This window comes from Streptomyces sp. NPDC017202, from assembly GCF_044331705.1.
GTDB lineage: Bacteria > Actinomycetota > Actinomycetes > Streptomycetales > Streptomycetaceae > Streptomyces.
In genome coordinates this window covers 381,791-438,585 of record NZ_JBIRNP010000002.1, presented here as the reverse complement: position 1 = coordinate 438,585, position 56,795 = coordinate 381,791, and the positions used below count along the sequence as shown (strand labels likewise).

The 56,795-nt window shown below is 73.7% G+C and carries 50 protein-coding genes and 1 pseudogene (1 of these 51 cut by a window edge); 36 read left to right on the top strand and 15 right to left on the bottom strand.

The genetic code is table 11. The annotated features are described in order from the left end of the window. The 3 genes from ACH4N1_RS06210 to ACH4N1_RS06200 all read left to right on the top strand — a co-directional run. Positions 1-28 carry the 3' end of a DUF5994 family protein gene (locus ACH4N1_RS06210; protein ID WP_398094855.1) on the top strand. Its footprint begins 440 nt before the window's first position, so only the last 28 of its 468 coding nucleotides appear in the window; the start codon falls outside the window, past its left edge; it ends in the stop codon at positions 26-28. A gap of 288 nt (positions 29-316) precedes the next feature. After that, on the top strand, positions 317-640 hold the full coding sequence (locus tag ACH4N1_RS06205) for an SCO5918 family protein (RefSeq protein ID WP_398094854.1): 324 nt from the start codon (positions 317-319) through the stop codon (positions 638-640). 180 nt (positions 641-820) lie between these two features. Further along, entirely contained in the window at positions 821-1,369 is a 549-nt protein-coding gene (locus ACH4N1_RS06200) for a tellurite resistance TerB family protein (protein WP_398094853.1), read from the top strand. 23 nt (positions 1,370-1,392) lie between these two features. Here the strand turns inward: ACH4N1_RS06200 and ACH4N1_RS06195 are convergent, their stop codons facing one another. Next, a complete protein-coding gene (locus tag ACH4N1_RS06195) occupies positions 1,393-2,628 on the bottom strand; it encodes a sensor histidine kinase (protein ID WP_398094852.1) in 1,236 nt (411 codons plus the stop codon). Between the two features lie 129 nt (positions 2,629-2,757). Next, a complete protein-coding gene (locus ACH4N1_RS06190; RefSeq protein WP_398094851.1) occupies positions 2,758-4,980 on the bottom strand; it encodes an MMPL family transporter in 2,223 nt (740 codons plus the stop codon). A 534-nt stretch (positions 4,981-5,514) separates the two neighbouring features. Here ACH4N1_RS06190 and ACH4N1_RS06185 point away from each other — a divergent pair. From ACH4N1_RS06185 to ACH4N1_RS06175, 3 genes are all read left to right on the top strand, one after another. Further along, the gene (locus tag ACH4N1_RS06185; protein ID WP_363087555.1) at positions 5,515-5,718 is read left to right on the top strand and encodes a cold-shock protein; all 204 of its coding nucleotides are present in this window, start codon (positions 5,515-5,517) and stop codon (positions 5,716-5,718) included. A gap of 229 nt (positions 5,719-5,947) precedes the next feature. Further along, positions 5,948-7,522: a DEAD/DEAH box helicase gene (locus tag ACH4N1_RS06180; protein ID WP_398094850.1), complete on the top strand. Its 1,575-nt coding sequence runs from the start codon at positions 5,948-5,950 to the stop codon at positions 7,520-7,522. A gap of 266 nt (positions 7,523-7,788) precedes the next feature. Beyond that, the gene (locus ACH4N1_RS06175) at positions 7,789-8,184 is read left to right on the top strand and encodes a MerR family transcriptional regulator (RefSeq protein ID WP_398094849.1); all 396 of its coding nucleotides are present in this window, start codon (positions 7,789-7,791) and stop codon (positions 8,182-8,184) included. 1 nt (position 8,185) lies between these two features. On the opposite strand, the pseudogene ACH4N1_RS06170 reads toward ACH4N1_RS06175, so the two are convergent. Beyond that, positions 8,186-8,563, bottom strand: a pseudogene (locus ACH4N1_RS06170) (ferritin-like domain-containing protein); the annotation flags it as partial. A gap of 245 nt (positions 8,564-8,808) precedes the next feature. On the opposite strand from ACH4N1_RS06170, the gene ACH4N1_RS06165 reads away from it, so the two are divergent. The 3 genes from ACH4N1_RS06165 (at position 8,809) to ACH4N1_RS06155 (ending at position 10,256) form a co-directional block, all read left to right on the top strand. After that, positions 8,809-9,156 (top strand): antibiotic biosynthesis monooxygenase family protein, encoded by a 348-nt coding sequence (locus ACH4N1_RS06165; RefSeq protein WP_398094848.1) that lies wholly within the window; start codon positions 8,809-8,811, stop codon positions 9,154-9,156. An 11-nt stretch (positions 9,157-9,167) separates the two neighbouring features. Then, positions 9,168-9,548, top strand: coding sequence for a hypothetical protein (locus ACH4N1_RS06160; RefSeq protein WP_398094846.1), 381 nt, complete (start codon positions 9,168-9,170; stop codon positions 9,546-9,548). Positions 9,549-9,854: 306 nt separating this feature from the next. After that, positions 9,855-10,256, top strand: coding sequence for a luciferase family protein (locus ACH4N1_RS06155; RefSeq protein WP_398094845.1), 402 nt, complete (start codon positions 9,855-9,857; stop codon positions 10,254-10,256). A gap of 61 nt (positions 10,257-10,317) precedes the next feature. On the opposite strand, the gene ACH4N1_RS06150 is transcribed toward ACH4N1_RS06155, so the two are convergent. Next, entirely contained in the window at positions 10,318-10,689 is a 372-nt protein-coding gene (locus tag ACH4N1_RS06150; protein WP_398094843.1) for a DUF952 domain-containing protein, read from the bottom strand. Positions 10,690-11,051: 362 nt separating this feature from the next. Between ACH4N1_RS06150 and ACH4N1_RS06145 the strand changes: the two genes are divergently transcribed. Continuing rightward, positions 11,052-11,933, top strand: a complete 882-nt coding sequence (locus ACH4N1_RS06145) for a helix-turn-helix domain-containing protein (RefSeq protein WP_398094842.1) — start codon at positions 11,052-11,054, stop codon at positions 11,931-11,933. A gap of 31 nt (positions 11,934-11,964) precedes the next feature. Here ACH4N1_RS06145 and ACH4N1_RS06140 read toward each other — a convergent pair whose 3' ends face one another. Next, entirely contained in the window at positions 11,965-12,759 is a 795-nt protein-coding gene (locus ACH4N1_RS06140; protein WP_398094841.1) for a hemolysin III family protein, read from the bottom strand. Positions 12,760-13,889: 1,130 nt separating this feature from the next. On the opposite strand from ACH4N1_RS06140, the gene ACH4N1_RS06135 reads away from it, so the two are divergent. The 3 genes from ACH4N1_RS06135 to ACH4N1_RS06125 all read left to right on the top strand — a co-directional run bounded on the left by ACH4N1_RS06135 (position 13,890) and on the right by ACH4N1_RS06125 (position 17,260). After that, positions 13,890-15,215, top strand: coding sequence for an ice-binding family protein (locus ACH4N1_RS06135; protein ID WP_398094839.1), 1,326 nt, complete (start codon positions 13,890-13,892; stop codon positions 15,213-15,215). A 325-nt stretch (positions 15,216-15,540) separates the two neighbouring features. Further along, positions 15,541-16,077 carry a DUF5819 family protein gene (locus tag ACH4N1_RS06130; protein ID WP_398094838.1) on the top strand — a complete coding sequence of 179 codons (537 nt, stop codon included), beginning with the start codon at positions 15,541-15,543 and terminating at the stop codon, positions 16,075-16,077. Beyond that, positions 16,067-17,260, top strand: a complete 1,194-nt coding sequence (locus ACH4N1_RS06125; protein WP_398094837.1) for an HTTM domain-containing protein — start codon at positions 16,067-16,069, stop codon at positions 17,258-17,260. Before ACH4N1_RS06130 ends, ACH4N1_RS06125 begins: the two co-directional genes overlap by 11 nt. Before the next feature lie 45 nt (positions 17,261-17,305). On the opposite strand, the gene ACH4N1_RS06120 is transcribed toward ACH4N1_RS06125, so the two are convergent. Continuing rightward, positions 17,306-20,107, bottom strand: coding sequence for an AAA family ATPase (locus ACH4N1_RS06120; RefSeq protein WP_398094836.1), 2,802 nt, complete (start codon positions 20,105-20,107; stop codon positions 17,306-17,308). Between the two features lie 306 nt (positions 20,108-20,413). Here ACH4N1_RS06120 and ACH4N1_RS06115 point away from each other — a divergent pair, with 306 nt between their 5' ends. The 3 genes from ACH4N1_RS06115 (at position 20,414) to ACH4N1_RS06105 (ending at position 23,911) form a co-directional block, all read left to right on the top strand. Next, positions 20,414-21,127: a LuxR C-terminal-related transcriptional regulator gene (locus tag ACH4N1_RS06115; RefSeq protein WP_398094835.1), complete on the top strand. Its 714-nt coding sequence runs from the start codon at positions 20,414-20,416 to the stop codon at positions 21,125-21,127. A gap of 172 nt (positions 21,128-21,299) precedes the next feature. Continuing rightward, on the top strand, positions 21,300-21,953 hold the full coding sequence (locus ACH4N1_RS06110) for a DUF4255 domain-containing protein (RefSeq protein ID WP_398094833.1): 654 nt from the start codon (positions 21,300-21,302) through the stop codon (positions 21,951-21,953). After that, on the top strand, positions 21,950-23,911 hold the full coding sequence (locus tag ACH4N1_RS06105) for an ATP-binding protein (RefSeq protein WP_398094832.1): 1,962 nt from the start codon (positions 21,950-21,952) through the stop codon (positions 23,909-23,911). The genes ACH4N1_RS06110 and ACH4N1_RS06105 overlap by 4 nt, the downstream gene beginning before the upstream one ends. A 160-nt stretch (positions 23,912-24,071) precedes the next feature. Here ACH4N1_RS06105 and ACH4N1_RS06100 read toward each other — a convergent pair whose 3' ends face one another. Next, complete coding sequence (locus ACH4N1_RS06100) at positions 24,072-25,487, bottom strand: hydrolase (protein ID WP_398094830.1); 1,416 nt, start codon at positions 25,485-25,487, stop codon at positions 24,072-24,074. Between the two features lie 149 nt (positions 25,488-25,636). Continuing rightward, positions 25,637-27,217, bottom strand: coding sequence for a peptidoglycan-binding protein (locus ACH4N1_RS06095; RefSeq protein ID WP_398094828.1), 1,581 nt, complete (start codon positions 27,215-27,217; stop codon positions 25,637-25,639). Positions 27,218-27,573: 356 nt separating this feature from the next. Between ACH4N1_RS06095 and ACH4N1_RS06090 the strand changes: the two genes are divergently transcribed. The 13 genes from ACH4N1_RS06090 to ACH4N1_RS06030 all read left to right on the top strand — a co-directional run bounded on the left by ACH4N1_RS06090 (position 27,574) and on the right by ACH4N1_RS06030 (position 43,506). Then, positions 27,574-28,950 (top strand): DUF4157 domain-containing protein, encoded by a 1,377-nt coding sequence (locus ACH4N1_RS06090; protein ID WP_398094827.1) that lies wholly within the window; start codon positions 27,574-27,576, stop codon positions 28,948-28,950. 129 nt (positions 28,951-29,079) lie between these two features. Beyond that, a complete protein-coding gene (locus tag ACH4N1_RS06085; RefSeq protein ID WP_398094825.1) occupies positions 29,080-30,672 on the top strand; it encodes a phage tail sheath subtilisin-like domain-containing protein in 1,593 nt (530 codons plus the stop codon). 53 nt (positions 30,673-30,725) lie between these two features. Continuing rightward, positions 30,726-31,169, top strand: a complete 444-nt coding sequence (locus ACH4N1_RS06080) for a phage tail protein (protein ID WP_356773890.1) — start codon at positions 30,726-30,728, stop codon at positions 31,167-31,169. Then, positions 31,169-31,639 (top strand): hypothetical protein, encoded by a 471-nt coding sequence (locus ACH4N1_RS06075; protein ID WP_398094824.1) that lies wholly within the window; start codon positions 31,169-31,171, stop codon positions 31,637-31,639. The genes ACH4N1_RS06080 and ACH4N1_RS06075 overlap by 1 nt, the downstream gene beginning before the upstream one ends. After that, positions 31,636-31,788 (top strand): DUF6760 family protein, encoded by a 153-nt coding sequence (locus ACH4N1_RS06070; protein ID WP_094102853.1) that lies wholly within the window; start codon positions 31,636-31,638, stop codon positions 31,786-31,788. Before ACH4N1_RS06075 ends, ACH4N1_RS06070 begins: the two co-directional genes overlap by 4 nt. Positions 31,789-35,355: 3,567 nt before the next feature. Continuing rightward, on the top strand, positions 35,356-35,874 hold the full coding sequence (locus ACH4N1_RS06065) for an extensin (protein ID WP_398094822.1): 519 nt from the start codon (positions 35,356-35,358) through the stop codon (positions 35,872-35,874). A gap of 59 nt (positions 35,875-35,933) precedes the next feature. Continuing rightward, positions 35,934-36,359 (top strand): phage tail protein, encoded by a 426-nt coding sequence (locus ACH4N1_RS06060; protein WP_363087581.1) that lies wholly within the window; start codon positions 35,934-35,936, stop codon positions 36,357-36,359. A 74-nt stretch (positions 36,360-36,433) separates the two neighbouring features. Continuing rightward, positions 36,434-37,159, top strand: a complete 726-nt coding sequence (locus ACH4N1_RS06055; protein ID WP_398094821.1) for a LysM peptidoglycan-binding domain-containing protein — start codon at positions 36,434-36,436, stop codon at positions 37,157-37,159. Next, positions 37,159-39,063, top strand: coding sequence for a VgrG-related protein (locus ACH4N1_RS06050; protein ID WP_398094820.1), 1,905 nt, complete (start codon positions 37,159-37,161; stop codon positions 39,061-39,063). Before ACH4N1_RS06055 ends, ACH4N1_RS06050 begins: the two co-directional genes overlap by 1 nt. A 49-nt stretch (positions 39,064-39,112) precedes the next feature. Then, positions 39,113-39,556 carry a GPW/gp25 family protein gene (locus tag ACH4N1_RS06045; RefSeq protein ID WP_398094819.1) on the top strand — a complete coding sequence of 148 codons (444 nt, stop codon included), beginning with the start codon at positions 39,113-39,115 and terminating at the stop codon, positions 39,554-39,556. Then, positions 39,556-41,514, top strand: coding sequence for a putative baseplate assembly protein (locus ACH4N1_RS06040; protein ID WP_398094818.1), 1,959 nt, complete (start codon positions 39,556-39,558; stop codon positions 41,512-41,514). Before ACH4N1_RS06045 ends, ACH4N1_RS06040 begins: the two co-directional genes overlap by 1 nt. Positions 41,515-41,578: 64 nt before the next feature. Next, a complete protein-coding gene (locus ACH4N1_RS06035; protein ID WP_398094817.1) occupies positions 41,579-42,136 on the top strand; it encodes a phage tail protein in 558 nt (185 codons plus the stop codon). Continuing rightward, complete coding sequence (locus ACH4N1_RS06030; protein ID WP_398094815.1) at positions 42,133-43,506, top strand: NADase-type glycan-binding domain-containing protein; 1,374 nt, start codon at positions 42,133-42,135, stop codon at positions 43,504-43,506. The genes ACH4N1_RS06035 and ACH4N1_RS06030 overlap by 4 nt, the downstream gene beginning before the upstream one ends. 301 nt (positions 43,507-43,807) lie before the next feature. Here the strand turns inward: ACH4N1_RS06030 and ACH4N1_RS06025 are convergent, their stop codons facing one another. The 3 genes from ACH4N1_RS06025 to ACH4N1_RS06015 all read right to left on the bottom strand — a co-directional run bounded on the left by ACH4N1_RS06025 (position 43,808) and on the right by ACH4N1_RS06015 (position 47,760). Further along, a complete protein-coding gene (locus tag ACH4N1_RS06025) occupies positions 43,808-45,118 on the bottom strand; it encodes an LCP family protein (protein WP_398095261.1) in 1,311 nt (436 codons plus the stop codon). Between the two features lie 291 nt (positions 45,119-45,409). Beyond that, on the bottom strand, positions 45,410-45,967 hold the full coding sequence (locus ACH4N1_RS06020; RefSeq protein ID WP_398094813.1) for a hypothetical protein: 558 nt from the start codon (positions 45,965-45,967) through the stop codon (positions 45,410-45,412). A 92-nt stretch (positions 45,968-46,059) separates the two neighbouring features. Continuing rightward, complete coding sequence (locus tag ACH4N1_RS06015; protein WP_398094812.1) at positions 46,060-47,760, bottom strand: lysyl oxidase family protein; 1,701 nt, start codon at positions 47,758-47,760, stop codon at positions 46,060-46,062. A gap of 372 nt (positions 47,761-48,132) precedes the next feature. Between ACH4N1_RS06015 and ACH4N1_RS06010 the strand changes: the two genes are divergently transcribed. After that, complete coding sequence (locus ACH4N1_RS06010; RefSeq protein ID WP_398094811.1) at positions 48,133-49,101, top strand: glycoside hydrolase family 26 protein; 969 nt, start codon at positions 48,133-48,135, stop codon at positions 49,099-49,101. A gap of 72 nt (positions 49,102-49,173) precedes the next feature. After that, the gene (locus ACH4N1_RS06005; RefSeq protein WP_398094809.1) at positions 49,174-50,079 is read left to right on the top strand and encodes a M23 family metallopeptidase; all 906 of its coding nucleotides are present in this window, start codon (positions 49,174-49,176) and stop codon (positions 50,077-50,079) included. A gap of 20 nt (positions 50,080-50,099) precedes the next feature. On the opposite strand, the gene ACH4N1_RS06000 is transcribed toward ACH4N1_RS06005, so the two are convergent. Further along, the gene (locus ACH4N1_RS06000) at positions 50,100-50,600 is read right to left on the bottom strand and encodes a hypothetical protein (protein WP_398094807.1); all 501 of its coding nucleotides are present in this window, start codon (positions 50,598-50,600) and stop codon (positions 50,100-50,102) included. Positions 50,601-50,828: 228 nt separating this feature from the next. Here ACH4N1_RS06000 and ACH4N1_RS05995 point away from each other — a divergent pair, with 228 nt between their 5' ends. Then, positions 50,829-51,359 carry a hypothetical protein gene (locus ACH4N1_RS05995; protein WP_398094805.1) on the top strand — a complete coding sequence of 177 codons (531 nt, stop codon included), beginning with the start codon at positions 50,829-50,831 and terminating at the stop codon, positions 51,357-51,359. Positions 51,360-51,499: 140 nt separating this feature from the next. Further along, entirely contained in the window at positions 51,500-51,973 is a 474-nt protein-coding gene (locus tag ACH4N1_RS05990; RefSeq protein ID WP_398094803.1) for a carboxymuconolactone decarboxylase family protein, read from the top strand. A 112-nt stretch (positions 51,974-52,085) separates the two neighbouring features. Here the strand turns inward: ACH4N1_RS05990 and ACH4N1_RS05985 are convergent, their stop codons facing one another. The 3 genes from ACH4N1_RS05985 to ACH4N1_RS05975 all read right to left on the bottom strand — a co-directional run bounded on the left by ACH4N1_RS05985 (position 52,086) and on the right by ACH4N1_RS05975 (position 54,859). Beyond that, positions 52,086-53,078 carry a hypothetical protein gene (locus ACH4N1_RS05985; protein WP_398094801.1) on the bottom strand — a complete coding sequence of 331 codons (993 nt, stop codon included), beginning with the start codon at positions 53,076-53,078 and terminating at the stop codon, positions 52,086-52,088. 188 nt (positions 53,079-53,266) lie between these two features. Next, complete coding sequence (locus ACH4N1_RS05980) at positions 53,267-53,686, bottom strand: peptidase inhibitor (RefSeq protein WP_398094800.1); 420 nt, start codon at positions 53,684-53,686, stop codon at positions 53,267-53,269. Positions 53,687-53,872: 186 nt separating this feature from the next. Next, complete coding sequence (locus ACH4N1_RS05975) at positions 53,873-54,859, bottom strand: LuxR C-terminal-related transcriptional regulator (protein WP_398094798.1); 987 nt, start codon at positions 54,857-54,859, stop codon at positions 53,873-53,875. Between the two features lie 255 nt (positions 54,860-55,114). Between ACH4N1_RS05975 and ACH4N1_RS05970 the strand changes: the two genes are divergently transcribed. From ACH4N1_RS05970 to ACH4N1_RS05960, 3 genes are all read left to right on the top strand, one after another. Beyond that, entirely contained in the window at positions 55,115-55,363 is a 249-nt protein-coding gene (locus ACH4N1_RS05970) for a hypothetical protein (protein WP_398094796.1), read from the top strand. A gap of 113 nt (positions 55,364-55,476) precedes the next feature. Next, on the top strand, positions 55,477-55,677 hold the full coding sequence (locus ACH4N1_RS05965; RefSeq protein ID WP_398094794.1) for a hypothetical protein: 201 nt from the start codon (positions 55,477-55,479) through the stop codon (positions 55,675-55,677). Between the two features lie 178 nt (positions 55,678-55,855). Continuing rightward, positions 55,856-56,795, top strand: a 940-nt coding sequence (locus ACH4N1_RS05960) for an FG-GAP-like repeat-containing protein (RefSeq protein ID WP_398094792.1), incomplete at its 3' end; no start/stop codon positions are given.

Genomic DNA, 56,795 nt, shown 5'->3' with positions numbered 1-56,795 from the left:
GTCCGCGGGGGCCGACGGCCTCGTCTGAGCGAGCCTCGGCGCTCGCCCGACCGACCGTCGGCACCCGCCCGGACGGGTGAATTCTTCGACCGGCCGGGCCGGACAGGCCCGTGCTACTGTCGATTTCCGGTGCCGTCGCCGCCCGGTACCGGCACCGACCCGCACTTCGCAGCTGGGGCCCGCACCTTGGGGTGCGGGCCCCAGTTCGCTGTATCCGGAGGATGCGGCACCCGCTCCTCCCCCACCGCTCACCTCCCCCGGTCCCCCCGGCCCCCTCTCCCCGGGCCGGTCCCTTCTCTTCGCTCTGTGAGGCAACATGCGCTGTGTCATCGCCCGGTACCCGTTCGACCTGACCAAGAGCGGGGTGCTGGTCGCGATGGCGGGCGTCACTCCCGAGCTGATCACGGGCGAGTCCGTCACCGTCGGCCGCCGCCGCTACCCGGTCAAGCAGGTCGGCGAGGTCGTCACCCGGCAGGACCGGCGGGACTTCACCAGCGGCGAGGTCGTCCGGGCCATGCGCCGTCTGGGCTTCACCTGCCACGGCCTGCCCGAGGAGGCCGCGCCCGTGATCGCCGGTTCCCCGAGCGCCCTGCAGTCCGCGTCGGAGATGCTCGGCGGCCCCGGCCCGCGGGACGTGTGAGCACGGACGGGAGCACCACGCCGGCGTCGTGCCCCACGGCCGCGCCGGCGCCCTGAGCCCGGCCCCGCCGGGCGGCCCGGCCCGCGTGGAACTTCGCCGCCGCGGCGGCCGTTGGCAGGATGACGCGTGCGAGCCGCGCGTCGGACCGGAACGACAGGGCTGAAGCCGAGGGTGGCACGCGTGGCGATGTGGGATCGGATCAAGGACCAGGCCAAGGGGCTCCAGCAGGCACAGGGGGCGCGGGGCACCGGTGGCCACGGGCGGCCGGGGGCCGCGGGCCAGGGCGGTTCGCGCGCCCAGCTGGTGAGCACGCTCAAGTCCCAGCTCACCTCCCTCAAGACCGAGTTGAAGAGCGGCGCCTACCGCGACGCCAGCATGGCGATGTGCGCCCTGGTCGCCGCCGCCGACGGACACGTCGACCCGACCGAGCGGCAGCACGTGGAGTCGCTCATCCTGCACAACGACGTCCTGCAGAACTTCCCGCCCGAGCAGCTGCGCCAGCGCTTCAACAAGCACGTGGACCGGCTGGCGTTCGACTTCCCCCAGGGCAAGGCCGAGGTCCTCCAGGAGATCGCCAAGGCCGCGAAGAAGCCGACGGAGGCCAGAGCCGTCGTCCAGACCGGGTTCGTCGTCGCGGGCGCGGACGGGTATGTCGCGCCGGCCGAGGAGCAGGTCCTGCGCGAGGCGTGCTCGGTCCTCGGCCTGTCGGCCCAGGAGTTCGGCCTCTGAGTCCCTCCCCGCACCGGTGGCGGTCAGGCTTCGGGGATCAGCGGCAGCGCCGTCGTGACCTCGAAGCCGCCCTCCGGGCGGGGTCCCAGCCGCAGTTCGCCGCCGATGGAGTGGGCGCGTTCACGCATGCCCAGGACACCGAAGCCGCGGCCCGGCCCGGTCGCGGGCGGCGCCGTGGCGGCCGGGCCGTCGTCGCTGACCGTGATCACCAGCCGGGACCCGGAGTACACCAGGCGTACCCGCGCGCAGTGACTGCCCGCGTGCTTGGTGACGTTGGTGAGCGCCTCCTGCACGATGCGGAACGCGGTCAGGTCCGCCCCCGGCGACAGCGGCCGGGGCTCCCCCTCGGTGGTGACCGTGACGGTGAGCCCCGCGGACTCGCACGCCGCGACCAGCTCGGGCAGGCGGGCCAGGCCCGGTGCCGGTTCCGGCGGGCCGGCGTCCGGGTCGTCGTGTCGGCGCAGCAGTCCCAGCGTCGCCTTCAGCTCGCGCAGCGCGGAGGACGTGGTGCCGGTCAGGTCGGTGAGGATCCGCTTCGTCTGCTCCGGCCGGGTGAGCGCGAGGTGGGCGGCGGTGCCGGCCTGGGCGTTGGCCAGCGCCAGGTGGTGCGCGACGACGTCGTGCAGTTCCCGGGCGATGCGCATGCGCTCCTCCGTGACGCGCAGCCGGGCCTCCTCCTCCCGGGTGCGTTCGGCGTACTCGGCGCGGGCCTGGACGGCCTGGAGGTAGGCGCGCCGCAGCCGGGTCATGGTGCCGGCGGCGATCGGCAGCATCAGCCAGAAGACCGGCCCGATCGTCCTGAGCAGCAGGGAGAGGTCGTCCATGCTGTCGGAGAAGACGGCCGCGGCCGTCACCGCCAGGGTCGTGCCGACACCGAAGGCGCGGGTCGTCCGGGGGTCGGTGAGCATGGCCAGCCAGTAGAGCGCCGCCATGATCGGGCCCAGCAGCAGCGGGGTGACCAGGTATCCGAGCGCGACCGCGATCACCGTGCAGACCGCGGTGACGACGACCGCGGTGCGCGGGTGGCTGCGGTACCGCAGCAGCGCGAGGCAGGAGACGCCCATCAGGGCGGTGCAGGTCCCGGCGTGGTCGGGCGGGGCGACGCCGGGCATGGTGAGGGAGCTGCCGAGGCTCGCGCAGCCCATCAGCGCGAGGACCACTGCCAGGTCGATGAGACGGGGGTGACGGTCCGCGTACCGCCCGACGCGTGCCGAGTACTTCTCGACGCGGTCCGTGTAGCGCTCGAGGCTGCTGCTCATCGGGGTTCGGCTCTCCGGTCGGTGGTGCTGGGTCCATCGTGACCTCCGCCGCCGCGGTGGGGCGACGGGACCGCCCGTGGCGTTCACCACGGACGGTCCCGGTCGGGCGGGGCGGGCTCAAGCGCGGGCTCAGGTGCGGGCCGGCTCCAGGCCGGCGGCGGCCGGCTCGTCGGCCGGGTCCCGGTCGCCGGGGGCGGGCCGGTGGGCGAGCGCCTCGCCCTCCACGTCGACGCGGGGCAGGATCCGGTCCAGCCACCCGGGCAGCCACCAGGCCTTGTCGCCGAGCAGGGCGAGCACGGCCGGCACGATCGCCATCCGGACGACGAAGGCGTCGAAGAGGACGGCTCCGGCCAGCCCGAACCCGATCATCTTGATCATGGAGTCGTTCTCGCCGATGAACCCGGCGAACACCGCGATCATGATCAGCGCGGCGGCCACGACCACCCGGGCGCTGTGCCGGAAGCCGGACGTGACCGCCTGGCCGGGCCGCTCGCCGTGGACGTACGCCTCGCGCATGCGGGAGACGAGGAAGACCTCGTAGTCCATGGCGAGGCCGAACACGATGCCCACCAGGAAGATCGGCATCAGGCTCATGATCGGGCCGGTCTGCTCCACGCCGAGGATGCCGGCGCCGTGGCCCTGCTGGAAGACCACGACGACCGCGCCGAGGGAGGCCAGCACCGACAGCAGGAACCCGAGGGCCGCCTTGAGCGGGACGAGCAGGGACCGGAAGACCAGCATCAGCAGCACGACCGCCAGGCCGACCACGACGATCAGGTAGGGGACCAGCGCGGCCTGGACCTTGTCGGCGATGTCGATGTTCAGCGCGGTGCTGCCGGTGACCTCGAAGGTCGCGCCGGTCCCGGCCTCGACGCCGGGGCGCTCGCCCCGGATGGTCTTCACCAGGTCCTTGGTGCGCTCGTCGGTCGGCGCGGTGGACGGCACGACCGAGAAGACGGCGGTGTCACCGGCCTCGTTGAAGCGGGCCGGGGAGACCGAGACGACGCCCTCGGTGCCGCCGATGCGGTCGGCGACGGCCTGGGCGGCCGCCTTCGGGTCGGAGTCGCCGCGCGCGTCGACGACGATGGTCAGGGGCCCGTTGAAGCCGGGGCCGAAGCCGTCGGCGAGCGCGTCGTAGGCCCGGCGCTCGGTGGTGGAGACGGGCTTCGCCTCGTCACCGGGCATGCCCAGTTGCAGCTCGGTCACGGGCAGCGCGAGCGCGCCCAGGCCCACCACGCCGAGCAGCAGCACGGGCAGCGGGCGGCGCAGCACGAACCGGGCCCAGCGGGTACCGCCGTTGTCGGCGGCGCCGCCCTCGACCCGGCCGCTCCTGCGGGCCCTGCGCGCCAGCACGGCGTTCGGCCAGAACCCGAGGAAGGCCGGCACCAGCGTCAGCGCGATCAGTACGGCGAGGACGACCGCGCCCGCCGCGGCGAGCCCCATCTTGGTGAGCATCGGGATGCCGACGACGGCCAGTCCGGCCAGGGCGATGACGACGGTGAGGCCCGCGAAGACGACCGCCGACCCGGCGGTGCCGGCCGCGAGACCGGTCGCCTCCTCGGGCGTGCGGCCGTGGGCCCGTTCCTCGCGGTAGCGGGAGACGACGAACAGGGCGTAGTCGATGCCGACCGCCAGGCCGAGCATCATCGCCAGGGTGCCGGTCGTCGCGGACAGGCCGAGGGCGTCGGAGAGGGCCGTGATCGCGGCCATGCTCACGCCGACGCCGACGATCGCGGTCAGCAGGGGCAGTCCGGCCGCGGCGAGCGAACCGAAGGTGACGAGCAGGACGACCGCGGCGATCGAGACGCCGACGATCTCGGCGACGCCGCCCGGCCCGGCGCCGTTCTGCAGCGCGTCCCCGCCGGCCTCGACGGTCAGCCCGGCGGCACGGGCCTCCGTGAGGGCCCGCTCCAGGCGGGCCCTGCTGTCGTCGGTGAGTTCGTTCGCCGCGACCTCGTAGGTGACGGTCGCGTAAGCCGTCGAGCCGTCCTCGCTGACCGCTCCCGCCCGGAACGGGTCGGCGGCGCTCGCGACCTGCGGCCCGCCGGCCAGGTCGGCCACCGCGTCCTCGACGGCCCGCCGGCTGTCGGCCGCGGTCACCTTCCGGCCGTCCGGGGCGACGAAGACGACCCGCGCGGTGGCGCCGTCGGCGGAGGCGCCGGGGAAGCGCTGCTCCAGCAGGTCGAACGCCTTCTGGGACTCGATGCCCGGCATCGAGAACTGCTCGTCGGCGGCCCCGGGGGCCTTGAGGGCGCCCAGCCCGACGGCGGCCAGGACCGCCGCCCAGACCAGGGCGACGTACCAGCGCCGCCGGAAGGCCAGGCGGCCCACGCGATAGAGGAAAGTAGCCACGACAGGGGGTCTCCGCATCTGGTGCCGACTGTCCGTCCAGACTCGCCGCGCCGCCCCCGGCCTGTCGTCGTCCGCCTGCCGACAATTCCTCCTACTGAGAACGCAGTACGGCGGGCCCCGCGGGATCCACCGGCGGGACTACGGAACGGCCCGCGCATCGGACTCGTGTTCCCACCGATGTGTCCTTCGTCGCATTCGGAGGGAATTCAGGGGTGCGGGGGTTTCGCGCGGGACGGTGCCCGTACAGGTCGTCGTACGAGGTCACAGGGGTGCGCCCGGTGCCTCCGACCGGAAGGCGGGGGCGCCGGTGGAGCAATATCTGCAGTCACCAGGTGAGAAATTGACGCAGCGCCCGATGAATATTCCCGCACCCCGCTCACCAGGCGAAATGGTGCACAGCACTCGGCCGAACGCACCGTGCTACTGTCGTCGTCAGTTGCAGTTGTGGTTGCCAGAAGGTTTTTCCATCGGGGTGATCATCACGGCGACCGGAGTCACACAGGGTGACTCCGAACCGTCCCGAAGGAGAACAAAATGGCCAGCGGCACCGTGAAGTGGTTCAACTCTGAAAAGGGCTTCGGCTTCATCGAGCAGGACGGCGGCGGTCCCGACGTCTTCGCTCACTACTCGAACATCGCGACCCAGGGCTTCCGTGAGCTCCAGGAAGGCCAGAAGGTGTCGTTCGACATCGCTCAGGGCCAGAAGGGCCCGACGGCGGAGAACATCGTTCCCGCCTGACCCTGCCTGACGCGTGACGCAGCCGGGGCCCGCACCGTGGGGTGCGGGCCCCGGCTCGCCGCTTTTCCGGGTGCCGCGCGGGATTACCTGATTTCCCGCAGGACGGTGACGTCTATCCCGTCCATCTGTTTCGGCCCCACCCACTCCGGCTCGTTCTCGCAATTCTCCGTGCCTTTCACGTGCTCCGGGAATTCCTTGATACGCGCCGCATCAAGGAAGGTTCCCCCGCATGAACCGTGCACGTTCCGGCGCCCGCTCCTACGGCCGCTCCGCAGGCGCCCCGCAGCGCTCCTCCGGCAGCCGCTCCTCCGGGCCCCGTCGTTCGCAGGGCGGCTCCGGCCGCCGGCCGATGGCGCAGCAGGGCGAGTTCGCGCTGCCGGAGACGGTGACGCCCCCGCTGCCCGCCGTCGAGTCGTTCGGCGACCTGGGTCTGCCCACCCCGCTGGCGACCGCGCTGGCCAACGAGGGCATGGCCGTCCCGTTCCCCATCCAGGGCGCCACCCTGCCGAACTCCCTGGCCGGTCGTGACGTCCTCGGCCGCGGCCGCACCGGCTCCGGCAAGACCCTCGCGTTCGGCCTCGCGGTGCTGGCCCGTACGGCGGGCCTGCGGGCCGAGGCGCGTCAGCCGCTCGCCCTCGTCCTCGTGCCGACCCGCGAGCTGGCCCAGCAGGTCACCGACGCGCTCACGCCGTACGCCCGCGCCGTGCGGCTGCGACTGGCCACCGTCGTCGGCGGCATGTCGATCGGCCGCCAGGCGAGCGCCCTGCGGGGCGGCGCCGAGGTCGTCGTCGCCACGCCGGGACGGCTGAAGGACCTCATCGACCGGGGCGACTGCCGCCTCGACGAGGTCCGCATCACCGTCCTCGACGAGGCCGACCAGATGGCCGACATGGGCTTCATGCCGCAGGTCACCGCGCTGCTCGACCAGGTGAAGCCCGACGGGCAGCGGATGCTGTTCTCGGCCACCCTGGACCGCAACGTCGACCGGCTGGTGCGCCGCTACCTCTCCGACCCGGTCGTCCACTCCGTCGACCCGTCGGCCGGCGCGGTCACCACGATGGAGCACCACGTCCTGCACGTCCACGACACGGACAAGCAGCGCACGACCACCGAGATCGCGGCCCGCGACGGCCGCGTGATCATGTTCCTGGACACCAAGCACGCGGTGGACCGGCTGACCAAGCACCTGCTGAACAACGGCGTGCGCGCCGCCGCCCTGCACGGCGGCAAGTCCCAGCCGCAGCGCACCCGGACGCTGGACCAGTTCAAGACGGGCCACGTGACCGTGCTCGTCGCGACGAACGTGGCCGCGCGCGGCATCCACGTCGACAGCCTGGACCTGGTCGTCAACGTGGATCCGCCGACCGACCCCAAGGACTACCTGCACCGCGGCGGCCGTACCGCCCGCGCGGGCGAGTCCGGCAGTGTCGTGACCCTCGTGACCCCGGACCAGCGGCGCGCCATGAGCCGGCTGACGGCCGCGGCCGGCGTCACCGCCCAGGTCACCGCTGTCCGCTCGGGCGAGGAGGAGCTGAGCCGGATCACCGGTGCCCAGACCCCGTCCGGCGTCCCCGTCGTGATCACCGCTCCGGTCGTGGAGCGCCCCCGGCGCTCCGCCGCCTCGGGCGGCTCGTCCTCCCGCGGCCGTCGCGGCCGCGGCGGTGGCGGTGGCGGTGGCGAGCGCGGCGGTGAGCGGAGCGCGCGCGGTGGCGAGCGCGGTGGCGAGCGCGGCCGGTCCTCCGGCGACGCGTCGTCCTCGCGCGGCCGGTCCCAGCGCCGGTCCGCCTTCGGCTCGGCGGCCTGACCCGAGGGAAACAGCACGCCCCGGGGCGTGCGGGGACGGCCGGTGAACCGCCTCCCACCTGCACGGAAGGGCCCCGTCGGCAGTTGCCGACGGGGCCCTTCCGCATGCCCGGCCGGGGGCGGTCCGAAGCGGGGGACACCGCAGGGGGGTACCCGTAACGGCGGACCGGCACGGCGGCGGGACCGGTGGACGGTGTTGAATCTCCTCAGGGGCCCGGGTGCCGGACAGCGGCGGGGCCCCTTCTACGCGGCGATCAACGAGGTGACATGACAGCAGACAACCCGCTCAGCGGTCGTCTGGACGACGACGACTACCCGGCGTACTCGATGGGCCGGGCGGCCGAGATGCTCGGCACCACCCCCGGTTTCCTCCGGGCCATCGGGGAGGCCCGCCTGATCAGTCCGCTCCGCTCGGAGGGCGGGCACCGCAGGTACTCGCGCTACCAGCTGCGCATCGCCGCCCGCGCCCGCGAGCTGGTCGACAAGGGCACCCCGATCGAAGCCGCGTGCCGCATCGTCATCCTGGAGGACCAGCTCGAGGAGGCCCGGCGGATCAACGACGAGTACCGTCGGGCCGCGAGCGAGGAGCAGGACTCCCCTTCGCGCACGCGGTCCCCCTCGCATTCGCCTTCGGGTTCCGGTTCGGGGCGGGGTTCCGGCTGACCGGTGCGGGCACGGCGCAGACCACCTCACCGGAGGAGGCCGTGACGTCCGCCACGAAACGCCGGCGTCCGAGGCCGAGCCGGCGCAGTCCCGGACCGTGGTCGACGGCGACGACCGGCGACACCGCGAGCAGGAGCACCCGCCACGACGCCGGCACGGGGTGCCGGGCCGGCCGGGGCGGCTCCGCGAGACAGGCGTGCAGCCGCTCGCAGGGGAAGGGCGCGTGGCGCTGTTCGCCGGCGAGGATCCGGCCGGCGACGTCCGCGGTCAGCGGGTCGTCGGTGCCGTCGCGCAGGGCACGGCAGTACCGCAGCGCCACCACCTCCGCGATCACCAGCACGAGCAGTTCCCGGCGCAGGCCCGTGAGCCACCGCGGCCGCCCGCGTCGGCCCACCGGTCCGACGGGAGTCGCGGTTCCCCGCCCTGTTCCAGGAAATCAACCCAACGGCCTCGCTCGTACGGATGTGCTGGTTGCGCGGGTGGTCCGGGAGGCGGCTCCGTGGCGCCGGCCGACCGCAACTCGCCGGGGCGAAAGCGGCGATGACGGTGCGTCAGCCGCGGGCGCCGGCCGGCCGGGAGCGGGGCCGGTGGGCGCCCTCCCCGTGGACGGCGGACAATGGGGGCATGAGCATCGTCAAGATCAATGTGCTGACCGTTCCCGAGGAGCAGCGCGAGACGCTGGAGAAGCGGTTCGCCGCGCGGGCGGGCGCCGTCGAGAACTCGGACGGGTTCGAGTGGTTCGAGCTGCTGCGCCCGGTGGAGGGCACCGACACCTACCTCGTCTACACGCGCTGGCGCAGCGAGGAGGACTTCCAGAACTGGATGTCCGGGCGGGCCCGGGAGGCGCACGGCGGCGAGGGCGGTGCCGAGGGCGCCGAACAGCGGAAACCGGCCGCCTCGGGTGCCACCCTGTGGTCCTTCGAGGTGGTCCAGCAGGCATCCCCCGGGCAGAGCGGACCCGCCACCGAGTAGGCTCCACACTCATGGCGCACGCTGATGACCTGCTCGTCGACATCGCTGCAAGGGTGGAGTCGGAGCACAACAGTCGGATGTCCCTCACCGTGGTGATCCCCGGGGCCGTGATCACGGGCCGGCTCGCACCGGAGACCCTGTGGAAGCAGCGGGTGGCGGAGGTGCTCGAGGCCTCCGACCAGCTCGGGGCGTTCTCCTCGGTGTTCACCCGCGCGGACGGCACCGGCACACCTCCCGAACCGCGGGCCGGACGGCCCACCCACCTGCACTTCCACGTGGCCCGCATCCTCCAGGGCAACTTCGGCATCCCCGACACCGGCGGCATGTACCGCGTCGCCCTGGAGGACGTGAGCGCGTGGACGATCGGGGACCTGAGGTACGCGGATCAGTGACGGAGCACTGAGGGGCGGCAGGGCCGGCGGGCCCTGCACGGTAGGTCCCGCCGCCCCGGTGTTCCCGTACCGCGGCCGGCGCCGCCCGGCGCCGGACTCCTGCGGCAGGCAGGTGCGCGACCCTCCGGTCGACATCGACCGCGTGTTCGCCATCGGTGCGCTTGTTCGTGCCCGTGCGGAGGGGCGGACCGGGGAAGGCGACCGGAACGTCACGGGCCGCGCACGGTGCGCGATGGCGTCCTCACGCCCCGGTCACATTTCGTTCAACCCCTGGTAGCCGGGCGGTCAGCGAGCGACCATGGCCCCATGACTCTGGCCGAGCGCGCCATGGCGCGACTGGAAGTCTGGCCCGACCTCAGTACGGGACAGGCCAGTTGTGGCGCAGGGCGGGCATTGCGCTCCGTCCACAGCGAGATACTCCACTTCCACTCCGGCCGGGACGTGGATCTGCATCTGACCGTTCCGGCCATCCGGCGGATCCACTCCGACCTCATGGGATCGACGGCGGTGCGGGTGGTGCCCGGTTCCCGCTGGGTCACCGTCCACCTCGACTGCGACACCGACGTGGACCTGCTGATGAGCCTGGTCAGCGTCGCCCTCAAGGCCCACCTCTCGCAGGGCCCGGTCGCCGCCGCGGCGCCCTCCCCCTTCACCTGCAACCTGCACCGGGTCACGCTGGTGCCGCGCGACGATCCGGACGACCGCTGAGGCCCGGCCGCCTCCCCGGTGACCGCCGGGTCCTCGGGGCCGGCGTGGAGGTCGACGCGCCTCAGCGGGATGTACCCGGCGCGGCCAGTCCCGTCGCCCTGCCGTTCTCGTCCCACCGGACTTCCAGCACGGCGGTGACCGCGTCACGGTCGAGGGGGCCGAAGACGTGGGGGAACCGGGTGGAGTCGGGGACACCCGGCGGTGGGGCCGGGGCCGCCGCCTCCCATGCGCAGCGGGCGGTCAGGCGGTCCTCGTCGACGAGGAGCGCCAGGAGCGGTCGGGGGGCCGTGCGGTAGAAGGCGTCGGCGACGGCCAGCGTCGTCGCCTCGTCCGGCGAACAGTGCACGAAGCCCTCCTCGTCGAGGGAGGCGGGCGCGTACGGATGGTCGGGACGGGCGTCCCACTCCGCCTTCGGGACCAGGTGATAGATCATCGTCCGGTTATATCCCGGTGCGGGGTTCACCCGGCGGTGCGGCCACGGAACCGGACCGTGCCGCCGGGGCCCGAGAACGCGGGCTCCGGTGCCAAGGGCGGTCTTCCCCAAGGACCATCAGGGGAAAGAAACCCCACCGAGCCCCACCCTTTCCCTCCCGCCGGGCGCAGCTCACTCGCATGGGTGAATATGCCAACTCGGCTGGGTTTGCGGGGGCTTCGGTGCTCTACGCTCGGCGCAGCAGGTGACCACCTGCGCCCGGACATACGTCGGCCCTCGCCGGGACTGCCATCCCAGTGCGAGGGCCTGACCATTGAGGAACCCAGGTTCCTCCCAAGGAAGATCGAGGATCCAGGTTCCCAATGGATGCTGAAAACACTAGCGTTCCCGCCCCCTCCGAGTCCCGGATTACCGCCGACCACCACCCGAAGCGGGGGCGACGTACCTCCTCCGGTGGAGGCCTGGAACACGAGCACTACCGCCACACGAGCCGCTTCACGGTGGTCGGCAACGACCTCGCGCAGCATCCGGAGTTGTCGGGGACGGCGATCGGGTTCGGCGTGTACATCCAGTCGCTGCCGCCCGGCGCCCAGGTCGACATCAGGACGCTGGCCGCGCGTTTCCCGGAGGGCAGGGCCCGGATCGCCGCCGCCCTGCGGGAGTTGGAGACGCACGGTTTCCTGCGCCGCACGCGGGAGCGGACGCCCGACGGCCGGATCATCACGCGCACGATCTCCTGCAACCGGCCCGGCTACCGGCCCCCGAAGGACGATCACGGTACGGCGCCGCGGCCCGCGCGCAAACGCGAGGCTCCCCCGCCCCGGCCGAAGGCGCTGCCGCCCGTGCCGCAGCCCTCGTACAAGGGCCCCGGACTGCTCCAGCAGGCGATCGACGTCCTGGCCGAGCTGCGTCGCCGGGACTCCCGCCTGCTGCTGTCCGCATCCGACACGGCCCACCTGGCGCCGGGCGTCGCGGCCTGGCTGGAGAGGGACGTCACCCCCAGGGCCGTACGCGATGCCCTGACCGCCGACCTCCCGCCCGAGGAGCTGCGCCGGCCGGCGGCCTTCCTGGCCCACCGTCTCGCCCGTCAGCTGCCGGCCCCGTTGCCGCTGCGCGCTCCGTCTCCGCCACCGCCCGTCGTGCACCCCATGACGCACTGCGACCACTGCGGCAGAGGCATGCGCAGCCCCGAACCGGTCGCGTACTGCCGCGACTGCCGCCCCCTGCTCCGGACGGTGACGTGAGGCCGCGGGACCCCGGCCCGGCCCGCCTCCGTCATGTGACCGCCAGGAGGATGGCCGTGTAGTGCGCGGCGAAGGCGGCGATGGTCAGGGCGTGGAAGACCTCGTGGAAGCCGAACCAGGCCGGGGACGGGTCGGGGCGCTTGAGTCCGTAGACGACGGCGCCCGCGGTGTACAGCAGGCCGCCCGTGACGACGAGGACGACGACCGCGGTGCCGCCGGTGCGCGCGAACTCGGGCAGGTTGAAGACGGCCACCCAGCCCAGCGCGATGTAGCACGGGGTGTACAGCCACCGGGGAGCCCCGATCCACAGGACTCGGAAGGCGATGCCGGCCAGGGCGCCCGCCCACACCACCGCCAGCAGTACCCGCTGCCGGTCCGCGTCGAGCAGCAGCACCGCCAGCGGCGTGTAGGTGCCGGCGATGATCAGGAAGATGTTCGCGTGGTCGAGCCGCCGCAGGACCGCCTCCCCGCGCGGGCCCCACGTCCCGCGGTGGTAGACGGCGCTGGTGCCGAAGAGCAGGCAGGCCGACAGCGCGTACACGGTGCAGGCCGCCACGGCGGCGGCCGAGCGGGAGACGGCGACCAGGACGATGCCGCCGGCCAGCGCGAGGGGGAACACGCCGGCGTGCAGCCAGCCGCGCATCTTCGGCTTCAGCGCGGCCGCGGCCCGCTCGACGCCGTCCTCCAGGGCGGCGGCCGCGGACGGCCGGCCGACCGTGTCGGCGGGCACCTCGACGGTAGGGGTGCGGAGGGGGTCGGGCGTGGTGCCGGGGCGGGGCCGGGGCTCCCGTCCGTGGGCCGGCGGCTGAGCGTCTTCGGCGATCATGCGTCCATATTCCGGAGTCGGCTGAAGCGGGCGGCCCGGCGCGACGCCGCGGGGTGCGGGTCGGATGCCGGCGGCACCTCTGCGTGAACACGTGGAGGGCCCTGGTGCCGTACGGCACCAGGGCCCGAAGGAACTGCTACACCATCTGCCGGCCTTCGTGCTGCGCCGGCCCTCTGTTTCCGCAGACCCGACGGGGACACTGTCGGGTGTGCTGGGATCGCGGTTGCTCGACCGGAGACCACCTCACTATCGATGTCCTGCGGTACCCGGGTTCAAGGCACTCGCCCGGGCGATCCTGATGGCGTTCGGCTCCTCCGTTCTTCCCTCGGTGATCAACTGCTTGCCAAACGGGGGACTGCGTACTGCTGGTGTTGCTGCACTGCGTACTGCTGGTACTGCGGTACTTCTCGTGGCGGCCCCTGATCACTGCGGGCCACCCGGTCCGGTCGTCAGTCCCGTCGCCGTCCTGCGACAAACGTGGCTTCGAAACTCCACCACCGAACCGTCCTGCGCACTGCTACTGCGGTACTGCTGCCCGGCAGTTCGTGTCTGCCGGGCCCTTGGGTCCTTCTGGCTACGAGAGAAACCATAGCCACGCCACGACCCAATGTCTACTCCGACCACGATAGATTTTTGCGCGTCGGACGGCGAGGTAATCGCCTCCGGAGAGGGAGGGGCGAGGCAAGGCCACCCCCGCCGGGTTCACGACCGCAGGGCGGGGCGCATGCGACCCCCGGCCGCTCCCCGGCCGCCCCGCAGTCCGTCACCCGCGTTCCGCGCCTCGGCGTCCTGCGCCTCGGCGTCCGCGCCGCCGGCGACGGCCGGGGGCGACGGCCGGGGGCGACGGCCACCCGAAAGCTCGACCGGTGAGCACCGGCCGCGCAGCACCGGCGGCCGGTTACGGTGCGGCGGACCCACCCGCCCGAGGGCACGAAAATGATCGGAAATATGAATCAAGTTATTTCCGTAACGCGGTGCGCCACTGGAATGAGAAGAAATCCCCCCGGCCTCGTCCGACTTGGCGCCGGAGTATTTCTGCGTAATATGCGGCGGCAGCAACGAACAAGGATTTCCGGGCTTCCGGGAGGGCCCGGCACCCCACGGCCCCCACGCAAGGAAATGGCCTTTCGATGAAGCTGAAGATTCCTCAAGCGGCTCGCCGCCGCACTTTGTCCGGCCTGCTGGCCTCGGCCCTCGCCACGACGGTTTCCGCCGCGATGGTCTTCATGACGCCGACGGCGGCGTCGGCCATCGCGTTGCCCGTACCTCTGGGAACGACCGCCAGTTACTCCGTTCTGGCGGGTGCGGGAGTGACCAACACCGGCAACTCGGTGCTCGCCCACGACCTCGGAACGCACCCGAACCCGTCCATCACCGGATTCCCGCCCGGCCAGGTGGGGGGCGCCATCCACGCCGCGGACGCCGCGGCCCTCCAGGCCAAGTCCGACCTGCTCGTGGCGTACAACAACGCCGCCGGCCAGGCGCCGGACTTCGCCCTTCCGGCGGGAATCGGCGGAGGCCCGGCGCTGCTTCCCGGCGTCTATCGCGCCACGTCCGGCGTCGGTATCACCGGCGACCTCGTCCTGGACGGTCAGGGAAGCTCCGACGCGGTCTGGGTCTTCCAGATCCCCGAATCGCTGACGACGGCGACCTCCAGCCGGATCCTCCTCACCAACGGCGCCTCGGCCTGCAACGTGTTCTGGCAGATCGGCGAAGATGCGTCGCTCGGCGTCACCACCAGCTTCGTGGGCACCCTCATGGCCGAGAACTCGATCACCGTGAACCAGGGAACGAACGTCGAGGGCCGGCTGTTGGCCCAGGTAGGTTCTGTGACCCTCAACAACAACAGGATCTTCCTCGGCAGCTGCGCGGCCTCCACCACCGGTGGGACGACGGCCGGAACCACCACCGGCACCACCACCGGAACCACCACCGGCACGACGACCGGTACGACGACCGGCACCACCACCGGCACGACGACCGGCACCACCACCGGTACGACCACGGGCGGCGGACTCCTCGGCGGTGGCCTGGTCAGCGGCGGCCTCCTGGGCGGACCGCTCGTCACCACCGGCGGCACCTCCGGCAACACGTCCGGGAACACCGCGGGCAACTCCGCCGGGAACACCGCGGGCAACACGACCGGCGGGAACACCGAGGGCAACACGATCGGCGGCAACACCACTGGCGGGCACGGTGGCGGGCACGGTGGCGGCCCCGACCACGCGCCGGGCGGGCCGGATCACGAGGGCGAGGGACGGCCGGACCACGGCGGCGAGCACGACCACGGCAAGCCGGACCACGGCGGCAAGTACGAGCACGGCGGGCCCGACCACGGCGGCAAGCCCCACCCCGGCGGGTACGACCACGACCAGCAGTCGGACGAGAACTTCGGCTACGACGACGTCCCCGAGGCCCACGAGGGCGAGGGTCACGCCAAGAGCCACGAGGGCTAGGCGGCGCGCTTCGATCAGTGCGCTCACCGGGTGACGGCGCGCGGCGGGATTCCCCTCGAATCCGCCGCGCGCCGTCGGCGGCAGCCGGCGCGGAACGCGGGTGCGAGCGGCCGAAACGAGAAAGACGAGAAAGACAGGGTGTGCAGTGTCGGGCGGAATTCACTCAGCGGACGCGAAGGAAGTTCAGCACTCCGCGTCAGGTCCGGTCGAAGAGGAAATTCCTGACGCCACGGCCGCTCCGCCCGGGTTGCCGAGGCGTGCCCGTGCGCTGACCTACGGACTGCGTACCGCCGTTTTCCTGTGCCTCACGGCGAGTGTCGTCCACGTGGTTCTGGTGTTCCTTCACGTGGCACCGGCCAACCCCGTATCCAAGCGGTACAGCCCGATGATCAACTCCTGGGTGTACCCCTACTTCGAACAGAATTGGCGGCTTTTCGCACCGGATCCCGAATCCGTCAACCGGCAGATCCTGGCGAGAACCGCGCACAGTGGCCCCGGCGGCTCGATGCGGGTGAGTTCCTGGTTCGACCTGACCGCCGTGGACGCTTCCGCGGTCGCGCACCAGCCGTTCCCGAGCCACACGGCACAGAACATGCTGCGCCGCGCGTGGGCCGCCTACGTCGACTCCCACGGAGGGGACGACAAGGCGCGTACGGAACGCGCCCTGATGATGCAGAGGTACCTGGGCAACATCGCCGCGGACCGCGTCGCCGCCCACGACGGCGGAGCCTTCGGCTTCATCCAGCTGCGCGTCGTCACCCTGCCCGTCGCCGCGCCCGGCGCCGCCGACGGCGCCCGTCCCCCGACGCCGGTCGAGAACCGGCTCCTGCCCTGGTGGAAGGTGAGCGGCCATGGAGAGTGAGGCCCGAAGGACCACGTCCGCCGTCGGCCGCCGGTGGCTCGCCGACCGGATCGGCGCCGCCCGGGAGCTGGTGACCGGTCGCCCGGTGTCCCTGTACGCCGCGTCGGTGCTGCGCATCGGCTACGGACTGCTCTACCTGGTCTTCCTGCTGCGCGAGTTCCCCCACCGTGCCCAGATCTGGGGCCCGGACTCCCCGTGGACGCCCGCCCTGGCACACCAGCTCTTCGAACAGACGGGGTGGAGGAGCGTCCTGACCCTGTCCGACGACCGCGTCTACTTCGAGTTCTGCTACGCGCTGGCCCTCGTCACGTCCGCGCTGTTCCTGCTGGGCTGGCGGACCCGCGTGACGTCCGTCCTCTTCGCCGTCGTGGTGGCCTCGTTCCACGGCCGGGCGATCTTCATGACGGACGGGGGCGACAACCTGGTCCTGCTGATGGCGCTCTACCTCGTGCTCACCGCGTGCGGCCGGCGCTGGTCCCTGGACGCGCGCAGGAAGCGGCGCGAAGCGGTCCGTGCGGGCAGCGCGCCGGAACCGGCCGGGAGCCCCTTCGCCGGCCAACTCCGCGATGCCCGCACCACCCTGATCACGGTGGTGCACAACTGCGGCATGTTCGTCATCGCGGCGCAGGTCTGCTTCCTCTACGGGTCGGCCGGTCTGTACAAGGTCCAGGGCGCGACCTGGGGCGGCGGCACCGCTCTCCACTACGCCCTGAACCTCGAACTCTTCCGGCCCTGGCCCGCGCTCTCCCACTTCGTGGACCAGTACACCCTCCTGGTCGCGGTCGCGGGCTACCTGACCGTGCTCCTGCAGGTGGCCTTCCCGTTCGTGCTCTTCGGCAGGCTCAAGTACCCCGTTCTCGCCATGCTGCTGAGCATGCACGTCGGCATCGCGGTGCTCATGGGGCTGCCCCTCTTCTCCGGCGCGATGATCATCGCGGACGCCGTGTTCCTCCCCGACCGCTTCTACGCCTTCCTCCCCCGCCTCGGGCGACGCGCGGTCCGGCGGGCGGGCGGGTGGGGTGCCGCACCCGGGCAGACGGCAGGGCCCGGAGCCGTCCCCGCGCAGGGGCGGCCCGGCGGCGCACTCGGCTCCCCGCGGCGAGTCGTCCTTCCGGCGGGCCGGAGGGACACCACGCACGGCATCGGCCCCGTGTCCCCCCAGGTCCCCCCGAAGAGCGGCTGAGCCGGGCGACAGCGGCGGAGGGGTGCGCAGGCTGCCGGGCCGGTGTCAGGCCTCCCCCCGCAACGCCTCCCCCAGTTCGCCCCGGCGGCGTATGCCGAGCTTGCGGTAGGTGCTGGTCAGGTGGGTTTCCACGGTGCGGCGGGCCACGTGGAGGAGGTCGGCTATCTCGGTGTTGCTGCGGCCGGTGGCGGCCAGTTCGGCGATGCGGCGTTCGCTGCCGGTGAGGGAGGCGGCGCCGGTGTGCGCGGTGGCGGTGCGGCGGGCGCCGCCCGCGCGCAGGGCCTCCTCGGCCCGGGAGCGCAGGCGTACGGCGCCCAGGCGTTCGGCGCGTTCGGCGGCCTCGCGGAGGCTTTCGCGGGCGCGGGACCGATCGCCGCCGGCGGACAGCAGGCGGCCCCGGGTGAGGAGGGCGGCGATCAGTTCGGCGTCGGCCGGGGAGCCGCGCAGCAGGGCCACCGCCTCCTCGGCCAGGTCCAGGCCGGGTCGGCCGCCGGTCGCGCGGGCGAGGACGCGCAGGGCCCGGCCGACCGTGCGGGGGGTGTCCCACACGCGGGCCAGCCGCAGTTCCTCCTCGGCCAGGGCGACCGCCTCGCGGGGGTTGCCGAGGGCCAGCCGGCAGCGGGCCGCCGCGGTCCGCCAGGGGGTGACCACGGGGCTGAGCACGGTGCGGGCCGACTGGCGGCGGCCGCACTCCAGGAAGTCGTGCAGGGCGCCGGCGGTGTCTCCCTCGGAGAGGCGGAGGATGCCGCGTGCGTACAGGAAGCGGTTCAGCTCCCAGGAGTCGGGCGCGTCGCGCAGGTCGAAGCGGGCCGCGAGCTGCCGTGCCTGTGCCGTGCGGCCGGTCTCGACGAGGGCCAGGAGGGTGTGCGCGTCGGCGTTGGTGGGACCGCCGGCAGGGGTGGGACCGCCGGTGGGGGCGGGGCCGCCGGTGGGGGCGGGCGGGCCGAGGTCCGTGAGGAGGCGGGCGTACTCGCCGCGGGCCGCGGTGATGTCCAGGCGGACGTTGTGCAGGGCCCGTTGCATGGGGTGCAGGAGGGAGGGGCGCTGGCCGGCCAGGCCGCGTTCCACCAGGCGTTCCGCCTCGTCGAGTTCGTCGGCCCACTGGGCGACGGCCGCCGTGGTGCCCAGCAGGAAGGGCTCGGCGAACGGTTCCGCCGGTTCGGTCAGCAGGGCCCGCAGCCGGGCCATCGCCGCCCGCGCCGAACTCGCCCCGGCGGTCGCCGCGTACCGCACGAGCAGGGCCTGGCCGGTGGCGCCGACCAGTTCCGGTGAGCGCCGCGCGGTGTCGGTGAGCCGGCGGTAGGCCTCGCGGCGGACCGTCTGGTCCTGGTCGGACAGCAGCGCGGACGCGGTCCGCACGGTGCCGAGCAGGTCGGGGTGGCCGGTCAGCCGGTCCTCCAGCGCGTGCAGCACCTCGACCGCCGCCCGGACCTCGCCGCGGCCCGTGAGGGCGGTGCCCAGCGCGAGGGCGGTGCGGACCCGGTCGCGGGGTCCGGCCGGGAGGTCGAGGGCCTCGGTGAGCCGGGGGATGCCGGCGGGGGCGTCGGCAAAGGCGTACTCCAGCGAGCCCAGTTCGGTCAGGAGCCGTTGGCGCAGGTCGTCGGGGAGGGGTTCGGCGAGGGCCCGGCGGAGGTAGCCGACCGCGTCGTCGGGGCGGCCCTCGCGGACGGCGGCGGCGACGGCGTCCCGCAGCACCCGCAGCACCCAGGGCGGTCCGGCGGGCCCGCTGCCCAGCAACTGGCGGGCCACGCCGTCGACCCGGTCCCCGCGCCGCAGCATGGCCTCGGCGACCGCGAGGTGCGCGGCCCGGCGACGGGCGGCCGGCCAGCCGGCGAGCACGGCGTCCCGCAGCAGGGGGTGCGCGTAGCGGGGCCGGCCCCGCGCGTCCGTCCGCAGCAGCCCGAGCCGGGTCATCGCGGTGAGCCAGCCGGCCACCCGGGCGGGGTCCGCGCCGGTGGCGTCGGCGAGGAGGGCGGCCGTGGCGGCGAGGGAGGCGGCGGCCGTCCGGGGCGGGGCCCCGGGACGGTCCCGGTCCGCCCGTTCCAGGGTCGCCAGGGTGCGGGCGGTCTCCGCCGTCGCCGGGCCCGTGGTGTCCAGCCACCAGGAGACGGCGGCCGGGTAGGAGCCGGGGTACAGGGCGGCGCAGGTCCGCGGCACGGGCGCCGGCGGCGGGGTGTCGCGCAGGTCGTCCAGGAGGGCGTGCAGGAGCAGCGGGTTGCCCGCGCCGGCCCGGACGCAGTCGGCGGTCCAGTCGTCGGGGGCCGCGGGGAAGGCGGTCCGCACGAGGTGGGCGGCGGCGGTGTCGGTGAGCGGGGCGAGGGTGTGGGTGCGGACCAGGGACGGCGAGAGGGTGTGGGTGAGTCCCGCGGGCCGCTGGTCGATGTCGTACTGGCTGCGTTCGGTGGCCACCACCAGTACCGGTAATCGGTCGACGCGGCGGGCCGCCTCCACGAACCAGCGCCGGGAGGACTCGTCCGCGAGGTGGATGTCGTCGACCGCCACCAGCACCGGGGACCGTTCGGCGTACGCGCGCAGCACCCGCCACAGCCGGTCCGCGCTGCCGCGTTCGTCGGGTCCGGGTGTCGGGTCGGCGGACTCCGGTACGGGGCCGAGGAGTTGGAGGACGCAGGAGAAGGGTGCGGCGGTGTCCTCGGGGGAGCAGCGGGCGCGCAGCACGCGCAGGCCGCGGCCGGCCGCGTGGGCGACGGCGGCCTCCAGCATGGCGGAGCGGCCGGTTCCGGTGGCTCCGCGCAGCAGGACGAACCGGCCGCCGCCGGCGCGGGCGCGCTCGGCCTCGGCCGCGAGCAGCGCGTGCGCCCGCTCGCGTTCCCGCAGCGGTCCGGTCATGCCTGCCTCCTGAGCTGGACGCGAAAACCCGTGCGCGGGTTCCGCCGGGGGCGTACGGTCGTTGTGGCGATGCTCACGGCCGGGCGCGGACGGTTCCGCGACCCCCGCACCTCGCCCTCCGCACCCCCTCTGACCTGGTGCGATGTCCGCACACGGCATTTCTCGTGGTGGCCGGTCCGCCGGTCTCGTGGTGCGCCTCGTGGTGCTCCACGATTGCGCCCGCCCCAGCCGTCACAGAAGTGTGGAACACGTCCTCCCGCCACCGGCCCGCGCCGGACGGCGGGCTCGTGAACAGGGGGGAAACGGTTGCTCAGCGCACCCCGGACACCAGAGAACGCCACCGTCGCCGTCGGCGCCCACCTCGGTACCCGTACCGCGTACGGCGCCGGCCTGCACGGCGGCCCGCGCCGTACGCCGGTCTCCGTGCAGGCCTGCGACCCCATCTCCCGTGAGGGGGCCGTCAGCCAGCTCCGCGCCCGCCCGGAGGTCGAGGTCCGCACGGAGTCCGGCGCCGGCACGGTGACGCTGCTGATCGAGGACGCCCTCGACGAGGCCGCGCTGGCCCGGCTGCGCCGGGTCGTGCGCAGCGAGGGCGGGCGGGCCGTGCTGGTCGTGGGCACGATCCGCGAGAACGAACTGCTCGACGTCATCGAGTGCGGGGTCGGCGCGATCGTCTGGCGCCGCGAGGCCACCGCGAACCGGCTGGTGCAGGCGGTGACGGCCGCCGCGCGCGGCGACGGCGACCTGCCCGCCGATCTGCTCGGCCGGCTGATCAGCCAGGTGGGCAGCCTGCACCGGGGGGCGGCGAACCGGCCCGGCGCCCCCTCGCTGGGGCTCGCGCCCCGTGAGGTGGACGTCCTGCGGCTGGTCGCCGAGGGACTGGACACCGGAGAGATCGCCAGCAAGCTGTCCTACTCCGAACGGACCGTCAAGAACGTCATGCACGGGCTCACCACACGACTGCACCTGCGCAACCGGGCGCACGCCGTGGCATATGCCCTGCGGGAAGGCTACATCTGACCGAACGGGCAATCGAAGGCGGACACGCGGGCAGTGCCCGCTGCCCGCCGGCCGACCCCGGCGCGCCTGCGGTCCGGGCCGCCCGGACGGCACACTCGGCGGGGTACGCCGTGCGGACGGAAGAAGCGGACGGAAGAAGCCGCCCGGCAGGGCGGTCGAGGAGCGCGCGAAGGTGATCCACGAGGTGGACGAGGTCCTCAAGGGCCTCCTCGGCGGGGGCGCGTTGACGGACTCCGGCATCGACGTCTCCTTCGAGGCGCCGACCCGCGACTGGGCGGCCCGCCGCAACGCCCCGACGATCAACGCCTACTTGTACGACATCCGCGAGGACGTGTCCCGGCGGCAGCGCGGCCAGATCCCGGTCCGCGACGAACGGGACGTCGTCGTACGGCGCCGCCAACCCCCGCGCTGGTTCCGGCTGTCGTACCTCGTCACCGCGTGGACCCGGACCCCGCAGGACGAACACCGCCTGTTGTCGGCCGTGTTGGCGACCCTGCTGCCGCGCGAGCTGCTCCCCGCCGACGAACTCCCCGGCGCCCTGGGCGCCCTCGGCCTCTCCGTCCCGCTGACGGTCGCCGGACTGCACACCGAGTCGCGGTCCCTCGCGGAGATCTGGTCCGCGCTCGGCGGTGAACTCAAGCCGTCCCTGGACCTGGTGGTGACCGCGCCCTTCCCGGCGTTCCCCGAGTACGACGCCGGGCCGCCGGTCACCGAGGGCGCGGCCGTCCGCGTCCGCGGCCTGGACGGCGACCCGCCCGCCTCCGGCGAACGCGCCCACCGCCCACACCAGGTGGCGGCCGCCCGAGAGGCCCGCAGGCCCCGATGACGGACACCCCCCTGCTCGCCCGCCTCGCCGGCCTGCGCGCGCGGGTCGCCGACCTGGTCGCCCACCGGTCCGCAGGCGACCCCACGGCCGACGACCCGCTGCGCGGCCTCTACCTCTCCGAGGAGGCGGTACGGCACCTGCTCGCCGCGGAGCCGCCCGCCCCGCCGCCGGACACGCTCCCCCCGCCCGCCGACGGCGACCCGCTCGACCGGCTCGCCGGCCGGCTCGCCCTCACCCCGCTCGACACGGCGATCCTGCTCCTCGCCCTCGCCCCCGACCTCGACCGGGGCTTCGAGCCGCTCTACGGCTACCTCAACGACGACGTGAGCCGCCGGCGGGCCACCGTCGGACTGGCCCTGGAACTGTGCGGGACGCCCGCGCACCTCGCGGCGGCACGGGCCCGGTTCCACTCCGCCGCGCCCCTGCGCGCGCTCGGCCTGCTGGACGTCGAGGAACCCGAACGCCCTTTCCTGTCACGTTCGTTGCGCGTTCCCGACCGGCTCCTCGCCCACCTCCTCGGCGACGACACCCCGGACGCCGCCCTGCACGGCCACCTCCTGCCCATGCCGGAGGTGCTGCCCGCCGGGGACGCCGGCCACGCCGGCTTCGTCACCCGGCTCGCCGCCCGGCTGCGGCACGGCCCCCTCACCGTCCACCTGCGCGAGCACCGCGAGGGCGACGGACTGGCCGGCATCGCCGCCGCCCTGGACGCGGCCGGTCTGGGCGCCCTGCGCTACACCGGTCCCGAGGACCGCGTCCCGGAGCTGCTGCGCGAGGCCCGGCTCGGCGGACGGGCCGTCGTGCTGTCCGCGCTGCCCGAACAACCGGCCCCGCTGGTGGCCGCGTTGACGGCGGCCACCGACGTGACCGTGCTGCTGGCCGACCCCCGCCCCTACGACCCGCACTGGTGCGCCCACGACCCGCTGGTCCTGGACGCCCCGCGCCGGCAGGCGGGCTCCACGGCGGCCTGGGCGGCGGCGCTCGGCCCGCAGGCCGAGGCGTTCGACCTGGCGACCGCCGTGGCGCCGTACCGGCTGGGCGGGGAACGGGTGGCGCGGGCCGCCCACGGCGCCCTCGCCCTCGCCGCGTTCGACGGCGGCCCGCTCACCGCCGCCCACGTCCGCCTGGCCGCCCGGCAGCAGTCGGCGTCCGGGCTGGAGCGGCACGCCCGCCGGATCCGGCCCGCGGTCGGCTGGGAGGACCTCGTCCTGCCCGAGCGGCCCCTGACCCAGCTGCACGAACTCGCCCTGCGCGCCCGCCACCGCGACCGGGTCCTCGGCGACTGGCGGCTCAGCGCGGGCGGCGGCCGGGGCCGGGGCGTGCTCGGCCTGTTCGCGGGCGAGTCCGGCACCGGCAAGACCCTGGCCGCCGAGGTCGTCGCCGCCGAACTCGGCCTCGACCTCTACGTCGTCCAGCTCTCCTCCATCGTCGACAAGTACGTCGGCGAGACCGAGAAGAACCTGGAGCGCATCTTCACCGAGGCCGACCGCACCGACGCCGTGCTGCTGTTCGACGAGGCCGACGCGGTCTTCGGCAAACGGTCGGAGGTGAAGGACTCGCACGACCGCTACGCCAACATGGAGAGCGCCTACCTGCTCCAGCGCCTGGAGTCCTTCGACGGCATCGCGCTGCTCACCACCAACCTGCGCGCCAACATCGACGAGGCGTTCACCCGCCGGCTCGACCTGGTCGTCGACTTCCCGTTCCCCGACGCCGGTCAGCGCGTGGCCCTGTGGCGGCACTGCCTCTCCCACGTGCCGTGCGCGCCCGGCATCGACCCGTCGCCGGCGGCGAAGGACTTCGAGCTGGCGGGCGGTTCGATCCGCAGCGCCGTCGTCACCGCCGCCTACCTGGCGGCCGGGCGGGGCGAGCCGGTCGGCGACGAGGACCTGATGGAGGGCGCCCGCCGCGAGTACCGCAAGGCGGGCCGCCTGGTGCCGGGCGGGGCGGGCTGGTAGGCGGGCGGCTTCCGGGCGGGGCCGAGGCGGGCCGGCCCGGCAGGCGGCCGGCCGCCGCGCGCGTCCGGGGGGCCGAGGGGCCGAGGGGCCGGGCCGCCGCCCGGAGGAGACGGGCGGGCCGCCCCGTTCTCACCCCGTCCCCCGCGGGCTTCGCACGGCCTCAGACCGTGAAGCGGACCGCCTCCAGGTTCTTGGCCTGCTCCATCGGGCTGCCGCCGTACATCCAGTCGCCCGGCTTCGTGCAGCCCAGGCCCATCCAGCCCTTGTCGGCGACGTGGGCGTTCTGGCAGACCGAGCCGTCGTTGACCTTGATGGTGTAGCCCTGGAGCGGGGAGAGGGACTCCTTGGTGGACCCGAAGTACATGTCGACGCCGTCGGCCGCCGAGGCCCACTTGTCGCCCGTCTTCCAGCCCTCGACCACGTAGGCGCCGTTGCCCGCCGTGCCCTTGACGCCCGACACGGCGATGTTGAGCGCCTTGATCGGCAGGCTCTTGCCGACCGTGCCCGCCTCCGCGCCGTCGCACACCGGGTCCTGCCAGCCGCGGTCGGCGACGTAGGCGCGGTAGCAGATGTGCCGGCCCTCGCTGCGGGCCGCCAGTTCCTGCACGGCGGTGGCGGCGGTGCGCTCCTTCGGCTCGGGCTCCTCGGAGGCGCCGCCCCCGCCACCGTCGCCGTCACCGCCGCCCGCGGCCGGGGTGGCCGAGGCCTCCGGCTCCGCGGCCGGCTCCTCGGCGGGGGGCGGTGGCGGAGCGGCGTTCGCCTTGCTCGGGGCGCTCGGGCTCGGCGCGGGCAGGGCGGTGGCCCCGGCCTGCTCCATCTTCTCCTTGGCCAGGCTGGTGACCTGGGGCCGGTAGGCCAGCCAGATCATCACGAACGCGATGGTCAGCGCGAGGCCCACGCTCAGCGCGGTGGCCAGCCAGCGCGGCAGGAAACCGCGCTGCACGAACGTGCCGTCCACCTCCAGGGGCTGGGCCCCCGACCGCCGTACGGCCAGGCTGTACGGCTGTTCCTCCTTCGAGCCGAACCAGATGATCTGGCGCGGCCGCAGCGTCGCGTCGACGAAGGCCGCGCGCCCCGGCTCGATCTGCACGTTGCCCGGCTGGAGGTCGTAGGCCAGCCGGTCGCCGGTGTCGGTGCCGCTGAGGGAGGCGGTGACGCGGGTGTTGCCGAGGTTGTCGATCGCGAGGCGGGGCCGCCCCCGGAAGCGGCCCTTCACGGTCGGCGGCACCAGCTCGGCGCGGACCTCGGTGAACGGCGTGACCGTCAGGTTGCCCTCGGGCACGGTCACCGCGTCCGGATGCTCGGTCGGCGTGATGCGCACGGCGTACGGGTTCGGACCGGCCGTCGCGTCCGGGGTGCGCGGCGGCGAGAACGTCAGCTCCACCGTCCCCGTCGTCCCCGGGTAGAGCCGCAGCGTCGGCGGCTCCACCGCCGTCCAGGGGGCCACGCTCCCCACCGGCTCGAAGCGGTACTCGTCGACGACGTCACCGGTGTTGCGCACCCGCAGCCGCACACGGGTACTGGCGCCGGGATCGACGGTCGCGGAGGCAGGTTCAAGAGAGGTCCACAGGCTCACCCGCCCACGCTAGAGGGATTCGTCCGGAGGCGGTCAGAGCCTCCGGGGCACGATCACTGCCCCGGACGTCCCTCCCGCTGCCCCCGCAGGCCTCCGCGCCGCCCCGCCGCCGGCCTCCGTGCCGCCCCGCCCGGCCACCTACCGCCCGGCTACCGGTCGGCGGCCGGGGCCGGCGGGTAGGGGTCGGCGGTGATCTTCCCCGGGCTGTCCTGCGACCTGACCTTCCCGCCGTGCAGCAGCGCGAACGTCGCCCCGTCGATGGTGCCGGTCGCGGGCAGCCCCATCGCCTGCTGGTAGAGGAGCACCCGGGTGCGCAGGGAGTCGTCCGCGAGGGCGTGGGCACGGTTCTGGGAGCTCTGCAGGTACTGCATGTTCGCCCGCAGGTGCTGGATCTGCGCCGCGACGACGTTGTCGCTGTAGGTGTCGTAACCGGCCCACAGCAGCGCGCTGTTGACCCATACGATCTCCGGGCTGTCGTCGCCGGGCTGGACGCCGGAGACGTCCGTGGTGAAGTGGGCCATCACCAGGGCCGTCATGGTGGACCGGCCCAGGTTGCCGAGGCCGTCCGTCTTCACGATGACGCCGTCGTAGACGTCGTCGAGCTTCTTCTGGGAGCACTTCAGCGCCGCGACCGTCGCCGCGTCCATGACGCCCTTGGTGTGCGGCGCGGTGAGCCGGCAGGGGTCCTCCGACCGGTACTTCTCCATCCTGACCTGCGCGAACTGCACGAAGAGGTTGGGGCCGTCACCCGGCCTGAACGGCAGCGGGCCGCTCGGCTGCTCGGCCTTGTTCTTCGGCTCCTCCTCGGCGGCCGCACCGCCGCCCGCCGACGAGCCGCCGCCGTCCTCCCCGCCCCCGCCCCCGGCCTCGGCCGCGAGGTCGGGCAGGGCCGCCTCCGAGGCCTTCGGCGAGGGCGCCGACGCCTGCGGGCTGGGCAGCACGGGCAGTTCGACGGCGGCGACCTCCTCCGTCCGCTCCACCGCACCGGTGATCACACGGGGCTTGTGGCCGATCCACAGGAAGAGGAACGTCAGGGCCAGCGCCAGCGAGATGCTGAGCACGGTGGCCAGCCAGCGCGGCAGGAACCCGCGCTGCACGAACGTGCCGTCGACGGCCATCGGGCTCTTCCCGGACCGGTGCACGGCCAGCGCGTACGGCCGCTGCTCCTTCGAGCCGAACCAGATGGTCTGCCGCGGCCGCAGCGTCGCGTCCACGAACGCCGCGCGCCCCGGCTCGATCCGCACGCTGCCCGGCCGGATGTCGTACGACAGGTGGTCGCCCGTGTCGCTGCCGCTCACCGACGCCGTCAGCGGGGTGTTGCCGAGGTTGTCGACGGCGAGCCGGGGACGGCCCCGGAAGCGGCCCTTCACGGTCGGCGGCACCAGCTCGGCCCGCAGTTCGCTGAAGGGCGTCACGGTGAGGTTGCCCTCGGGCACGGTGACCGCGTCCGGATGCTCGGTCGGCGTGATGCGCACGGCGTACGGGTTCGGGCCGGCCGTCGCGTCCGGGGTGCGGGGCGGGGCGAAGGTCAGCTCCACCGTGCCCGTCGTCCCCGGGTAGAGCCGCAGCGTCGGCGGCTCCACCGTCGTCCAGGGCGCCGTCGGGCCCACCGGTTCGAAGCGGTACTCGTCGACGACGTCACCGGTGTTGCGCACCCGCAGCCGTACGCCGGCGGTACTGCCGGGATCGACGGTGACGGAGGCGGGTTCGAGGGAGGTCCACAGGCTCACACGAGGACGCTACGGGAGGCGCCGTACGGGATCAGGGGTCGCCGGGGCAGACGTCGCTGCCCTTGCGGACCAGGGTTCTCGGGGCGGCGCGCCGTGGACGAACACCTGGTCCGGCAGGTGGGGAGCGGGACGGGGCGGACGCCGCGCCACCGGAGCGCGGGGCGGCGGGGCCGGGTCCGGCGCGACCTCGCGGACGGCCCTTTCGGGCAGGAAGTCTGCTCGGGGCGGGGCCCCGGAACCCTTGCGCGGTCCGGGGCGGCCGTTCGCATCATGCTCACGGCAGTGGTGTAACCGCAGTCGGGCGGCCGCACCTGGAACTCCGGACTACCGGGAGGCGGATGATGCGGGAACAACAGGTGGACGAGACGCGCAACAGGGTGGGCAAGCCCGCCCCGCGGGCGGCCGCGCGGAGCACACAGGGCCTCTCGGAGGCGCCGCTCGGCACGCTGCCCGGCGGGGGGTTCGCCCCGGCCGCCGTCACCGCCCTGCAGCGCGCGGCCGGCAACGCGGCGGTCACCGCGGCCATGGCGCGCGGCAGCCACGAGCACGGCCCCGGCTGCGGGCACGCGGCCCCGGTGCAGCGGTCCGCGGTGCACGACGTGCTGCGCGGCGCGGGCACCCCGCTCGACACCGGGACGCGCACGGAGATGGAGGCGCGGCTGGGCGCCGACTTCTCCGACGTGCGGCTGCACACGGACACGGTGGCGCAGCGGTCCGCGGCCGAGATCGGGGCCCGCGCCTACACCTCCGGCAGCCACGTGGTCCTCGGCGAGGGCGGCGCGGACAAGCACACCCTCGCCCACGAACTGACGCACGTCATCCAGCAGCGGCAGGGCCCCGTGGCGGGCACGGACGACGGCGGCGGCCTCAGGGTCAGTGATCCCTCGGACCGGTTCGAGCAGGCCGCGGAGGCCAACGCCCGTCAGGTGATGGCGGGTCCGGTGCCGCAACGGCGGGAGGGCGAGGGCGGACCGGGTCCGGACCGGTCCACGGGCCACGGGGAGGCGGCCGTGCAGCGCATGCGGATGCCCTGGCAGAAGGAGGCGAAGCAGGAACAGCAGGGCCCGGCGCCGATCACCCTGCGCGTCGGTGACGACTCGATCACCACGACCCGCCAGGGCGCCTACTACCACTTCAGGACACCGGCCGGCGGAAACGCCTTCATCCACGACGTGGCGGTGAACAACGGGGCCGTCGATCCGGAACTGGCCGGGCACATCACGCGCTACCTGAACGGCGGCCTGATGCTGTACCGGGGCATCCCGCGCTGGCACCCGACCTGGCACCAGGTGATCGGGGAGGGCGTCATCCCGCCGCTGGGCTCCGGGTGGCTGCCGGACTTCGACACCCACAACACCTCGTTCATCCCCTTCGCCCCCCGGGAGGACATCGCCCGCGGTGCCGCCGTGGGCGCCTCGGGCATGGGACCGGGCGACCGGGCCCAGTTCGTGGAGGGATACAGCAGGCAGGGCGAGCACGAGGTCGGCATGATGGTCACCGTCCAGGTCGGTCCGGAGCACGACGTCGGCTTCTACAACGGCGGCGAGATCCAGGCCCGCGGCCCCGTGGACCTGCGGAGCATGCAGGTGTTCACCATGGGGACCGACGTGGAGGAGGCGCTGACCGGAACTCCCGGCGCCCAGCACGAACCCCTGCGGAACACCCGTCCGGCCACGCCCACGAACGCCGAGAAGGACGCGTACCGCGCGGAGTACGGCGGGCTGCGGAAGTAAGGACACACCCGCATTGCCCCTACGGGCACGCTTCGTGCCCCCGGACAGGTACCGGAGGACGTTTCGGACGGCGCGCCTCGCGCGTGAGGGTGGGAGCCGACCTGACTCGTACCCCGAGGAGAGCAGAGCATGCCGTCCTACCTGTCACCCGGCGTTTACGTCGAGGAGGTGGCCAGCGGCTCACGCCCGATCGAGGGGGTGGGCACCTCGGTGGCGGCCTTCGTCGGGCTCGCGCCGACCGGCCCGCTGAACGAGCCGACGCTGGTCACCAACTGGACGCAGTACGTGGCGGCGTTCGGTGACTTCACCGACGGGTACTACCTCGCGCACTCCGTCTACGGCTTCTTCAACAACGGCGGCAGCGCCGCGTACGTCGTCCGCGTGGGCGGCGCCCCCGGCGGCGCCGCCGGGGAGGCGTCCGCCGCCCCCGCCGCGGTGACCGGCGGCGACGAGCGCGCCGCGCTGCCCCAGGGCGAGCCCAGGCAGCTCGGGACGTTCACCGTGACCGCCGTGGCCGGCGGCTCCGGTCCGCTCAGCGTCGAGGTCGCCGACCCCGAGGGCGAGGGCCCCGCCGAGCGGTTCAAGCTGATCGTCAAGGACGGCGACAAGCCGGTCGAGACCTTCGACGTGACCGCCAAGAAGGGCGGCCGCAACTACGTCGTCACGCAGGTGAAGGAGCGCTCCAAGCTCATCACCGTGCAGGAGGCGGCGCCCGCCGCCCAGCTGGCGCGCCCGGACAACCAGACCGTGGCGCTCGCCGCCCCGCCCGCCGCCGCGGCCCCGGCCGCCCCGGCCACCGGCGACCGGCAGCAGGCCGGCCCCGCCCAGTACCTCGGCGACAGCGCCGACCGCACCGGCTTCGGTGGCCTGGAGGCCGTCGACGAGATCTCCATGGTCGCGGTGCCCGACCTGATGGCCGCCTACCAGCGGGGCGCGATCGACCTGGAGCAGGTCAAGGCCGTCCAGCTGGGCCTGATCGCGCACTGCGAGCTGATGGGCGACCGCGTCGCGATCATCGACCCGCCGCCGGGCCTCAACGCCCGCCAGATCCGCGTCTGGCGCCAGGAGACGGCCGGCTACGACTCCAAGTACGCCGCCCTGTACTACCCGTGGATCAAGTCCTTCGACCCGGCGACCGGCCAGTCCCGCCTGGTCCCGCCGAGCGGCCACGTCGCCGGCGTCTGGGCCCGCAACGACTCCGAGCGCGGCGTCCACAAGGCCCCGGCCAACGAGGTCGTGCGCGGCGCGGTGGACCTGGAGATCCAGATCACCCGCGGCGAGCAGGACCTGCTCAACCCCATCGGCGTGAACTGCATCCGCGCCTTCCCGGGCCGCGGCATCCGCGTCTGGGGAGCCCGCACCCTCTCCTCCGACCCGGCCTGGCGCTACCTGAACGTCCGCCGGTACTTCAACTACCTGGAGGAGTCGATCCTGATCGGCACCCAGTGGGTGGTGTTCGAGCCGAACGACCACGCCCTGTGGGCGCGGATCCGGCGCAACGTCTCGGCGTTCCTGGTCAACGAGTGGCGCAGCGGCGCCCTGTTCGGCGCGAAGCCCGAGGACGCGTACTACGTCAAGTGCGACGAGGAGACCAACCCGCAGGAGTCGGTCGACGTCGGCCGCGTCGTGTGCGAGATCGGCATCGCGCCGGTCAAGCCGGCCGAGTTCGTCATCTTCCGGCTGGCCCAGTTCTCCAGCGGCAACGGGGAGCTGGAGGAGTAACCGCTCCTCCCACCACCCCCGAACGCAGTCAACTCCCTTAGAAGGAAAGCCAGATGAGTCTCCAGCCGGGTGATGCTCTCACTTCGCACAATTTCGGCCTCCAGATCGACGGCGTGATGGTCGAGTACCTCGCCGAGGTCAGCGGCCTCAGCCTGGAACAGGACGTCATCGAGTACCAGCAGGTCTCCGCGCAGGGCAAGCCGGTCACCAAGAAGCTGCCGGGCGTGAAGAAGGCCGGGACCTGCACGGTCGTCCGCGGCATGACGCAGTCCGCGGCGTTCAACACGTGGATCACCGAGTCGATCAACGGCGTGATGGGCTCCGCCCGCAAGAACGCCACGATCATGGTGATGGACTACCAGAACAACCCGGTCAAGCGGTACAACATGCGCAACGCCTGGTGCAGCAAGATCGACACCAGCACGGTGAAGGCCGGCGAGGCGTCCGCGCTGACCGAGACGGTGACCATCACGTTCGAAGAACTGGTCATCGAGTAATGCGACGTTCCGCTGTGCGGGCGGCGGCGCCCGCGGGCGGGGAGCAGGAGACCACTCCGCTCCCGCCCGCGGCGCCGGCGCCCGCGCCCGTCGCGCAGCGCCTGCAGACGGAGTTCCCCTTCGAACTGCCACGGGGCTACGTCGACGAGGCGGGCACCGTCCACCGCGACGGCGTGATGCGGCTGGCGACGGCACGGGACGAACTCGTCCCGCTGCGGGACATCCGCGTCCAGGAGAACCCGGCGTACCTGTCGGTGGTCCTGCTGGGCCGGGTCATCACCCGCCTCGGCACGCTCCCGCTCGTCCACGACGGGATCGTGGAGAACATGTTCGCCTCCGACCTGGCGTTCCTCCAGGACTTCTACCGCCAGGTGAACGCGGAGGGCCACACCCGCGCGACCGTCGAGTGCCCGCACTGCGCGGAGCCCTTCGAGGTCGAACTCGGCGGGAGCCGCCTGGGGGAATCGTGACGTACGCGACCGACCGGCTGCACGAGGAGATCGCGTACGTCGCCTTCCACTTCCACTGGGGCCACGACGAGATCCTGGACCTGGAACACCACGACCGCCGCCGCTACGCGGACAGCATCGCGTCCCTCGTGACGCGCGCGGAGGGCTGAGCGATGGGCTTCCTGGACCGTTTCCGCCGCCCCGCGGAACACGGGGCGGCGGGCGGCGAACCGGCTGCGGAACCGGGTGCGGCACCTGATGTCCCGGGTGCCGGTACGGCGTCGGCGGCCGGCACGGAACCCGCTCCGGTACGTCCGCGTACGGCCGCCTGGTCCTCCTTGCCGCCCGTGCAGCGGACGGTGGGGGGCAGGGGTGCGGCCGGCGTCGCCGACCCGGGCTTCGGCGGCCGCCTGGCCACCTGGCAGAACCCCTCCTTCACCGGCGCCCCCTCACCGGCGGTCCTGGACGGCCGGTCGGGCGGCCTGCTGGACCACCTGACGTCGGTTCCGCCCCGGCAGCCGGCAGCACCGGCGCCGGCCGACCGCCCCGCGCCGGTGGTGCCGGTGGTGCCGGTGGCGGGACCTGTCACGGGGCCCGTGGGGGGACACGCGGGGGGCGGGGCGCAGATGCCCGCGCCGGTGTCCGGGCCGATGTCCACGCCGGTGTCCGCTCCGGTGGTGGCGTCGGCGCAGCCCGCCGCCGTCCTGCCGGTCCCGTCCGCTCCTCCCGCTCCTCCCGCGCCCGCCGCACCGGCGCGGGGCATCCGGGTGCAGCCGGCACCCGCCCGCCCCGCCGCGGCGCAGGCACCCCTGACGAAGTCGGCCGCCGCCCCGGTCCAGCGACGCACGCTGCCCGCACGGGTCCCGTCGGCCCCGAGGCCGGCCGCCACCGGGACCGGGACCGGCGAGGACACGGGGACCGGGGGCGCCCCCGCGGCCCCGGGCAAGGAGCCCGTCCCACCGGGTGCGGTGACTCCCCCGCCCGGCCCGGTCCCGTCGTCGACTCCGGCGGGGACACCGGCCGGTGCGCCGGCGACGCCGTCCGTGCAGCGGGCGGGAGACGGGGAAGCGCGGGGCCGGAGCGTTCCGGGGACGGCGGCTTCGGCAGGCCGGGCGGTCGGCCTGGGCCCCGCCATGGGCTCGGGGCCGGTCGTGGGCTCGGGGCCGTCGGCCGGTGCCGGGCACGCGGTGGGGGGCGGGGGACCGGCGGGCGGCGCGGGCCCGGCCGTGAGCCCGAGGTCCGACGCCGCGGCCGCGCCGGTCGTCCAGCGGAGCACCGCGCCCGGCTCGGCCGCCGTTCCGCCTCCCGGTCCGCGTGTCGGTCCGGGCTCCTCGGCACGCCCCGACACGGGTCCGGCTCCGACCGGTGCCGCCACGTCGGGCAACACGCCGAGCCCCGTCGCCGCCCGACCGACGGCAGGCCGGCCCACGCCCGCACCCGGCGCAGGCCCGACCTCCGGCACCGCGCCCACGTCGGATGCCGGAACTCCGGGCGGCGCGCCGCACCCCGCCGTCGCCCAACGGACGACAGGCCGACCCGGCCCGTCCAGCGGCCGGCCCACGCCCGCACCCGGCGCAGGCCCGACCTCCGGCACCGCGCCCACGCCGAGTGCCGCATCCGCACCCGGCACCGCGCCCACGTCGGATGCCGGAACTCCGGGCGGCGCGCCGCACCCCGCCGTCGCCCAACGGACCACCGACAGGCCCACGCCCGCCGCCGGGCATGCCTCCGGTGCCGGTCCCGCGCCCACGTCCGGCACCGGGCCCACGTCGGATGCCGGGACCCCCGGCAACGTGCCGCGCCCCGTCGTCGTCCAACGCACCACCGACCGGCCCACCCCGCCCGGCGGCCGGCCCACGCCCTCGCCCGGCACCGGAACGGCGTCCGGCAGCGAGCCCGCGCCGAGCACCGGAACCCCGGGCAACTCACCGCGCCCCGTCATCGCGCAACGCACCACCGACCGACCCACCGCACCCGGCGGCCGACCCACGCCCTCGCCCGGCACCGGACCGACCTCCGGCAGCGGGCCCACGCCGAGTGCCGCACCCTCGTCCGGTACGGGGCCGACGTCGGATGCCGGTACGTCGGGCGACGTGCCGCGCCCCGTCGTAGCCCAACGCACCACCGACCGAACCACCCCGTCCGGCAGCCGACCCGCATCCGGCACCGAGACCGCGCCGGACACCGGAACCCCGGGCAGCTCACCGCGCCCCGTCGTCGCCCAACGCACGACCGGCCGGCCCAGCCCGACACCGTCCCGCCCCGTCCCCGGTGCGGCCACGAAGGCGGCCGCGCCCTCGCCCTCCGCACCGGCCCCGATCGGCACGCCCGGCGGCCGGACCGCGCACGCCGCCGGACCGACCCCCGCCACCGGCCCGGCCCTGGTCCCCGCTGCCGCACCCGTCCCCGCACCCACCCCCGTCGCCGGACCCGTCGCCGGACCCGTGGCCGGTTCCCGCGCCGCGAGCGGCGGGGCGAGCAGCGGAACGGACCTGCGGCGCTCGGCCCTCGGCGCCCCGGCACCGTCCGCCCCGCCGGTCCCGCCGGTCAACTCCGCCGGCCCACCGGCCGCCGCCCGGACGTCGACCGGCGTGCCGGTCGGAACGGGGCCGGCCCCGGCCGACGTACCGGCGTCGGCGGGAACCCCGGCACCGCCCGCCGCCACCGCGGGTACCCCCGCCGTGCAGCGCTCGGCCGTGCCCGGCGGTGGCGCACCAGCAGCGCCCGGCCGCACTCCCGCCGCCCCCGATGTCCCGTCTCCCGCGCCCCACCAGGCCGTTGCGGCCGGGCAGTCGACCGGCCCGGCCGGTGCCCGGCGACCGGACACGGACCGCCGCACTGCACCGGCGGCCTCCCCGTCGCCCGCCCCGAGCGGGCCCGTCGACGCCACCCCGGACGTCCACGTCCAGCGGTCGGCCGCGGCCGGCCGGCCGGCGCCGCCTTCGGTGTCGCCCTCCGCCGCCCGGCCGCCGGTCACCCGCACGCCCCGCACCGCAACGACGGGAGCGACGGGAGCGCCGTCATCCCCTGTCCAGCGGAGCACCCGCCGTGTCGGCCTGGGCGCCCCCGCGCGAGGGAACTCGGGCGGCGCCGAACCGGCCCAGCCCCCTGTGCCGCCGTCGGCGCCGCCCGCCGTCACCGCGTTCGCGCCACCCGCCGTCACCGCGTTCGCGCCGCCCGCCGGATCTGCCGTACCGGCGGCGCCTTCCCGCCCTGAGGCCCCGCGGCCCTCCGTGCGGCGCGCTCCGGGTGCGGCCGTTCCCGTCCCCGTCGGCCGCCCGCGTCCCGCGCTCGGTGCCCCGCTCACCGGCCGGCCCGCGGACGCGGTGTCCCTCGGCGCGCCCGGAACCCCGCCCGTCGTGCAGCGCGCCACCGCGCCACGCGGCTCCGCGGGCCGTACGGCGACGCCGCCCACCCCGCTCCCCGGCATGTCCCTGCCCGGCGCCGCCCCGGCCCGCCCCGCGCCCCCCGCCCCAGGACCCGCACCGGCACCGCTCCCACCGGCCCCGGTGCCGAACCCGCCGGTCCCCCCGGCCCCGCCGGCCCCGCCGGCCCCGCCGACGACCGGTGCGGCTGCCACGGCCCGTCCCGCACCCGCACCTGCACCCGCCCCGGCCTCCGCCCGCCCGGCCGGCCGGCACCCGGCCCGCCGCGCCGTCCCGCTCGTCCGGCCCGCCGTCCAGCGCACGACACCGCACACGACCGGATCCACGACCGTCCCCGCCCGGACAAGGCCCATGAAGACCACACCCCCCGCCGGCCCGCCCGCCTCCGGCGCGGCGCCCGTCGCCGTGCCGCTGCGCCGTACCGCGCCCGGTGCCGACCCCCGTCCCGTCGTCCGGCCCCGCCGCACGGCGCCGCCGGTGGAGCGCCCCGCCCCGGCCGCGGCCCCGCCCGCCGCCCAGGCCCCGCCGCCCCACCTCCCGCCCGCCCCGGTGGCCCGCGCGACGCCGCCCGCCCCGGCGGTCCAGCGCGCCCCGGCGGTCCAGCGCACCCCGGCCGCCCACACGCCGCTCCCCACCGCGCACACCGACACCCCGCCGCCGTACTCGGACGCTCCGCCCCCGTACGACCAGGGCTCCCCGCCGCCCGCCTACTCGGAGGTTCCCCAGGGGGGCTTCGACCCCCGTGCGCTCACCGACTTCCAGCTGGACGAACTCACCCACCGCCTGACGGGCCGCATCACCCGTCTCCTGCGCACCGAACTCCGCATGGACCGCGAACGCGTCGGCCGCCTCCGCGACCCCCGCCACTGACCGCCCCCGCGCCCCGCCCCCCTTTTCCTGTTCTCCCGCTGAACCAGAAAGGCCCCTCGATGTCCCGCGATCTCGACCCGGGCTCCACCATCTTCTTCACCCTGACCATCGACGGGGAGAGCCTCGGTTACTTCAACGGATGCGAGGGCCTGTCCTCCAAGGTGGAAATCGAGCACCGGCAGGAGGGCGGCAACAACGGGTTCGTCTGGCAGCTCCCGTCCCGCGTCACCTTCTCCACGATCCGGCTGACCCGGCCCCTCACCCCGGACACCACCAAGGTCGCCAAGTGGATCTCGTCGGTCACCACCGGCGTGACCCGGCCGACGGCCCAGATCGCGGCGCTGCGCGCGGACGGTTCCGAGGTCGCGCGGTGGGGCCTGATCGACGTGCTGCCGGTCAGCTGGCAGGGCCCGTCGCTGGACCCGGCGAACCCGGGCGTCGCGACGGAGGTCCTGGAGATCACCCACCACGGCTTCACCGACTGAGCCGACCGGGGCGACCGAGACGGCCGAGGGACATAGGCGACAGAGGCGACAGAGGGACACAGGGGAGCAACGTCATGGCCAAGGGAAGCAAGGGCGGCGCGGGCAAGAGCCTCGTGCGGGCCACGCTCGCCATCCACGAGCCGCCCGTCGGCTCCAGCACCACACCGGGCGGGCTCATCAGGTCGTTCGGGTTCGACTTCAACCCGTCGCAGCTCCAGCTGGGCCGCCGCGCCCAGTGGAAGGTGACGCCGACGGCGGCCGTCCGCGACGGCTCCGTACCGGAGTTCATGGGCCCGGAGCCGCGCGAGATGACGGTCGAGATCTTCCTGGACTCGTCCGACAAGCCGGGCAGCAACACGGTCCTGAAGAAGGTCGAGTCGCTCCTGGAGTGCTGCGAGGTGACCACCAAGAGCATCGCCGCCAAGCAGCCGTCGCCGCCGTGGGTGGTGTTCCAGTGGGGTTCGTTCTCGACGGCCCGCTTCACGGCGTACGTCAGCAGCGTCGAGGTGAGCTACTCGCTGTTCGGGACGACGGGCGTGCCCATCCGGGCCACCTGTCAGGTGCGGCTGCACGAGATCCCCAGCAAGACGAAGGGCCAGAACCCGACCTCGGGCGCGCTGACCGCGCAGCGCGTGCACCGGGTCGTCGCGGGGGACTCCCTGCAGTCGCTGGCCTGGCGGGAGTACGGCGACACGGCGGCCTGGCGGGCCATCGCCGAGGCGAACGGCATCGACGACCCGAACCGGCTGGCCACCGGCACCCAACTGGTGCTGCCCGCCGCCGAGGAGGTGCGTTCCTGATGGTGCAGTCGGCGTACTCGAGCGTCATCCAGGTCACCCTCGACGGCAGTCCGCTGCCCCCGGACTTCGCGCCGCTCCTCGTCGAGGGCTGGGTGGACCAGGGCCTCGGCGTGCCGGCGGCGTTCCGGCTCACCTTCCGCGACCCGTACCACCAGGTCCTCGGCAAACTGGGCGTGAAGTTCGGCACGCCGGTCGTCCTGGCGCCCGTCGCCGACGGCCAGGGCGCCGCGAACCCGCTGTTCACGGGCGAGGTGTGCGGGCTGGAGGCCGACTACGACGGCACCGGCTCCTTCACCGTCGTGCGCGGCTACGACCACGGCCACCGGCTGATGCGGCAGCGCCGCATCGCCGCCTACCGCAACCAGAGCGCCTCGGACATCGCCCGCAAGCTGGCCGCGCAGGACGGCGTGCCGGTCGGGCGGATCGAGTCCACCAGGACGGTCTACGAGTTCATCAGCCAGGCCAACACCACCGACTGGGACTTCCTCGCCCGGCTCGCCGACGAGAACGAGATGGTCATGTCGGTCGACGCGAAGGGGAAGTTCCAGTTCGTGCGCCCGGACCCCGCCTCCGGGGCGCCGCCCACCTCCACCCCCGGCGAGAAGAGCCCGTTCGTCCTGGAGGCCGGCACGGACATCCTGCGGCTGCGGGCCGCGGTGACCTCCGCCGAGCAGGTCGCCACGGTCGAGGCGCGCGGCTGGGACGTCACGACGAAGAAGAAGCTCACCGCGACCGCACCGGCCACGAGCAACCCCGGCATCAGCATCGGTACGACACCCGGCGAGGCGGCCGCCAAGTTCAAGGCGGCGAAACTGGTCGACGCACAAATGCCGTACGACCGGCAGTCCGAGGTGAAGTTCGCCGCGGAGGCCCTCGCCGACGAGGTGACCGGCTCGTTCGCCGAACTGGAGGTCGTCGCGCGCGGCACGCCGAAGCTGCGCCCCGGCCTGCCCGTCACCCTCGCCGACGTCGGCGCCCCCTTCGAGGGCAAGTACACGGCCACGTCCGTGCGGCACGTCTTCGGCGACGGCCGGCACTACGAGGCGTGGGTCACCGTCAGCGGCCGGCAGTGGCGGTCCCTGTACGGGCTCGCGTCCGGCGGCGGCGCCCCGCAGGGCAACGGCCTGCGCCTGCCCGGCACCGCGAACGCCCTCGTCACGGACGTCCGGGACCCGCTCCTCCAGGGGCGCGTGAAGCTCCAGTTCCCCTGGCTCGACGACGCCTACGTCAGCGACTGGACGCGCGTGGTGCAGTGGGGCGGCAAGCGCGGCGGCTCGGTCTTCCCCCTCGACGTCGGCGACGAGGTGCTGGTCGCCTTCGACCGGGGCGCCCTCGACCACCCGTACGTCATCGGCGGCCTCTACAACGGCAAGGACAAGCCGACGCCCGTCAAGGACGTCCCCCTGCACGACGGCGCCCGCCAGCGCGCCTCCCGGCACACCCTGTCCGACCGCGAGGGCAACCGCGTGGACCTGCTCAGCCAGCGGGTCGGCGGCAAGCAGGGCGTGCGGGTGGCCAGTGGCGACGACAAACTCGTCATCAACCTCGACCGGGCGCAGACCGAGATCACCGTGGACAGCAAGGGCACCGTCAGCATCACGGGCAGCCGCTCGGTGTCCGTCAAGGCGGGCACCGACCTCACCCTCACCGCGGGCCGCAACATCGCCATCAGGAGCGGCGGCTCCCTCACCCTCCGGGGCAGCCTGGTCAACATCAGGTCCATGACCGGCATGGTGTCGATGGACGCGGCGGGTCTGCTGAACCTCAAGGCGGGCGCCGCCGCCACCCTGAGCGCGGGAGCCGCCCTCCAGATCAACTCCACCGCCAACGTCGGCATCCGGGCCGCGACCCTCGTGCTCCAGGGCATGGTCATGGTCAATGCCAAGCCGTACCCGCTGCCGTGACGCGCGGACCGCACGCCGTGAGAACCGAAAAAAGGCAGGTGGCCCTCTGATGGCCGAACAATTCGTCGGATCGGGATGGGCGTTCCCGCTCCGCATCGGCCCCACCGGGGGCATCGCCCTGGTCAGCGGCGAGCGCGAGATCGAGGAGGCGATCCGGCTGGTCCTGGCGACCGCGCCGGGCGAGCGCCCGATGCGGCCGGAGTTCGGCTGCGCCATCCACGACCTCGTGTTCGCCCCGGTCAACGAGGCGACCGCGGGCCGCATCCAGCACGAGGTGCACGCCAGCCTCGACCGCTGGGAGCCGCGCATCGAGGTCACCGACGTCGAGGTCACCGCGGGCGCCGAGCAGGGCGTGCTGTTCATCGACGTCCGCTACGCGATCCGCGGCACCAACAACCCGCGCAGCCTCGTCTTCCCCTTCTACGTCATTCCGTCCCACGACGAGCCGGACGCCCCGGCCTCCTCGGGTACGGCTCCCGAAAGCGACCGCTGATGGCCCTGCCCTCCCCCAACCTGGACGACCGCCGCTTCCAGCAGTTCGTCGACGACGCCAAGCGCTACATCCAGCAGCGCGCCCCGGAGTGGACCGACCACAACGTCTCCGACCCCGGCGTCACCCTCGTCGAGACGGTCGCGCACATGGCCGACCAGATCGTCTACCGCCTCAACCGGGTCCCGGAGAAGAACCACCTCGCCTTCCTGGACCTGGTCGGCATCCACCTGTTCCCGCCGTCCGCGGCCCGCGCCGACGTCACCTTCTGGCTGTCGGCGCCGCAGGAGGAGACCGTGCTGCTGCCGGTGGGCACCGAGGTGGCGACCGTGCGCACGGAGAGCGAGGAGGCGGTGGTCTTCGCGACGGAACGCGAACTGTCCGTCATCCCCTGCGAGTTGCGTCACCTCGTGGTCCAGCACCAGGGCGAGCCGGTGACCGACCGGACCACCGACCTCGTCGAGGGCAAGGACCTGCTGTGCTTCTCGGAGGCCCCGCAGCCCGGCGACTGCATGCTGCTCGGCCTCAGCGCGGCCGTCCCGCACTGCGCGGTCGCCCTCGAACTCGACAGCCGGGTGGACGGCGTCGGCGTCGACCCGCGCCAGCCCCCGCTGGTGTGGGAGGCGTGGACGGAGGACGGCTGGCAGTCCTGCGAGGTCGACCGCGACGGCACCGGCGGCCTCAACCGGCCCGGCGAGGTCGTCCTGCACGTCCCCGCCGGCCACGTCCTGTCCCGCTCGGGCGGCCAGGAGGCCGGCTGGCTGCGCTGCCGCGTCACCGAACCGCTGCCCGGCCAGCCCTTCTACACCACCTCGCCCACCGTGCGCTCCGCCGAGGCCTTCACGGTCGGCGGCACCGCCCCCGCGGTCCACGCCGAGACGGTGTACGACGAGGCGCTCGGCGAGTCGGCCGGCCTGCCCGGCCAGCGGCTGCGCCTGGCCCACGCCCCGGTCGTCGGCGACGACCCGCCGCTGCTGCTCCAGACCGCCGAGCACGAGGGCTGGACCGACTGGCGGGTCGTCCCGCACTTCGCCGCGTCCGGCCCCGACGACCGCCACGTCACCCTCGACGCGGCGACCGGCGAGATCGCCTTCGGCCCGTCCGTGCGCGAACCCGACGGCACGCTCCGCCAGTACGGGGCCGTCGCCCCCAAGGGCTCGGTCATCCGCGCCCGCCGCTACCGCACCGGCGGCGGCCGGGCGGGCAACGTGGCCCGCGGCGCCGTACGGGTGCTGCGCACCTCCGTGCCGTACGTCTCCGAGGTCGTCAACCGGGAGGCCGCGCGCGGCGGTGTCGACGGCGAGACGGTCGACGAGGCGAAGGTGCGCGCCCCCATCACCCTGCGCGCCCAGGAGCGTGCCGTGACCCTGCGCGACTACGAGGAACTCGCCCGTCGCGCCGCCCCCGAGACCGCCCGCATCACCTGCCTCGAAGGCGAACCCGACGAGCACGGCGCCTACGCCGTGCGGGTGCTGGTCGTCCCGCAGGCCGTGCCCGACCCGGGCGGACGGCTCCGCTTCGAGCAACTCGTCCCCGGTGACGCCCTGCTGGACCGCATCACCCGGCACCTCGACGAACGGCGCCTGATCGGCACCCGGTTGGCCGTGGGACCGCCGTACTACCAGGGCGTCACCGTCGTCGCCACGGTGCACGCCTTCCGCGGCGTCGACACCGACCGGGTGCGCCGCCGGGCCCACGACGCCCTCTACCGGCACCTCGACCCGCTGACCGGCGGCGCCGACGGCCGCGGCTGGCCCTTCGGGCGGCCCGTCCAGTCCGGCGAGGTCTTCGCCGTCCTGCAGCGCGTCCCCGGCGTCGAACTCGTCGACCAGGTCACCCTGCACCCCGCCGACCCGCTCACCGGCAAACGCGGCGAGGCCACCGACCGCATCGACCTGTCCGCGCCCGCCCTGGTCTTCTCCTACGACCACCGCGTCCGGGTGATCGGGGACGGATCGTGAGCCCGGCCGCCGCACGCCCGGCCTTCGCACGCCCGGCCGCCGTAGGCCCGGAAGGGGTGTCCGGATGAGGGGCTCGGTCGACGGGCTCGGCTCGTCCGCGCCGATCGGCGTCATGCTGCCCGCCGTGTTCGCCGACGACGACCTCGCCCAGCGGTTCGTCGCCGGACTCGACGAGGTGATCGCCCCGATCCTCAACGTCCTGGACTGCCTGCCCGCCTACTTCGACCCGGCCCTCGCCCCCGTCGACTTCACCCGCTGGCTGGCCGGCTGGGTCGGCGCCGAGACCGACGGCACGGAACCCGAGGAGCGGCTCCGCGCGGCGGTCGCGGCGGCCGCCTACCTGCACCGGGTGCGCGGCACCCGGCGCGGCCTCGCGGAGACGGTCCGGCTGGTCTTCGGTGTGGAGCCGGAGATCTCCGAGAGCGGCGGCGCCGCCTGGAGCGCCCGCCCGCTCGGCCCGGTCCCCGGCGCACCCCGCCCCCACCTGCACGTCACGCTCCGCCTGCCCGACCCGGGCCCGGCGGACGAACACCGCCTCGACGCCCTCGTGGCGGCCGCCCGCCCCGCCCACATGCCGTACACGGTCAAGGTGACCGTCGCCGAAAGGACCCCGGAGAGATGACCACCCTGAACTGCGCCGAATGCGGCACCCGGGCGGAGCCGGGCCAGTCCTTCTGCGACGCCTGCGGCGCCGTCCTGAGCTGGACGGACCGCACTCCCGCCCGCGCGGCGGCCCCCGCCGGCACGGCGCGGAGCGGGCCGCGCGCCACCGGCTCCACCACCACGACCGGCTCCACGGCTGCGGGGACGACCGGTGCCGGTACGGCGGCCGCCGCCGCTCCGGCTCCCGGCTCCGCGGCCCCGGCGGCCGGTTCCTCCCCGGCGGCCGGTTCCTCCCCGGCGGCCGGTTCCGACAGCGAGGACACGGCGGAGAACGCCCTCCCGCCCGCGCCCACATCCACGTCCACGTCCACGTCCACGTCCGACGACACGGCGGCCACCGAGCCCGTGCCGGCCGCCACCGCTCCCACGGTGCCGACCCCCACGGCCGCCACCACCGACGCCGCCGCCCGTTCCGACGCCGACGCCGACGCGCTGAACGCCCGGGCCCGTTCCCTCCTGGTCCCCGTCGCCGACCCCGAGGCCCGTCCCACGCCGCCCCCGTCGGTCGTGCCGGTGCTGCCGGGACGGCCGGTGGCGGACCGGCCCCAGGTGCGGGCGCCGGGTCCGCAGCAGGGGGACGAGAACGGGGTGCCGTGCCCCTGGTGCTCGACCCCGAACCGTCCCGACCGGCACTACTGCACGCGCTGCGCGATGCCGATGGCCAGGGAGGACCGCTCGGTCCGACACCGCCCGTGGTGGCGCCGGGTATTGGACTTCCGCAACCGCGAGACCCCGTGGGCGGGCGACCGGCCCCGGCTGCGGCGCACCTTCGACCGCATCCTGACCTGGGTGGTGGCCGCCGCCGTCCTCAGCCTGCTGATCTGGGTCGGGGTGAGCCTGCCGGGCTGGATCCAGGCCACCCGCGACCACTTCGCCAAGCGTGCCCAGGTCGTGCCCGACCAGATCCTGGCGTCCCGCTCCTACCCGGGGCACAAGCCCGACCTGCTCCTCGACAAGGTGAACAACACCTGGTGGGGGCCGGGTGTCTCGCAGTCGGGCGAGGGCGAGTGGGTCGAGGCCCGGTTCGCCGAGCCGACCCGGCTGCTGGACCTGATCATCACGCCGGGCACCTCGACCCGCGCCGACCAGCTCTCCCAGTCGGCCCTGCCGCACCGGATCAAGGCGACGATCACGACGAAGGACGGGAAGACGACGACCCGGGACCTCGTCCTCGACCAGAGCGCGGGCGGCCAGCGGCGGTCGTTCCGCGTCGGTGAGGTGACGAAGGTCCGCTTCACCCTGGAGTCGGCGTACGGCGCCTCGGCGGCCAAGCAGGTCGCCATCGCGGAGATCGAGTTCTTCGGCCGGTCCAGCGCGAACACGTCCTGACGGCGGCGGGGGCGGCCACCGCACGGGCGGCCGCCCCCGAACTCGTCGGACACGAGGGGGACCCGAGGAGAAGCCGGGGGAAGCCGGGGGAAAAGCAACGAGTCCCACCCCGTTCGACACGGGATGGGACTCGTTTACTGGAGCGCCGGGCAGGCCTTGCACCTGCATTTCCCCGCAGGAAGCGGGGCGTCTTTCCTTGGACCACCAACGCAGAACCTTTTCACCGTTGTTGCGGTGACCGGCTCATGATCAATGTTACACAGTTTCCCGCGCCTCGCCAACCCGGCCGCGGAAGGCTCCGTCAGCCCATCTCGCCGACGTCCAGGTCCGGTCCGACGACCAGCGTGACGACTCCCGCCTGCGCGTCCGCCGCCGCGGCCGACTTCGCCTTCGGCAGCCGCGAGGAGAGCACCGCGGCCTGCTTCTCCAGCCCGGCCGGGAAGCTGACGGAGGTACGACTCACCGTCTCGGGGGCGTTGCCCGTGCCGCTCACGGTGAAGCCCATCGCGCGGAGCTTCTCGGCGACGGCCGCGGCGCGCCCGGACCGTCCGGTGCCGTTGAGGACGCGGACGCTGACCTGGGAGGCGTACACGAGGTCCTTCGCCGCGGTCTGCAGCCGGGCCTTGGTCATCTCCTTGTCCTTGGCCAGGGAGGTGAACAGGTCGGCCGCCTGCGGGTACTGCCAGACGACGTTGGCCTTGTCCGTCGGGACGTCCGCCTCACGGGGGTAGTTGGGCACGGTGAGGAAGGCCAGCCGGTCGCTGGGGATGCCCTTGAGTTCGTCGGCCAGCCCGTAGATCTGCTTGATGCCGGCCAGGTCCGGGTCCGTGGTCAGCGACTTGGTGGCGGACTGGAGGAAGCCGTACAGGGCGTCGGGGCTGGTCAGCTTCGACTGGGCCTTCTCCGCGAGGGCGTTCATGAACTCCTGCTGGCGGCCGATGCGGCCGATGTCGGAGCCGTCGCCGACGCCGTAGCGGACCCGGACGTAGCCGAGGGCCTTCTCGCCGTCGACCGTCTGGCAGCCGGCGTCCATCTCCAGCTTGGCCTTGTCGGACTTGATGGGCTCCTTCGGGCAGACCTCGATGCCGTCGAGCGCGTCGACCATGCCCTTGAAGCCGGAGAAGTCGACCGACATGAAGTGGTCGATGCGCAGGCCGGTGTGGGCCTCGACGGTCTTGATGCTGCACGCGGCGGCCTCGGCGACCTCGCCGCTGGTGCCGCCGATCGCGAACGCCTCGTTGATCTTGGCCTTGTGCGGGGTGGAGGTCTTGCCGTCCCCCATCTCGCAGGTGGGTATGTCCACCCAGGAGTCGCGCGGGAAGGACACCACCGCGGCCCATTCCCGGTTCGCCGGTATGTGCAGCACCATGAGCGTGTCCGACTGCATGGTGGTCAGGTCCTTGCCGTACTTGGCGTTCGCGCCGTCCCGGCTGTCGGAGCCGACGACCATGATGTTCTTCGAGCCCGGGCTGAGGTTCTCGGGCCGGTCGCCGCCCAGTTTGCCGTCCACGTCGGCGGAGTCGATGTTGTTGTTGAGGTCGTTGTAGACCCACGCGCCGACGCCGCCGACACCGAGGACGACCACGGCGGTCACCCCGGCGCCCCAGGCCACGATCCGCCCGCGCCGGGTCAGCCTCGTCCCGCCGGGTCCGCCCCGGTCACCGCCCCGCCGCGTCCTGCTCCCGCGGCCGGTCGCCTCCGCCTGGGTGTGCCCACGCCTTCTCGTCCCGCTCACCGGCGCTCGCCTCCGCCTCGGCCGTTCTTCACCCCGTACACCGTGCTCGGATCGTCCGGTGCTGGATCCTCGTGGACGACGAAACCCTACATGCGGGTATACATACGTCCCCGATACCCCTGACGTCTCACCAGACTCCCCTGACGGTGCGATGGTTGCCTCGTCCCGTCAGTCCGGGCAGGCGTACCCGTCCCCCGGCAGGCCCAGCGAGTGCAGCCGTGGGCGGCGGTCCCCGGGCACGGCGGACCCGGGCACGGCGGACCCGGGCACGACGGACCCGGGCACGACGGACCCGGGCACGACGGACCCAGGCACGACGGACCCGGGCACGACGAAGACGAACAGGGCGGAGGTCGCGGGCACCCGCAGACCGCGCTGGTCGCCGAAGGTGTGCGCGGGGTCGGCCTCCCAGGGGCAGCCGGCCCGGTCCAGCGCGGCGACCACCTCGGCCTCGGTGGGCTCGCCGGGGAACGCGCCCTCGACCGTCGGGAGTTCGACGGTCCCGCCCCCCGCCCGCACGGTCACGAGCAGCACCCGCCCGCACCGGCAGACGAGGGCCTCCAGGTCGCCGTGGCCGTACAGCCGGGGCCACCGCCTGCTCCGGAGCACCTCGCGGGGCTCGCCGAGCAGCGCCGTGACGTCCGCCCAGGACGCCCCGACCCGGACCGGCCCCAGCCGGGCGGTGAGCGCCGTACGGGCGAGGAGATCGGGAAGGGTCAGCGGCACGCGGGGAGCGTGGCAGCGGCCCGGGGGCCCTGTCCAGCGGGTTCTGCCGGATCAGCCCGGTCCACGGGCCCGTCCCGCGTGCCGCGCGCCGCCTACGGGGTGTTGATCAGCTCGTACGGCGGGACCGAGACCGTGCGGGCACCCGGGGTGCCGCCGAGGACGACCTTGCGCAGGGAGACGTTGTTCTTCAGGTTCGTCTCCTGGAGGCGGTTGGCCGGGTTGGCGAGGACCTCGATGTGGTACGTGCCGTTCGGCAGGTCGGTGATGTCGAAGGACTGGCCGGGACGGTACTGGGTGTACGTGTCACCGGAACCGACGTCGAGGACCTCCCGCACGGAGATGGAGTTCTGCTGGCCGCAGGCGGTCGACAGATCGGTGTTGTAGGGGTGCCAGTTGGCGTTCTTCACCGTGTAGTCGACGGCGTCGGTGTTGGCGAGGCAGAACGCCTCCTTGCCGCTGCGGACCTCCTTGGTCCTGTCCTCGCTGAGCAGCCGGTAGCTGGCGAAGTCGGTGAAGTGCCAGTGCTCGTGGCCGATGCGCGGGTCCCACTCCATGGTGCCGGTGGGGGTGTAGCCGACCTGCTTGCCACTCGCGTCGTAGAAGTACTGGTAGGCGTCCATGAGGTCCTCGCCGGGGCTGCGGAAGCCGTCGACGACGAGCGGGGCGGGGCCGGCGTTCCACACGTTCGCGCTGAAGGCGAGGTAGTCCTTGCCCGGTACGTCGCCGTCCTCGCCGTCGGTGACGGCGATGTCCCAGGCCGGCAGGGACCGCAGGTCGGGCTTGGGCACGTTCGCCGGGACGCCCGCCCGGCCCGTGGGGGCCTTGGCCCCGGCCTTCAGCGCGGGCGCGACACGGGAGCCGTCGGTGTGCCCCGCGCCGTCACCGAGGTGGTGGGCGAGGCCCCGGTCCTCCAGGGCGTGGGACAGGGCGGGCGGGGTGGGGGCGTCGGCGCCGCGGGGGCCGTAGTGGTGCCCGCCGGAGGCGTGGGCGGCGTGCTGCCCGTGTGCGGAGTGTTCCCCGTGCGCGGATCCGTGCGCGGAGGAGGACCGCAGCCCCGCGGCGCCCTCCCCACCGTCGGACTGCTGCCGGACCGTCACCTTGACGGTCGGCCGCTCGTCGGGCATGCCGAACAGGTCGCGGTACTTCTTCGCCACCCCCACCTCGGCGGTGTACTCGCCCGCCGGGAGGTCGACGCGCTCGTCGTAGTCGACGGTGCTGGAGTTGGCCGCCCAGCCCTTCTCGACGCCCCACACCGAGCCCAGCGTGAAGGGGTTGGTGGGGCAGCTCTCCGGATAGTGCGAGGTGGCCGGGGCGTCCGGACGGACGCGCCCGGAGGCGTTGTTGGGGCAGAAGGTGCCCTTGGTGGTGGCCACTTCCTTCCCGGCGGCGTCCGTGACGGACACCTCCAGGAAGCCGGGCAGCCCGCTGAAGTCCTGGACGAGCCCGGCGGGCAGCGTCTTCTTCTTCACCTTCGTCCCGTCGCGCAGGATCTGCCGGGCGACGACGGGGGTCTTGTACGAGGCGCGCGTCACCTGGAACTCCAGCGGCGCGTTCTCGACCTGGACGTAGGTGCCCAGGTCCAGGAAGACCCCGGGGGGCTCCCCCTCCCAGTCCCACCGGTCGAGCGTCACGGACTTCGACGCGGCGGTCAGTTTGAGCTGCGGCACCCCGGGCTTGGCCTGCGGTGCCGCGCCGGCGCCGGGAGCGGCCCCGGCGACGGCGACGACGGCGAGCGCGGCCCCCGCGGCGAACGCCGCACGCTTGAGGTTCTTGCGGTCTGGCTGACTGGTCATCGGTTCCTCGTCTGCGAGTGCCATGGTCAGTGGCATCGGACTGGACAGCCCTCGGACCCACCCACCGTACGAACGCACCCCACGCGTCCCGGGAGAGCCTGTGAGCACCCTGTGAGAGAGGTGAATCCCTTGCTCGGGTTGCCTGTTGACGACGACTTCCCCGAACCGGCGGCCGGGCCGGGCCGGTCCGGCCGGCCGCCGGGGCGAGGGCGGGCGCGGTCGGCGGGCCCGGCCGCCGGGGACGTGTTCCCGGTGCGGGAGCCGGTTCCGGTCCGGGGGTGACGCCCGAACTGCTCTCCGGGTCCGACTCCGTCCGGGTGCCGCGGGGCCGGTCGCGCCCGCCGGTGCGCGGGCGGTCGTCATCCTGAACCGGTGCCCCCTCTCCTCCGTGTCGTCGTCGGGGCGGTTCTCGTCGCCGTCGCCCTGGTCGCCTGGCCCTCCTGCGTGCCGCTCGGGGGCGGGCCGCCGGTGCCCGCGGGGGCGTTCGGGGCGTACGTCGGGTACGACGGCGCCGGGGTGCGGCGGATCGCGGGACTGGACGGGTGGGTGGGGGCCGCGACGCCCCGCGTCGGGCGGGCGTACCTGCCCGGGGACCGGTGGAGCAACATCGAGGGGGCGCCCGGCTATCTGGAGCACTGGGCGCGGTGGCGGACGGCCCGCGCGGACCGGATGTTCGTGCTGAACGTGCCGATGCTGGAGCGCACCGAGGAGCGACTGCCCGACGCCGTCGTCCGGGAGGAGCTGCGCGCGGGGGCGCGCGGCGCGTACGACGGTCACTTCCGGGCGCTCGGCCGGCGGCTGGTCGGGCTCGGGGTGCCGGACAGCGTGCTCGTCGTCGGCTGGGAGATGAACGGGGTCACCTACACCCACCGCTGCGGGCCGGACCCCCTCGCCTGGAAGGCCTATTGGACGCGGATCGTGACCGCGATGCGGTCGGTGCCGGGGCAGCGGTTCCGGTTCGAGTTCACGCCGAGCCGGGGGCGGGACGCCGTCCCGTGGACCGACTGCTACCCCGGCGACGCCCACGTCGACATCGTCGGCATGGACGCCTACGACCAGCCCGCGGGCATGTCCTTCGAGGAGCAGGTGGCCGAGCCGTACGGGCTGGCGGCGCACGTGCGGTTCGCGGCGGAGCACGGCAAGCCGGTGTCGTACCCGGAGTGGGGGCTGTTCCGCAACGGGGACAACGCCGCCTATGTGCGGGGCATGCTCGGCTGGTTCGCGCGGCAGCGGCCGCTGTACCAGACGATCACCGACTACTGCCCGCACGGGGTGTGGCGGTGCCGGGGCAATCCGCGGGCGTCGGCCGCCTACCGGGCGGGTGTCTCGGGCACGCGCTGACGGCGGGGCCGTTCGGCTGAACGCCGGGCGTGCCGTCCCGCCCGTCACGGCTACCGGTCCGATGATCCCGAGATGCGACGAGAACACCACGCGTGCCTTCCGCGGACGTGCCTCGCCCCTGCGCGCAGGCTCCTGCCCCTGGCCGCCCTTGCGTCCACCCTGGCGGCCGTGCTGATCGCGGGTGTGCTGGTCGCGCTCACCGCGGTGCCCGCCGGGGCGGCGGGCCACGGGGTCCCGGTCGCCGCACGGCCCGCCGGGGCGGCGGGCCACGGGGTCCCGCCCGGGGCGGGCAGCGCGGCGGTCCGCGGGGACACCGCCCGCGCTGCCGTACGGGCCCACGAGAAGGCCCGGGCCCGCGTCGACCGGCTGCGCGCGCAGGACGCCCTGCCCGAGAAGGTCAGATCCGCCGAACGCCGCCGCAAGGCCATCCGGGCCGGGCTGTGGGACGCGCTGTGGGCGGTGGCCCGCGCCACGGGAGACCCCGTCGCCGTCGACCCCTCCGGACGCGCGGGCCGCTGCCCGGCCGCCCGCGCCCGCAACCGCAGCCGGGCGCCCGAGGGCCGGGACGGGGACTGGACGGCGCCGACCCGCCGCTTCCGGCTCTCCGCCGGTTACGCCGCCCGCGGCTCCCACTGGGCCCACCGGCACACCGGCCAGGACTTCGCGGTGCCCGGCGGGACCCCCGTGTACGCCGTCGGCCCCGGCACCGTCCGCGCGACGACCTGCGGCGACGGCTTCGGCAACCAGGTCGTCGTCCGCCACCCGGACGGCTACTTCACGCAGTACGCCCACCTGTCGCGCGTCGACGTCCGCAAGGGCGGGCGGGTCGCGGCGGGCCAGCGCCTCGGTCTCGCCGGCGCGACCGGCAACGCCACCGGCCCGCACCTGCACTTCGAGGTGCGGATCACGCCGTACATGGGGTCCGCGGTGTCACCGCTGCCGTGGCTGCGCAGGAAGTCGGTCGACATCGGCGGGTGACGGGCGCACCGGCGGCGTCCTCAGCCCGCCCGCCCCGGCGCCCCCGGCCGGTACACCGCGAGGGCCCAGATCACGAACACGTCGATCGCGATCAGGACGATCGACCAGACCGGGGCGTACGGCAGGAAGAGGAACTGGAGGACGAGGCTGACGGAGGCGAGGACGATGCCGGTGACGCGGGCCCAGGCCGCGCCCTTGAGGATGCCCCCGCCGGCCGCCGCGGCCACCACGCCGACGATCAGCAGGATCCAGCCCCATCCGGTGAGGTTGATCTTGTAGACGTAGTCGCCGACCCGGCCGTACACGTCGTCCTCGGAGATCGCGGCGATGCCCTGGAAGACGGCGAGGATGCCGTTGACCAGCATCAGCACACCCGCGAAGACGACTCCGCCGGCGGCCAGGCCGCCCTCGGCGGGCGGCCGCGAGGACCAGCCGCCCGCACCGGTGGGGCCGGTGCCCTGGTGGGAGGGGTCCCAGACGGGAGAACCCTGGCTTCCGCCGGACTGTGACGCTTCGGTCATGACCGTGCCCCACCTCTCTGTCGAGCTGTCGAGCTGTCGGGTGTCGCGCTCCCCCCGACCATCCGTCCGGGTGACGGCCGCCACCACGGGAACTGCGCCGGACGGGTGAGCGGGCATGCGCGGCCGGACGGGTGAGCCGGCATGCGCGGCGGGTCGGGCGGTCCTTCACTGGGGGGGGAGGACCCGCCGCCCCCCCCGACCGCCCCCACCCCCGACGCCGGAGGCACCATGCCCGCCCACCGCACCCGCCCGGCCAGGGCCGCCGCGCTCACCGCGACCTGCGCCGCCGCGCTGCTCGGCCTCACCGCCCTCACAGGCTGCTCGGACGAGAACAGCCCCTCGGGGGTGGCCAGCCGGGCCGCGTCCGCGGCGGAGTCGGCCCGCGACGAGGCGACCGCCGCCGCGTCCTCGCTCGCCTCCCGGGCCACGGAGGGCTTCGCGTCGGCGACCGCGGAGGCGGGCCGCAGGCTCGACGAGATCAAGGGCGGGACCGAGGCGAAGGACGACGTGAAGGCCGGCCCCGCGAAGACGGACGGCGACCGCACCACGACCGAGGTCACCGCCACCAACACCGACGACACGACCAGGTCCTTCTCCGTCCAGGTCGACTTCACCGACCAGGACGGCACGTGGCTCGACACGGTCGTCGTCACCGTCCCCGACGTCCCGGCCGGAAAGTCCGCCACGGCGACGGCCCGCAGCAACCGCCGGCTCTCGGGCGAGGTGAGGGCGGAGGTGAAGCGGGCGGTGCGGTACTGAGGGACGGGGCACTGCTTCAGCGGGCCTCGGCCACCGGGGTGACGCAGGTCACCTCCCGCTGCCGTCAGGACGACGAGGGCTGTGTGGTCAAGGAGGTGCGGACACCCACCGCGCCACCCACGACGACACAGGAGCCCACCATGGAAGCCCGGTTGAACATCATGGCCAGCCCCGTCGCGGCCAAGGCCATGAAGCACATCGTGGCCGCCGCCATGACCCTCGGGGAGTCGACGCTGCCCGCCTCGACCCGCGAACTGGTCATGCTGCGCGCCAGCCAGATCAACGGCTGCGCGGGCTGCGTCGACATGCACACCAAGGACGCCACGGCGGCCGGGGAGACCGCGCAGCGCCTCCACCTGGTCGCCACCTGGCGCGAGGCCAAGGTCTTCACCGACGCCGAACGCGCCGCCCTCGAACTGGCGGAGGAGGGCACCCGCATCGCCGACGCCGCCGGCGGCGTCCCCGACGAGGTGTGGGCCAACGCCGCCAAGCACTTCGACGACGACCAACTCGCCGACCTGGTCACCCAGATCGCCCTCATCAACACCTTCAACCGCGGCAACGTGATCACGCGGCAGCCGGCGGGGGACTACGTGGTGGGCCAGTACCACTGAGGGGACCGGACGACGGCCGTCCCCCGGGCGACGGATGCCCGGGGGACGGCCACCACCGCATGACCGTCATCGCCGGGGCCGTCCTCACCGTGAAGAGGCAACACCGAAACGCTCAGTGCGTGAAGGCCACACCATGAGTGGCGGCGATCTGCCCCATGGCATGTCCGGCATGGAGATTGAGCGGATTGCCCTCCACGTTCCTCACTTTGAGGGATACCCGGACACCGGCGCACCCGCCGAGCTGAGACATGGACAAGTGGAGAACGTTCGTGGCGGTCTGGTGGTGCTTGGCGGTCGAGATGTTCCACTTCGCCACGGCCCCGTTGATCGCGCTGCCGCACTTGGTCCCATCGGGGTTCTGCGGCTGGGCCACGATCCAGGTCTCGGCCTGCGTCCCGGTGTAGTCCGTCGTCCCGCCCGCGCAGATCGTGGAGCCCGGGGCGCAGGTCGACAGCGCCGCGTCCTGCACCACAGTGATGTCGTCGCCGTCGCCCGGCGTGTAGGTGTATCCGAGTGTGGTCTGCGTCGAACCCTGTTCGATCACAGCGGTACTGACCGCGGGCAGCGTCCAGCGTGCTGTTGCCGCATACGTTCCCCGCGCCAGTTCGGCACCGGCCGGCACCTGCATGGTGACAGTCCGCCCGTTCTGAATGATCGACGAGTAACTGGTCACCGAAAGACGGCAGTCGTACGTTCCCGTGGTGGGCGCGGTGAACACCCAGCGCAGGGCAGGGACAACCGACTTCTCGCCGGGCGGCACGAGGTTCGCCGCCCAGTACGCTCCGGCCTCCGCATCGGAAGGAAGCGCTCCGCCATCGGCGTGACTGCACCGCACCGCCACTGTGGAGCCGATGTTGTCCCCGGCGCCCAGAGCTGTCACGGTCGCCACCGACAGGTTCCGCGACCACAGATACGACTGTTCTCCCGCTACGGCGGTGAACACCACGTCGGTTCCCGGTATGTCCCGGTACGGCGCCGCGTTGCGCGTCACCTCGTACTCAAAAGTCGAAGAAACCGCTGAGGCCGGCGCCGCGAGCGCGGGCACGCCTCCGCCGACCAGGGAGAGAAATGCGATGACCATCGAACGGATACGCTTCGGCACCATGTCGTCCCTGTGTTGGCTGTTCCTGCCCCGGTCGGCGGAGCGGATGGTGATGAGATCAGCGGAGCGTGCACGCGGCAGGCACAGGCCACACCATTGCAGCCCTCACCGACCCTGACGGAGAAAGGCGTATTCACCCTTCCGACATGACGTCGGCTTTCTTGCCGTCCCGGACCCGGCCCGCATGTCGTTCACGCCTCGGACCAGTAAGGGCTTCGGCCACCGGTGCACACGAGTATCGCCGCGGAGAAGTTTCCGCTGGTGTTGCTGCTGAAGCTTCCCGCACCGATCGTGCCAAGGGCTTCCCAGGGCTTGGGGGCCACATTGGTGGTATGCCAAAGGACAGCCTTGACCGGGAGGTTGTTGCGATAGGACATGATTCCGTCGCCGTCGATCAAGTCGTAGAGCGCGAGCTGGAAACACTCGTTGGTCTTCACCGTCCGCAGCTTCATGTTGCTGAAAGCGGTGTACGCGTACAGGCACAGATTGTCAGCCGGACACGCCTGTGCGGCCGAGGCCGGGCTCGCGGTGGCCACCGTGCCCCCCGCCGCCATGACCATCGAAGTCAGCATCACAGCGGAACCCTTTTGCCATTTCTGTCGCAGCCCCATGGAGAATACGCCCTTCTTTGCCGGTGATCATGATGTATCCGAAAGGACGCTAACAGTCGGGAAAGTGCCCCACCAGCATGTTTCCGGCCTAACGATTCACCATGCTCCCCGGCCGGCGGCCTGCCTGGGTTTCCAGCAATCACCAGGGGGGAACCGTTCGAGGCGATTCACGATTCATGTGGAATATCAGCCAATCCAGCCCTGCCGTGCGGCGCGCACGCCCGCCTCGAAGCGGCTGCGCGCTCCCAGGCGTTCCATCAGACCGGTCGCCACACGGCGGGCCGTCCGATGCGACACCCCCAGCCGCTTGGCGATGGCCTCGTCGGTGAAACCATCGGCCAGCAGTTTCAGGGTCGTCGCCTCGGTGTCGGTCAGCCGGCTCTCGTCCCGCTGCGTGATCTCGCCGAACGGCTTCGCCGTCTCCCAGACGGATTCGAACAGGGCGCACAGGGCGGTCAGCGTGCCCTGCCCGGTGAGCATCACCGCGCCGGCGGCGGTGTCGTCGCTGTCGACCGGGATCACGGCGGTCTCGCGGTCCGTGATGATCAGACGGACGGGCAGGGTGGGCACGGTCCGGGCCTGTCGGCCCAGGCCGCTCAGCCATTGCGCGTAGGCCACGGTGTGCGGGCTGTTGCGCACGCTGTCGAGGTAGACGGTGCGCATCCGGACGCCCCGGCCCAGCAGGGACTCGTCCAGCGGTTTGGAGGCCTCCAGGTTCTCCGGCGTCTGCTCCCCGTCCGGGGCGAAGATCATGACTTCCTCCCGCACCTCGTGGTGCAGCAGGGTCAGCCGCTCCCGGATGCGGTCCAGGCCGATCAGGTGCTCCACGCCGGGCTCGGCAACCGAAGGGCGCAGGTCCGCGTACTCGGATATGAGTTGCGCGGCGGCCGCCCGCGAGGCCTCGATCCGGTGCTGCTGTGCGGCGAGTTCCGCCTGCTGACGGGCGAGCAGGATCTCCATGCCGATGTCCGGGCTGACCGCCCGGGGCCGGCCGGGCTCGTCGCACGAGGGCCGTACCAGGGCCAGTTCGCTGAGGCGGTCGAGACCACTGCGGACGTCTTCCTCGGGCATCTCCAGATGGCGGCAGAGAGCGGCCACACCGTCGCCGGGTCGCCTCAGCATCGCGCGATAGACGACTTCCGTCTTTCTGTCCAACCCCAACAAGGTCAACATATGGTGTCCCCCCCATGAAGTGATCTTCACTGCCGATATTCGCACGGCAGTCGGACTTGTGGAGCCCTGGAGGGGGGTGGCCTCTTCCGTCCAGATCCTCAATAGGCCAAGTTCCGGGCCTGTTTGTTTCACGGCGCGGTCGCACACTTCGTCGGTATGTACCTGGTTCACGCCCAACTGTCAGCCCCGTCCGGTGGCTTTCTGCCCTCCGACGCGGCTCGGCACGCCCTGGCTCTCGCACGTCCCGGGGAAGGGGTGGAACACGTCACCGCGCACCCGCACGCCGTACCCGACCCGGTCCTCGGGGTCTTCCTCGTGGCGGAGTCCCTGACCGAGGCCGAGGCGATGACGACGGTGCTGTGCCGGCGGTTGCTGAACTCCCACACCGGACTGTCCGGTTGGGGCCTGCGCAGGGCGCAGGTGCCGCTGCTGGCCCCATTGGGACATGGACCATTGGGGCCACCGGAAAGCTCTTCCCCCCCTTCCGACCTGCGACGAGAGTAGTTCTCGCCGCAAGGGACACCGACCGGCAGACACGAAGGACCGGCCCCACGTCACCGCGGGACGCAAGGCCGGAACAGTCCGCCAGATCCATCGCCACCGAAGGGGCAACCGCCATGCAAGCCAGCCGTACCGCCAAGGCCGCCGCGGTCACCGTCCTCACCGCGGGATCCCTGTTCCTGGGCCTTGGAGCAGCCTCCGGACCCGTCGGCTCCGGGAGCCAGGACTCCGGCCGGCAGAGCATGGCCGCCACGAACCTGCCCAAGAACGACTTCGGCTGGCAGGTCGTCCTCGCCGGCGACTTCGGCTGGCAGTAGCCGGTCCGTCGCCCCCACGGGTGCACCTGCGGGGCAACCGCACTTTTCCGGACGAGCCCGTACGTCTCGCCCCGGGCTTCCCATTCGCCTCCACGCCGCCGCGCGGGCCGTGAGCGCCCGGGCAGACGGTCATGCCCGGCCTTCCCCTTCCGAACAACCCAGCAAGGAGCTCACTGTCATGAGCACGTCGAAAATGTCGCGCACCACGGCCCTCGCAGTCGCCCTCGCCTCCGCCACGGTCCTGGGCACCCTCACCGTCTCCTCCGCCGCGACGGCCGCCCCGAACACCGCAGTCTCCGGGGTGCGCACCGCCACCGCGGCCACCGAGGACGTCGAGCGCCCCCAGGGCGCAGTGGGCCCGCTGCAGAGCGGAAGCCCGAAGAGCGCCTTCTCCACACACCCCCTGGCCTCCACCGCCGCCGGCGCACCGATCACCCGCAGCGCGGTCATCGCCCGCGCCAGAACCTGGGTCGACGCACAGGTGCCGTACAGCATGAACAACTACCGCGACGACTACCGCACCGACTGCTCCGGTCTGGTCTCCATGGCCTGGAACCTCGGCACCAACGCCTGGACCGGCAACCTCGACACCTACGCCACGCGGATCTCCAAGAGCCAGCTGCGCAAGGGCGACATGCTCCTCTTCCACAACACCTCGAACCCCACGAGCGGCTCCCACGTCGTCCTGTTCGAGCGCTGGACCGACTCCTCGATGACCTCCTACGTCGGCATCGAGCAGACGCCGCCGCACGCCGTGCGCCGCACCATCCCGTACGCCTACTTCAACAACTCCGGTTCCTACCTGCCGTACCGCTACAACAACATCGTCGAGGACGTCACCGTCACCCGGGACCACGATTACACCGGTGACTACAAGGACGACCTGCTGGGTGTGGATTCCACCGGGACGCTGCGGCTGTACGCCGGGAACGGTTCCTCCGCAATCTCCTCCACCGGTGAAGTGGGCGGCGGCTGGGGCACGATGGACAAGGTCGCCGCCGCCGACTTCAACGGCGACGGCGACGGCGACCTCGTCGCCACCAACAAGACCACCGGCGAACTGTTCCTCTACATCGGCAACGGCGACGGCGGCTTCAAGTCCACCACCGAGATCGGAC

Excerpts from the sequence above, each read along its gene's own strand:
- ACH4N1_RS06105 (WP_398094832.1), top strand. The coding sequence starts at position 21,950 with ATGACGGACACCCCCCTGCTCGCCCGCCTCGCCGGCCTGCGCGCGCGG.
- ACH4N1_RS05965 (WP_398094794.1), top strand. The coding sequence starts at position 55,477 with ATGCAAGCCAGCCGTACCGCCAAGGCCGCCGCGGTCACCGTCCTCACC.
- ACH4N1_RS06180 (WP_398094850.1), top strand. The coding sequence starts at position 5,948 with ATGAACCGTGCACGTTCCGGCGCCCGCTCCTACGGCCGCTCCGCAGGC.
- ACH4N1_RS06165 (WP_398094848.1), top strand. The coding sequence starts at position 8,809 with ATGAGCATCGTCAAGATCAATGTGCTGACCGTTCCCGAGGAGCAGCGC.
- ACH4N1_RS06175 (WP_398094849.1), top strand. The coding sequence starts at position 7,789 with ATGACAGCAGACAACCCGCTCAGCGGTCGTCTGGACGACGACGACTAC.
- ACH4N1_RS06195 (WP_398094852.1), bottom strand. The coding sequence starts at position 2,628 with ATGAGCAGCAGCCTCGAGCGCTACACGGACCGCGTCGAGAAGTACTCG.
- ACH4N1_RS06125 (WP_398094837.1), top strand. The coding sequence starts at position 16,067 with ATGGAGAGTGAGGCCCGAAGGACCACGTCCGCCGTCGGCCGCCGGTGG.
- ACH4N1_RS06120 (WP_398094836.1), bottom strand. The coding sequence starts at position 20,107 with ATGACCGGACCGCTGCGGGAACGCGAGCGGGCGCACGCGCTGCTCGCG.
- ACH4N1_RS06035 (WP_398094817.1), top strand. The coding sequence starts at position 41,579 with ATGAGGGGCTCGGTCGACGGGCTCGGCTCGTCCGCGCCGATCGGCGTC.
- ACH4N1_RS06135 (WP_398094839.1), top strand. The coding sequence starts at position 13,890 with ATGAAGCTGAAGATTCCTCAAGCGGCTCGCCGCCGCACTTTGTCCGGC.
- ACH4N1_RS06085 (WP_398094825.1), top strand. The coding sequence starts at position 29,080 with ATGCCGTCCTACCTGTCACCCGGCGTTTACGTCGAGGAGGTGGCCAGC.
- ACH4N1_RS06185 (WP_363087555.1), top strand. The coding sequence starts at position 5,515 with ATGGCCAGCGGCACCGTGAAGTGGTTCAACTCTGAAAAGGGCTTCGGC.
- ACH4N1_RS06140 (WP_398094841.1), bottom strand. The coding sequence starts at position 12,759 with ATGATCGCCGAAGACGCTCAGCCGCCGGCCCACGGACGGGAGCCCCGG.
- ACH4N1_RS06005 (WP_398094809.1), top strand. The coding sequence starts at position 49,174 with ATGCGACGAGAACACCACGCGTGCCTTCCGCGGACGTGCCTCGCCCCT.
- ACH4N1_RS05975 (WP_398094798.1), bottom strand. The coding sequence starts at position 54,859 with ATGTTGACCTTGTTGGGGTTGGACAGAAAGACGGAAGTCGTCTATCGC.
- ACH4N1_RS06080 (WP_356773890.1), top strand. The coding sequence starts at position 30,726 with ATGAGTCTCCAGCCGGGTGATGCTCTCACTTCGCACAATTTCGGCCTC.
- ACH4N1_RS06155 (WP_398094845.1), top strand. The coding sequence starts at position 9,855 with ATGACTCTGGCCGAGCGCGCCATGGCGCGACTGGAAGTCTGGCCCGAC.
- ACH4N1_RS06075 (WP_398094824.1), top strand. The coding sequence starts at position 31,169 with ATGCGACGTTCCGCTGTGCGGGCGGCGGCGCCCGCGGGCGGGGAGCAG.
- ACH4N1_RS06205 (WP_398094854.1), top strand. The coding sequence starts at position 317 with ATGCGCTGTGTCATCGCCCGGTACCCGTTCGACCTGACCAAGAGCGGG.
- ACH4N1_RS06065 (WP_398094822.1), top strand. The coding sequence starts at position 35,356 with ATGAAGACCACACCCCCCGCCGGCCCGCCCGCCTCCGGCGCGGCGCCC.
- ACH4N1_RS06145 (WP_398094842.1), top strand. The coding sequence starts at position 11,052 with ATGGATGCTGAAAACACTAGCGTTCCCGCCCCCTCCGAGTCCCGGATT.
- ACH4N1_RS06060 (WP_363087581.1), top strand. The coding sequence starts at position 35,934 with ATGTCCCGCGATCTCGACCCGGGCTCCACCATCTTCTTCACCCTGACC.
- ACH4N1_RS06030 (WP_398094815.1), top strand. The coding sequence starts at position 42,133 with ATGACCACCCTGAACTGCGCCGAATGCGGCACCCGGGCGGAGCCGGGC.
- ACH4N1_RS05995 (WP_398094805.1), top strand. The coding sequence starts at position 50,829 with ATGCCCGCCCACCGCACCCGCCCGGCCAGGGCCGCCGCGCTCACCGCG.
- ACH4N1_RS06015 (WP_398094812.1), bottom strand. The coding sequence starts at position 47,760 with ATGACCAGTCAGCCAGACCGCAAGAACCTCAAGCGTGCGGCGTTCGCC.
- ACH4N1_RS06045 (WP_398094819.1), top strand. The coding sequence starts at position 39,113 with ATGGCCGAACAATTCGTCGGATCGGGATGGGCGTTCCCGCTCCGCATC.
- ACH4N1_RS06040 (WP_398094818.1), top strand. The coding sequence starts at position 39,556 with ATGGCCCTGCCCTCCCCCAACCTGGACGACCGCCGCTTCCAGCAGTTC.
- ACH4N1_RS06160 (WP_398094846.1), top strand. The coding sequence starts at position 9,168 with ATGGCGCACGCTGATGACCTGCTCGTCGACATCGCTGCAAGGGTGGAG.
- ACH4N1_RS06000 (WP_398094807.1), bottom strand. The coding sequence starts at position 50,600 with ATGACCGAAGCGTCACAGTCCGGCGGAAGCCAGGGTTCTCCCGTCTGG.
- ACH4N1_RS05980 (WP_398094800.1), bottom strand. The coding sequence starts at position 53,686 with ATGGGGCTGCGACAGAAATGGCAAAAGGGTTCCGCTGTGATGCTGACT.
- ACH4N1_RS06150 (WP_398094843.1), bottom strand. The coding sequence starts at position 10,689 with ATGATCTATCACCTGGTCCCGAAGGCGGAGTGGGACGCCCGTCCCGAC.
- ACH4N1_RS05990 (WP_398094803.1), top strand. The coding sequence starts at position 51,500 with ATGGAAGCCCGGTTGAACATCATGGCCAGCCCCGTCGCGGCCAAGGCC.
- ACH4N1_RS06055 (WP_398094821.1), top strand. The coding sequence starts at position 36,434 with ATGGCCAAGGGAAGCAAGGGCGGCGCGGGCAAGAGCCTCGTGCGGGCC.
- ACH4N1_RS05985 (WP_398094801.1), bottom strand. The coding sequence starts at position 53,078 with ATGGTGCCGAAGCGTATCCGTTCGATGGTCATCGCATTTCTCTCCCTG.
- ACH4N1_RS06050 (WP_398094820.1), top strand. The coding sequence starts at position 37,159 with ATGGTGCAGTCGGCGTACTCGAGCGTCATCCAGGTCACCCTCGACGGC.